At 67.2% G+C, this 54,846-nt stretch carries 59 protein-coding genes and 2 pseudogenes (2 of these 61 cut by a window edge); 25 read left to right on the forward strand and 36 right to left on the reverse strand.

The features are described from left to right. Positions 1-267, forward strand: the 3' end of a protein-coding gene (locus tag AC1RAD_RS13860) for a hybrid sensor histidine kinase/response regulator (RefSeq protein WP_492735434.1). 951 nt of this gene lie to the left of the window's left edge; the window shows 267 of its 1,218 coding nt (coding positions 952-1,218); its start codon lies beyond the left edge, outside the window; its stop codon occupies positions 265-267. Between the two features lie 85 nt (positions 268-352). After that, a complete protein-coding gene (locus tag AC1RAD_RS13865) occupies positions 353-712 on the forward strand; it encodes a response regulator (RefSeq protein WP_095745227.1) in 360 nt (119 codons plus the stop codon). A 19-nt stretch (positions 713-731) separates the two neighbouring features. Here the strand turns inward: AC1RAD_RS13865 and AC1RAD_RS13870 are convergent, their stop codons facing one another. The 3 genes from AC1RAD_RS13870 to AC1RAD_RS13880 all read right to left on the reverse strand — a co-directional run bounded on the left by AC1RAD_RS13870 (position 732) and on the right by AC1RAD_RS13880 (position 2,568). Continuing rightward, positions 732-962, reverse strand: coding sequence for a hypothetical protein (locus AC1RAD_RS13870; protein WP_070060568.1), 231 nt, complete (start codon positions 960-962; stop codon positions 732-734). A gap of 185 nt (positions 963-1,147) precedes the next feature. After that, entirely contained in the window at positions 1,148-1,498 is a 351-nt protein-coding gene (locus tag AC1RAD_RS13875) for a hypothetical protein (protein ID WP_307693693.1), read from the reverse strand. A 122-nt stretch (positions 1,499-1,620) separates the two neighbouring features. Beyond that, positions 1,621-2,568 carry an adenylate/guanylate cyclase domain-containing protein gene (locus AC1RAD_RS13880; protein WP_062480056.1) on the reverse strand — a complete coding sequence of 316 codons (948 nt, stop codon included), beginning with the start codon at positions 2,566-2,568 and terminating at the stop codon, positions 1,621-1,623. Positions 2,569-2,899: 331 nt separating this feature from the next. On the opposite strand from AC1RAD_RS13880, the gene AC1RAD_RS13885 reads away from it, so the two are divergent. After that, positions 2,900-3,235: a hypothetical protein gene (locus AC1RAD_RS13885; protein ID WP_062480058.1), complete on the forward strand. Its 336-nt coding sequence runs from the start codon at positions 2,900-2,902 to the stop codon at positions 3,233-3,235. Between the two features lie 52 nt (positions 3,236-3,287). On the opposite strand, the gene AC1RAD_RS13890 is transcribed toward AC1RAD_RS13885, so the two are convergent. From AC1RAD_RS13890 to AC1RAD_RS13925, 8 genes are all read right to left on the reverse strand, one after another. After that, positions 3,288-4,265 (reverse strand): LD-carboxypeptidase, encoded by a 978-nt coding sequence (locus tag AC1RAD_RS13890; protein ID WP_492735436.1) that lies wholly within the window; start codon positions 4,263-4,265, stop codon positions 3,288-3,290. Continuing rightward, on the reverse strand, positions 4,262-5,377 hold the full coding sequence (gene tadA / locus AC1RAD_RS13895; protein ID WP_492735438.1) for a tRNA adenosine(34) deaminase TadA: 1,116 nt from the start codon (positions 5,375-5,377) through the stop codon (positions 4,262-4,264). The genes AC1RAD_RS13890 and tadA overlap by 4 nt, the downstream gene beginning before the upstream one ends. After that, positions 5,367-5,591: a hypothetical protein gene (locus AC1RAD_RS13900; protein WP_492683767.1), complete on the reverse strand. Its 225-nt coding sequence runs from the start codon at positions 5,589-5,591 to the stop codon at positions 5,367-5,369. Before AC1RAD_RS13900 ends, tadA begins: the two co-directional genes overlap by 11 nt. Position 5,592: 1 nt before the next feature. Next, positions 5,593-6,228 carry an FMN-binding negative transcriptional regulator gene (locus AC1RAD_RS13905; protein WP_095745222.1) on the reverse strand — a complete coding sequence of 212 codons (636 nt, stop codon included), beginning with the start codon at positions 6,226-6,228 and terminating at the stop codon, positions 5,593-5,595. A 63-nt stretch (positions 6,229-6,291) separates the two neighbouring features. Beyond that, a complete protein-coding gene (locus AC1RAD_RS13910; protein WP_307638278.1) occupies positions 6,292-6,990 on the reverse strand; it encodes an ankyrin repeat domain-containing protein in 699 nt (232 codons plus the stop codon). After that, positions 6,990-7,490 carry a GlcG/HbpS family heme-binding protein gene (locus AC1RAD_RS13915; protein WP_056581174.1) on the reverse strand — a complete coding sequence of 167 codons (501 nt, stop codon included), beginning with the start codon at positions 7,488-7,490 and terminating at the stop codon, positions 6,990-6,992. The genes AC1RAD_RS13910 and AC1RAD_RS13915 overlap by 1 nt, the downstream gene beginning before the upstream one ends. A 116-nt stretch (positions 7,491-7,606) precedes the next feature. Next, on the reverse strand, positions 7,607-8,266 hold the full coding sequence (locus AC1RAD_RS13920; RefSeq protein WP_492735440.1) for a response regulator transcription factor: 660 nt from the start codon (positions 8,264-8,266) through the stop codon (positions 7,607-7,609). Next, on the reverse strand, positions 8,263-9,741 hold the full coding sequence (locus tag AC1RAD_RS13925) for a sensor histidine kinase (protein WP_492735442.1): 1,479 nt from the start codon (positions 9,739-9,741) through the stop codon (positions 8,263-8,265). Before AC1RAD_RS13925 ends, AC1RAD_RS13920 begins: the two co-directional genes overlap by 4 nt. Before the next feature lie 61 nt (positions 9,742-9,802). On the opposite strand from AC1RAD_RS13925, the gene AC1RAD_RS13930 reads away from it, so the two are divergent. Together AC1RAD_RS13930 and AC1RAD_RS13935 are read left to right on the forward strand one after the other, a co-directional pair. Further along, complete coding sequence (locus tag AC1RAD_RS13930) at positions 9,803-10,867, forward strand: DUF72 domain-containing protein (protein WP_492735444.1); 1,065 nt, start codon at positions 9,803-9,805, stop codon at positions 10,865-10,867. A 10-nt stretch (positions 10,868-10,877) separates the two neighbouring features. Beyond that, a complete protein-coding gene (locus AC1RAD_RS13935) occupies positions 10,878-11,387 on the forward strand; it encodes a GNAT family N-acetyltransferase (RefSeq protein ID WP_492735446.1) in 510 nt (169 codons plus the stop codon). On the opposite strand, the gene AC1RAD_RS13940 is transcribed toward AC1RAD_RS13935, so the two are convergent. The 11 genes and pseudogenes from AC1RAD_RS13940 to icd form a co-directional block, all read right to left on the reverse strand. Continuing rightward, positions 11,384-11,935: a GNAT family N-acetyltransferase gene (locus tag AC1RAD_RS13940; RefSeq protein WP_492735448.1), complete on the reverse strand. Its 552-nt coding sequence runs from the start codon at positions 11,933-11,935 to the stop codon at positions 11,384-11,386. The two genes, AC1RAD_RS13935 and AC1RAD_RS13940, sit on opposite strands and share 4 nt — an antisense overlap. Beyond that, entirely contained in the window at positions 11,922-12,356 is a 435-nt protein-coding gene (locus tag AC1RAD_RS13945; RefSeq protein ID WP_492735450.1) for a DUF3574 domain-containing protein, read from the reverse strand. Before AC1RAD_RS13945 ends, AC1RAD_RS13940 begins: the two co-directional genes overlap by 14 nt. A 19-nt stretch (positions 12,357-12,375) precedes the next feature. After that, positions 12,376-13,815, reverse strand: a complete 1,440-nt coding sequence (sbcB, locus tag AC1RAD_RS13950; RefSeq protein WP_492735452.1) for an exodeoxyribonuclease I — start codon at positions 13,813-13,815, stop codon at positions 12,376-12,378. Next, positions 13,816-15,264, reverse strand: coding sequence for a cardiolipin synthase (gene cls, locus AC1RAD_RS13955; protein WP_492735454.1), 1,449 nt, complete (start codon positions 15,262-15,264; stop codon positions 13,816-13,818). Positions 15,265-15,364: 100 nt separating this feature from the next. Continuing rightward, positions 15,365-17,686, reverse strand: coding sequence for an ATP-dependent Clp protease ATP-binding subunit ClpA (gene clpA / locus AC1RAD_RS13960; RefSeq protein WP_062471453.1), 2,322 nt, complete (start codon positions 17,684-17,686; stop codon positions 15,365-15,367). Between the two features lie 67 nt (positions 17,687-17,753). After that, positions 17,754-18,113: an ATP-dependent Clp protease adapter ClpS gene (gene clpS / locus AC1RAD_RS13965; protein WP_062471456.1), complete on the reverse strand. Its 360-nt coding sequence runs from the start codon at positions 18,111-18,113 to the stop codon at positions 17,754-17,756. Between the two features lie 140 nt (positions 18,114-18,253). After that, complete coding sequence (locus AC1RAD_RS13970; RefSeq protein ID WP_492735456.1) at positions 18,254-18,838, reverse strand: hypothetical protein; 585 nt, start codon at positions 18,836-18,838, stop codon at positions 18,254-18,256. 605 nt (positions 18,839-19,443) lie between these two features. Beyond that, positions 19,444-19,968, reverse strand: a pseudogene (gene tssK, locus AC1RAD_RS13975) (type VI secretion system baseplate subunit TssK); the annotation flags it as partial. 35 nt (positions 19,969-20,003) lie between these two features. Continuing rightward, the gene (gene tssJ / locus AC1RAD_RS13980; protein WP_492735458.1) at positions 20,004-20,492 is read right to left on the reverse strand and encodes a type VI secretion system lipoprotein TssJ; all 489 of its coding nucleotides are present in this window, start codon (positions 20,490-20,492) and stop codon (positions 20,004-20,006) included. After that, positions 20,479-21,684: pseudogene (locus tag AC1RAD_RS13985) on the reverse strand (AAA family ATPase); the annotation flags it as partial. The pseudogene AC1RAD_RS13985 and the gene tssJ, both read right to left, overlap by 14 nt. A gap of 360 nt (positions 21,685-22,044) precedes the next feature. Then, entirely contained in the window at positions 22,045-23,304 is a 1,260-nt protein-coding gene (gene icd / locus AC1RAD_RS13990) for an NADP-dependent isocitrate dehydrogenase (RefSeq protein ID WP_062471491.1), read from the reverse strand. A gap of 219 nt (positions 23,305-23,523) precedes the next feature. Between icd and AC1RAD_RS13995 the strand changes: the two genes are divergently transcribed. The 3 genes from AC1RAD_RS13995 (at position 23,524) to AC1RAD_RS14005 (ending at position 24,764) form a co-directional block, all read left to right on the forward strand. Next, positions 23,524-23,862: a hypothetical protein gene (locus tag AC1RAD_RS13995; RefSeq protein ID WP_062471494.1), complete on the forward strand. Its 339-nt coding sequence runs from the start codon at positions 23,524-23,526 to the stop codon at positions 23,860-23,862. A gap of 151 nt (positions 23,863-24,013) precedes the next feature. Next, positions 24,014-24,202 (forward strand): hypothetical protein, encoded by a 189-nt coding sequence (locus AC1RAD_RS14000; protein ID WP_492736206.1) that lies wholly within the window; start codon positions 24,014-24,016, stop codon positions 24,200-24,202. A 91-nt stretch (positions 24,203-24,293) separates the two neighbouring features. Further along, positions 24,294-24,764, forward strand: a complete 471-nt coding sequence (locus AC1RAD_RS14005) for a DUF192 domain-containing protein (RefSeq protein ID WP_082548869.1) — start codon at positions 24,294-24,296, stop codon at positions 24,762-24,764. Positions 24,765-24,833: 69 nt separating this feature from the next. Here AC1RAD_RS14005 and AC1RAD_RS14010 read toward each other — a convergent pair whose 3' ends face one another. Then, entirely contained in the window at positions 24,834-25,415 is a 582-nt protein-coding gene (locus AC1RAD_RS14010; RefSeq protein ID WP_095745206.1) for a superoxide dismutase, read from the reverse strand. A gap of 50 nt (positions 25,416-25,465) precedes the next feature. Beyond that, complete coding sequence (xseA, locus tag AC1RAD_RS14015; protein ID WP_492735460.1) at positions 25,466-26,779, reverse strand: exodeoxyribonuclease VII large subunit; 1,314 nt, start codon at positions 26,777-26,779, stop codon at positions 25,466-25,468. Between the two features lie 312 nt (positions 26,780-27,091). Here xseA and AC1RAD_RS14020 point away from each other — a divergent pair, with 312 nt between their 5' ends. The 6 genes from AC1RAD_RS14020 to adk all read left to right on the forward strand — a co-directional run bounded on the left by AC1RAD_RS14020 (position 27,092) and on the right by adk (position 30,885). Continuing rightward, positions 27,092-27,724 carry a MotA/TolQ/ExbB proton channel family protein gene (locus AC1RAD_RS14020; protein WP_095947709.1) on the forward strand — a complete coding sequence of 211 codons (633 nt, stop codon included), beginning with the start codon at positions 27,092-27,094 and terminating at the stop codon, positions 27,722-27,724. A gap of 14 nt (positions 27,725-27,738) precedes the next feature. After that, the gene (locus AC1RAD_RS14025) at positions 27,739-28,164 is read left to right on the forward strand and encodes an ExbD/TolR family protein (protein ID WP_062471507.1); all 426 of its coding nucleotides are present in this window, start codon (positions 27,739-27,741) and stop codon (positions 28,162-28,164) included. Further along, complete coding sequence (gene lpxK, locus AC1RAD_RS14030; protein WP_492735462.1) at positions 28,165-29,160, forward strand: tetraacyldisaccharide 4'-kinase; 996 nt, start codon at positions 28,165-28,167, stop codon at positions 29,158-29,160. Continuing rightward, the gene (locus tag AC1RAD_RS14035; protein ID WP_013541700.1) at positions 29,141-29,323 is read left to right on the forward strand and encodes a Trm112 family protein; all 183 of its coding nucleotides are present in this window, start codon (positions 29,141-29,143) and stop codon (positions 29,321-29,323) included. Before lpxK ends, AC1RAD_RS14035 begins: the two co-directional genes overlap by 20 nt. After that, positions 29,320-30,093 (forward strand): 3-deoxy-manno-octulosonate cytidylyltransferase, encoded by a 774-nt coding sequence (kdsB, locus tag AC1RAD_RS14040; protein ID WP_492735464.1) that lies wholly within the window; start codon positions 29,320-29,322, stop codon positions 30,091-30,093. Before AC1RAD_RS14035 ends, kdsB begins: the two co-directional genes overlap by 4 nt. A gap of 135 nt (positions 30,094-30,228) precedes the next feature. Continuing rightward, positions 30,229-30,885, forward strand: a complete 657-nt coding sequence (gene adk / locus AC1RAD_RS14045) for an adenylate kinase (protein ID WP_062471515.1) — start codon at positions 30,229-30,231, stop codon at positions 30,883-30,885. Between the two features lie 30 nt (positions 30,886-30,915). Here the strand turns inward: adk and AC1RAD_RS14050 are convergent, their stop codons facing one another. After that, positions 30,916-31,902, reverse strand: a complete 987-nt coding sequence (locus tag AC1RAD_RS14050) for an asparaginase (RefSeq protein WP_492735466.1) — start codon at positions 31,900-31,902, stop codon at positions 30,916-30,918. Between the two features lie 73 nt (positions 31,903-31,975). On the opposite strand from AC1RAD_RS14050, the gene lexA reads away from it, so the two are divergent. The 9 genes from lexA (at position 31,976) to AC1RAD_RS14095 (ending at position 41,179) form a co-directional block, all read left to right on the forward strand. Continuing rightward, complete coding sequence (lexA, locus tag AC1RAD_RS14055) at positions 31,976-32,659, forward strand: transcriptional repressor LexA (RefSeq protein ID WP_062471522.1); 684 nt, start codon at positions 31,976-31,978, stop codon at positions 32,657-32,659. Between the two features lie 143 nt (positions 32,660-32,802). Continuing rightward, positions 32,803-33,183, forward strand: a complete 381-nt coding sequence (locus AC1RAD_RS14060) for a hypothetical protein (RefSeq protein WP_492735468.1) — start codon at positions 32,803-32,805, stop codon at positions 33,181-33,183. Positions 33,184-33,350: 167 nt separating this feature from the next. Beyond that, positions 33,351-34,358: a D-2-hydroxyacid dehydrogenase family protein gene (locus tag AC1RAD_RS14065; RefSeq protein WP_062471528.1), complete on the forward strand. Its 1,008-nt coding sequence runs from the start codon at positions 33,351-33,353 to the stop codon at positions 34,356-34,358. 4 nt (positions 34,359-34,362) lie between these two features. Further along, complete coding sequence (locus AC1RAD_RS14070; RefSeq protein WP_492735470.1) at positions 34,363-35,523, forward strand: MFS transporter; 1,161 nt, start codon at positions 34,363-34,365, stop codon at positions 35,521-35,523. Positions 35,524-35,656: 133 nt separating this feature from the next. Next, positions 35,657-37,177: a 3-hydroxyacyl-CoA dehydrogenase gene (locus AC1RAD_RS14075; RefSeq protein WP_492735472.1), complete on the forward strand. Its 1,521-nt coding sequence runs from the start codon at positions 35,657-35,659 to the stop codon at positions 37,175-37,177. Between the two features lie 11 nt (positions 37,178-37,188). After that, entirely contained in the window at positions 37,189-37,968 is a 780-nt protein-coding gene (locus tag AC1RAD_RS14080) for an oxepin-CoA hydrolase, alternative type (protein ID WP_062471537.1), read from the forward strand. A gap of 60 nt (positions 37,969-38,028) precedes the next feature. After that, positions 38,029-38,748 (forward strand): Crp/Fnr family transcriptional regulator, encoded by a 720-nt coding sequence (locus AC1RAD_RS14085; protein ID WP_062471540.1) that lies wholly within the window; start codon positions 38,029-38,031, stop codon positions 38,746-38,748. A 12-nt stretch (positions 38,749-38,760) separates the two neighbouring features. Further along, entirely contained in the window at positions 38,761-39,867 is a 1,107-nt protein-coding gene (locus AC1RAD_RS14090) for a phosphotransferase (RefSeq protein ID WP_492735473.1), read from the forward strand. A gap of 34 nt (positions 39,868-39,901) precedes the next feature. Further along, the gene (locus AC1RAD_RS14095; protein ID WP_062471546.1) at positions 39,902-41,179 is read left to right on the forward strand and encodes an acyl-CoA dehydrogenase family protein; all 1,278 of its coding nucleotides are present in this window, start codon (positions 39,902-39,904) and stop codon (positions 41,177-41,179) included. A gap of 103 nt (positions 41,180-41,282) precedes the next feature. Here AC1RAD_RS14095 and AC1RAD_RS14100 read toward each other — a convergent pair whose 3' ends face one another. From AC1RAD_RS14100 to AC1RAD_RS14120, 5 genes are all read right to left on the reverse strand, one after another. Beyond that, complete coding sequence (locus AC1RAD_RS14100; protein ID WP_492735475.1) at positions 41,283-41,777, reverse strand: GNAT family N-acetyltransferase; 495 nt, start codon at positions 41,775-41,777, stop codon at positions 41,283-41,285. Continuing rightward, positions 41,774-43,111: a phosphoglucosamine mutase gene (glmM, locus tag AC1RAD_RS14105; protein ID WP_492735477.1), complete on the reverse strand. Its 1,338-nt coding sequence runs from the start codon at positions 43,109-43,111 to the stop codon at positions 41,774-41,776. The genes AC1RAD_RS14100 and glmM overlap by 4 nt, the downstream gene beginning before the upstream one ends. After that, positions 43,108-43,920: a dihydropteroate synthase gene (gene folP / locus AC1RAD_RS14110; protein WP_492735479.1), complete on the reverse strand. Its 813-nt coding sequence runs from the start codon at positions 43,918-43,920 to the stop codon at positions 43,108-43,110. The genes glmM and folP overlap by 4 nt, the downstream gene beginning before the upstream one ends. 115 nt (positions 43,921-44,035) lie before the next feature. Beyond that, positions 44,036-45,952 carry an ATP-dependent zinc metalloprotease FtsH gene (ftsH, locus tag AC1RAD_RS14115; protein WP_062471558.1) on the reverse strand — a complete coding sequence of 639 codons (1,917 nt, stop codon included), beginning with the start codon at positions 45,950-45,952 and terminating at the stop codon, positions 44,036-44,038. Positions 45,953-46,118: 166 nt separating this feature from the next. After that, positions 46,119-46,787 carry an RlmE family RNA methyltransferase gene (locus tag AC1RAD_RS14120; protein ID WP_307583523.1) on the reverse strand — a complete coding sequence of 223 codons (669 nt, stop codon included), beginning with the start codon at positions 46,785-46,787 and terminating at the stop codon, positions 46,119-46,121. 33 nt (positions 46,788-46,820) lie between these two features. Here AC1RAD_RS14120 and AC1RAD_RS14125 point away from each other — a divergent pair, with 33 nt between their 5' ends. Then, positions 46,821-47,300 (forward strand): YhbY family RNA-binding protein, encoded by a 480-nt coding sequence (locus AC1RAD_RS14125; protein ID WP_062471564.1) that lies wholly within the window; start codon positions 46,821-46,823, stop codon positions 47,298-47,300. A 2-nt stretch (positions 47,301-47,302) separates the two neighbouring features. Further along, positions 47,303-48,061 (forward strand): glycosyltransferase, encoded by a 759-nt coding sequence (locus AC1RAD_RS14130; RefSeq protein WP_492735481.1) that lies wholly within the window; start codon positions 47,303-47,305, stop codon positions 48,059-48,061. 37 nt (positions 48,062-48,098) lie between these two features. Here AC1RAD_RS14130 and AC1RAD_RS14135 read toward each other — a convergent pair whose 3' ends face one another. The 6 genes from AC1RAD_RS14135 to AC1RAD_RS14160 form a co-directional block, all read right to left on the reverse strand. Continuing rightward, a complete protein-coding gene (locus tag AC1RAD_RS14135; RefSeq protein ID WP_095745195.1) occupies positions 48,099-48,521 on the reverse strand; it encodes a DUF4149 domain-containing protein in 423 nt (140 codons plus the stop codon). 5 nt (positions 48,522-48,526) lie between these two features. Next, entirely contained in the window at positions 48,527-49,003 is a 477-nt protein-coding gene (gene greA / locus AC1RAD_RS14140) for a transcription elongation factor GreA (RefSeq protein WP_056518766.1), read from the reverse strand. A gap of 66 nt (positions 49,004-49,069) precedes the next feature. After that, a complete protein-coding gene (gene kdoO / locus AC1RAD_RS14145) occupies positions 49,070-49,939 on the reverse strand; it encodes a Kdo hydroxylase KdoO (protein WP_492735483.1) in 870 nt (289 codons plus the stop codon). A gap of 15 nt (positions 49,940-49,954) precedes the next feature. Next, positions 49,955-53,203: a carbamoyl-phosphate synthase large subunit gene (gene carB / locus AC1RAD_RS14150; protein WP_062471576.1), complete on the reverse strand. Its 3,249-nt coding sequence runs from the start codon at positions 53,201-53,203 to the stop codon at positions 49,955-49,957. Continuing rightward, entirely contained in the window at positions 53,196-54,380 is a 1,185-nt protein-coding gene (gene carA, locus AC1RAD_RS14155; protein ID WP_307693729.1) for a glutamine-hydrolyzing carbamoyl-phosphate synthase small subunit, read from the reverse strand. Before carA ends, carB begins: the two co-directional genes overlap by 8 nt. 142 nt (positions 54,381-54,522) lie before the next feature. Further along, positions 54,523-54,846, reverse strand: the 3' portion of a protein-coding gene (locus AC1RAD_RS14160; RefSeq protein ID WP_492735486.1) for a TrmH family RNA methyltransferase. 462 nt of this gene lie beyond the right edge of the window; only the last 324 of its 786 coding nucleotides appear in the window; its start codon lies beyond the right edge, outside the window; the stop codon is at positions 54,523-54,525.

Raw genomic sequence — 54,846 nt, forward strand, 5'->3', positions numbered from 1 at the left:
GACGGCGACCAGGCGGTCGTGAGCGTGCGCGATCAGGGCATCGGCATCTCGCCCGAGGACCACCAGCGCATCTTCGAGCAGTTCGAACGCACCGACGTCAGCCGCAAGCACGCGGCCGGCCTGGGCCTGGGGCTGTACATCACGCACAAGATCGTCAGCCTGCATGCGGGCCGCATCGGCGTGGAGAGCACGCCGGGCCACGGCGCGCGCTTTTTCGTCGAGCTGCCGCTGCAGCCGCCGCCCGCCTCGGCCGACAGCGGGAAGTAACAAACAAGGCCTCTGTTACGGATTCCGGTAGGCACAGCGTCGATACTGCGGGATCGCAATCAATGGATGCCGAGAGAAAACAACTGTGAATGTGCTGATCGTCGACGACAACGAGGCCGCGGCCGACCTGCTGCGGGAGCTGCTGACGCTGCAGGATCACACCGCCCGCTGCACCTACACGGCGCAACAGGCGCTGGACGCAGCGGCCGGCGAGCGCTTCGATGCGGCGCTGATCGACCTCACCCTGCCCGACTTCCCGGGCACCGAGGTGGCGCGCCGGCTGCGTGCCACGGCCGCCGAAGGCACGCCGCGGCTGCTGGTGGCGATTTCTGGTTTTTCGGAACGGGACGCGGCGAATGCGGCGCCGGGCGAGGTGCTGTTCGACCACCACCTGCAAAAGCCCATCGACATCGGGGCGCTCGAGCGCATCCTCGCGCCCAGCTGACCCGGCCTTCTATCGCCCTTCAGCGCATCGCGCGGTAGCGGTAGAGGCGAAAACCTTCCTTCTGGATGAAGCCGCTGGGCTCCCAGCCGCGTGCGAGCGCACGGTCGGTGATCTGCGCCATCTGCAGGCCGATGCTGTCCTGGAGGTTGTCCCCCACGGCCAGCTCGAACTTACGGAGTTCGCCGTCCAGGGCCTCCACCGCCGCAATGGCGGCCTCGACATCGGTGAAAGGCCGAACGCTGGTCTGCATTTTTTGTCGCTCCTTCGGCACTCTGCGCGCCTGTTGAACGATGCAAGGCAAGTGTCATGCCCCGGGCCCGAACCCTCCCGCAGGCATGAAATGAATTCTTTGATCTTACAAATGTGACTGAATGTGACGTTTTCGTCAGAGTTCACGCCAAGAATTGGCATGCCTGCAAGCTTGCGGATCGCCGGTCAATCGCGGTCGTCATCGTCGTCGTCATCGTTCGGCGCACGGTAGGGATAGCCGGGGCCGTAGTAGAGGCGCCCGCGCGGCGGGACGTAGATCGGGGCCGGCCGGTAGTACACGGGCGGCGGCGGGCGGTAGTAGGCCCGCGGCGGTGGCGGTTCGTAGTAGATCGGGGCCGGGTAGCCGTAGACGGGCGGCGGCACGTAGTACGGCGGCGCATAGACCGCGCCGGGCGTGCCGATCTGCACCGACCAGCTCGTGCGCGCGCTGGCAGCGCCCGTCGCGAGCAGCGCACCGGCCGCGATCGCAGCGACGGCGGCCCATCTGAAAACGGAAGAATCACTTGGGGAATGCATGGTGGCTCCAGGCCTGGCGCGAACGGCGCCGGCGTGGTCCTGCAACGCCACATGTCCCCGAGTGGTGCACCTCGAAGCGCACCAGCTGGTTGCCAAACGTGAACGGGATTCCCAGTCGGCCTTCAGTTCACGATGGCCCGGCGCGACAGCATCACGTCGTCGCCCGTCGTGTTGAAGGCGATGGTCGGGGCGCTGAAATCGCTCAGCGGCGCGCCCAGGCCGATCTCGCCGCGGCCGTGCAGCACGCACTCGTCGCGCCGCAGCGCGATCTCGTGGCTCGGCCCGCCATTGCCGTGGAAGCGCACCCAGGTGCCGTAGGTGCTGACGTCGATCAGCACGCAACTGCCCTGCCGCTCCTCGATGCGCGCATGCAGCCGCGACACGCGCGGGTCGTTGACCACGAACTGCGCGTCGCCCACGCGGCCCAGGTGAATGGGCAGCTGGTCGATGCGAAACATGGAGCGCACGTCGAGCCACGCGAGTTCGATGCGGCCGAAGGTGGAATCGGGCAGGCGCGCCGGCAGCAGCGCGGCCGGCACGGTGAGGAAGCTGGTGAGGTCTTCCTGCCAGTCGATGCGGTGGACGATCGACATCTCGGTGCGTCCGCGGATGCTGATCGGCCCGAGGTCGCGGTGCTGCACGGCGCCTTCGTGCAGTTGCTGGATCACCGCCTCGGTGACCCAGATCTGGCCGGGGCCGGCCAGGTCGCTCAGGCGCGAGGCCAGGTTGACGGCGTCGCCGAAGCAGTCGCCCTCCACCTCGACCACATCGCCGCTGGCCACGCCGATCTGCAGCGCCATGCGCAGCGGCACGGGCCAGCCGGCCAGGCGCTTCTGGTGGTAGCGCTGCAACTCGATGACCGCGTGCGTGGCGGCGGCGCCGCTGGTGAAGATGGCGAACACGCCGTCGCCGAGCGATTTCACGACCCGGCCGCCGTGGGCCTCGCACACACGCCCGATCCATTGGGTCAGCCGCGTCACGGTCTCGGTGGCACGTGCATTCCCCATGGCCTCGAAGACCCTGGTACTTCCGGTCAAGTCCGCGAAAACGACTGTGGAATTGACACCCATACTGTTTTTTCTTGGCGGCAAGCGCTGGTTATGTTGCTCTGGACCTTTCGCCGCTCCTGCGAGAAGTTTCCCCGACATGCGCCTTCACATGCAAGGAACGATCCGCAGAAGCTTCTTGTTGACGCTGCAGCGACAGGGCCAGCTTGGCGCATCGTGCAGATGAATGCCAAAGTTTTTTAATACTTTTGCGCTCAAAATTCAAATGGCAATAAAAGAGACCGCTAAAGCTTGTTGTTTGCAAACAAGAAACGGTGTTTCACATCTTGTGTCCCGGCGAACTGAGGCTTAAGGTAGCGACCGTCTCAGCTCCCGGCAATACGCTTTTCGTGACATGCTGCTCTTTCGCCGCCTTTTTCAGCTCCTGAACGTACCCGGCCTGGGCTCGCGGCAGGTTGCGGAAAGTCAGCTCGGGCGCATCCGCACGGCGATGCTGTCGGTGCTCCAGGGCCGCGGTGGCCAATCGATCCAGCGCGTCAGCCAACGCGTGCGCTTTGCGGTCGATGTCGAGACCCTCTGGTACCTGCGCCAGGACGTGATGGTCGCGCTGAGCGCCATCGACGGCGAATCGGCCGCGCGGCGCCAGATGAAAGAAATCAACAGCATGTTCAAGGGCGGCCTGCCCGGCTCGATGGGCCCGCGCGTCCATCAGCGTTTCACCAACCAGTGATGTCCTGATCGGCCGGCAACGCAGCGGCACCGGTGGCCGCCTGCGTGCTGGCTCAATGGTCGTGGCCGTGATGGTCGTGACCGTGGTGAGCATGGTCATGGTGCCCATGCCGATGGCCCCACACCAGGAACACGTCGCGCCCCTCGGCGGCCAGCGCCACCTTCGCACCCACCGGCAGCAGCACCTTGGTCTGCACGTGCCCGAACGGCAGGCCGGCAATGACTTGCACCTTCTTCAGGCTGGCGCGCAGCCGGTCGATCACCGTGTTCATGCCGAAGCCGCGGTCGTAGCCGGCGATGTTGCGCACGCCCGTGAACTGGCCGAACACGACGGCCTTCTGGCGCGCCAGCACGCCCGCGAGCTTCAGCTGGTCGAGCATGCGTTCAACGCGGTACGGGTGCTCGTTGGTGTCTTCGATGAAGAGCACGCCCTTGTCGACCACCGGGAAGTACGGCGTGCCCAGCAGGCTGGTCAGCACGCAGAGGTTGCCGCCCCAGAGCACGGCGTCTTCGACCGGCTTGACCTTGAGCTCGGCGTCGCGCGCCGGCATGCGCCAGCCGGTGCCTTCGCCCTGCCCGCTCAACAGGTCGTCGAAGCAGGCTTCCATGATGTCGTCGGCACCGCCTTCAGCGCCGAAGTCTTCGCCGACCGCGGGGCCGGACCAGGTGACGGCGCCGTTCTTGGCCAGCAGTGCGTTCTGCAACGCCGTGAAGTCGCTGCAGCCGACGAACTCGGTGCCCTTGTCGATGGCCTTGGCCAGCGCCTTGTAAGGCAGCGCGTCGAGGATGCGCGTGAGGCCGTAGCCGCCGCGCGCGATCAGCGCCACGTCGGCGCCGCTGGCGGCCGCGCGCGAGATCGCGGCCAGCCGGGTGGCGTCGTCGCCCGCGAAACGCTGGTGCGCCAAGAGCGCGGCTTCATCGACTTCGACTTCATGGCCCAGGGCCTTCAACCGCGCCACGCCACGCCGGAAGGCGGCCTTGTCGCGGATGGCACTGGAGGGGGAATAGATGTAGATATGTTTGGACGTCACGTCGTCGAGTATCCCATTGCGTCCCGGATTTCCCGGGCCAGGGTGGCGGCCTGTGCGGCCGTGGGCCCGCCCGATGCGGCACGCGGACCGAGCGCGCGCAGCGCGGCTTCGTAGCCCCGGTCGGGGAACGGCGCGCGCCAGGCGTCCTTGGCGCGCACGCCGCTGTCGGGTGCAGCGAGCGTTGCGATGAAGCGGCCCGGTGCCGACGTTTGCAGCAGCGCGGCCAGTTCGCCGCCCGCCGCGCTGTGCACCAGCGCAAGCGGCTCGGGATGCACCTGGTCGAGCCACGCCAGCAGCACGTCGCGGTGCCATTCGAGCCGGTGCGTGGCCTCACGCTTGGGCTTGTCGCTCCTGCCGAAGCCGACGAGGTCAGGCACCAGCGTGCGCAGGCCGGACGTGCCGACGAGATGGCGGAAGAAGTAGCCCCACTCGCCCGGGCCATGCAGGCACAGGACGTCCGCCACGCGGCCGTCGCTGCCGGCCGGGCCGGTCTCGTCGATCCAGTGCAGGCGCCAGCCCTGCAGGATTGGCAGGTCCTGGACGTGATGCGGCACGAAGCCGAAATCGGTGAGCGCGGCAAAGCGTTCGACGGGCGTGCGCAAGGCATCGTCGCGCAGCGGCTCGGCCTGCGCGCGCGCGGCGCTGCGGCGTTGCTGGAAGAAGCGCTGCAACAACGCACTGCAGTCGTCGGCCAGCACGCCGCCCTGCACGTGCGTGTGATGGTTCAGTTTCGGCTCGGCGAACAGATCGAGCACCGAGCCCGCGGCGCCGGTCTTGGGGTCGGCGGCGCCGAACACCACGCGCGCCAGCCGCGAATGCAGCATCGCGCCCGCGCACATCGCGCAAGGCTCGAGCGTGACGAACAGCTCGCAGCCGTCGAGCCGGTAGTTGCCGAGCGCGGCGGCACCGGCGCGCAGTGCGTTGATCTCGGCGTGCGCGCTCGGGTCGTGCTGCGCCACGGGCGTGTTGCGGCCGGTCGCGATGACCAGGCCGTCTTTCACCAGCACCGCGCCCACCGGCACCTCGCCCGCGTCGGCTGCGCGCTGCGCTTCCTGCAGCGCGAGCGCCATCCAGTGCGCGTCCGATGTCGATGCGGCCGGCTCAGTTGTCATCGGGCATCTTGCGGGCCTGGGCCGCGGCGTCGAGGGCGTCCTTGACCTGTTGCTGGACCTGCTGCGCCTGCGTGCGTGCATCGACCGCCGCAGGAGCCGACACGCCGGGCGCTGCCGGTTGTTTGGCGATGGCGGTGCGCGACAGCTGCTGCTTCGCCAGCAGGCCGACGACCACCAGCGCGAGCACGAGGCCGATCAATCCGAACATCCGCATCTCAGCGCGCCTCCGGTGCGACGGCCATGCCGAGCCGGTCCATCCACACGGCCAGCGCCTGCTCGTCGGCCGAGCCGGCGCGGTAGACCTCGCGCATGGCCGCGTGCGATTCGGGCCGGTGCTGGTTGAGCTTGATCTTGCATTGCAGCGCCGTCACGTGCAGCTCGAAGCCCATGATGCCGGCCAGCATCTTGCGCTGGAACTCCTCGCCGAGGTCCTTCCACTGCTGGGCGTAGGCCGGCTCGTGGTCGCCGATGAGCTTCTTGAGCAACGCGTCCTTGGCCTCGGGCGTCTCGACGAGCCGGGCTTCGACGGTGCAATGGACCGCGAGGTAGTTCCACGTCGGCACCCGCGCCAGGTCGGGATAGACCGAGGGCGACAGGTAAGCGTGCGGCCCCTGGAACACCACCACCGCGCGCGGTCGCGCCTGCAGGTAGCGCCAGTGCGGGTTGGGCTTGGCGCAGTGCCCCAGCAGCACCAGCGCATCGCCCTCGCGCTGCTCGGCCACGATGGGCAGGTGCGTGACGAAGGGCAGGCCCTCGTCGTCGTTCGAGATCAGGTTGGCAAAGGGGTGGTCGCGCATGAGGCCCAGCGCGACGGCCGGGTCCTTGGCGTTGAACTGCGGAGGCATGTACATGGGGCGGTTCCTCGTGGGGAAGCCCGATTGTCCCCGAGTCGCCCCGGCTTCCGCTGCAGCAGGCTACTTGGCGCGTGCCGCTTCGAGCTGCTTCACCATCGCCGTGTAGCCACGCGCCTTTGCGAGCTGCAGCGGCGTGAGGCCCTGGCGGTCGGCCAGTTGCAGGTTGGCGCCGCCGGCGATCAGCGCGGCCAGCGTGCGCTGGTGGCGAGCACCACCGTCGCCGAGCACGATCGACTCGATCACCGCCGTCCAGTGCAGGTTGTTCACGTGGTCCAGCGGCGCACCGGCCGCGACCAGCCGGCGCACGACCTCGTCGTGCCCCAGGTGCGCGGCGGCGATCAAGGCGGTGCCGTCGTAGCGGCTGGTGACCTGCCCGGGCTTGGCGCCCAGTTGCAGCAGCAGCGTGAGCGTGGTCACGTCGTCGGCCACGGACGCGATGGTCACGGCGTCGTAGCGGTCGTCTTCGAGCAGGTCGATGTTCGCGCCCGCCTTGGCGAGCAGCGTCACGGCGTCGCGTTGGCGCGCATAGGTGGCGACCTGCAGCGGCGTGCGGCCGCGCGCGTCGCGCACGTCGAGGCCGGCGCCGGAGGCGATCAGGCTCTTGAGCTTGGGCAGGTCGCCGTGCCAGGCGGCGCGGTGCAGGCCTTCGTAGGCCAGCACTTCGGCGGCCAGCGGCGGCACCTGGGCCGCCGCGCCGGGCGCGGCGCTCCAGCCGATTGCGGCGGCGAGCACCGCCGACCAGAGACCGCGCGCCGTCATCAGAGCTGGCCCTTGACCTTCTCGAGCGCGGCGTTGGCGCACTGCTCGTCGAGGTGGCCGCCGGGCGCACCGCCCACGCCCACGGCACCGATCACTTCGTTGCCCGACTTGATCGGCACGCCGCCGCCCAGCAGCAGGAAGCCCGGCAGGTACACGAGGTTGGCGGCGCCGGGGTTCTTCTGGGCGCCTTCCATCATGGCTTGCGTGGGGCTCTTGGCCGAAGCCGAGGTCCAGGCCTTGCGTTCGCTCGACGACAGCGTGTGCGGGCCGGCGTTGTCGGCGCGCTGCACGGCGCGCACGGTGCCGGCGCGGTCGACCACGGTGGCGGCCACGTTGTAGCCGTTGGCGGCGCAGGCGGCCACGGTTTCTGCGGCGATCTGGTTGGCCAGCGCGAGCGAGATGTTCTTCTCGGTGCGAACAGCGGGGGCCGGCGTCTGGGCCTGGGCGACGGAAGCAGCGAGCAGAACGGCGAGGCCGCCAACGCGGATGATCGATTGCATGTGTTGTTTCTCCAGTGATGAGAGGGTTCGTGCCGGCCTGTGCCGACCACGGTGTCACTGTAAAAAATACGGTCCGCTGCAACCATTCGTACGGCTACGCCCGGCACTCCGTAGAACTACGGAGCGCCCTCTTCTCCCGCACCCGACGCCAGCACGGCATAGCGCCGGATCAGCTGTGCCAGCGAGTCGCAATCGAGCTTGGCGAACAGGTTGGCGCGGTGGGTCTCGACGGTGCGCGGCGACAGCGCCAGCACGCGCGCGATCTCCTTGTTGGTGAGCCCCTGCACGATGAAGGCCAGCACCTCGCGCTCGCGCTCCGACAGCTGCGCCACCCGCTCGCGCGCGGCGTTGTCGGCCTGCGAGCGCTCGCGCGTGCGCACATGCTGGCGCACGGCCTGCTGCAGGGCTTCGAGCAGCTGCTCGTCGTCCACCGGCTTCTCCAGGAACTCGGCCGCGCCGGCCTTGAAGGCGCGGCGGCACATCTCGACCGTGCCGTGGCCGGTCAGCATGATCACGGGCTGGTCGACGCCCTGCGCCACCAGCCGGTCGAGCACCGTGAGACCGCTGATGCCGGGCATGCGCACATCGAGCACGATGGCGCCGACGCTCGCGCGGTCGAAGCCGTCGATGAAGGCCTGCGGATCGGCCCAGCCCTGCACGCGCAGGCCGACGGTGCCGATCAGCAGCGAGAGGCTGTCGCGCACGGCCTGGTCGTCGTCGATCAGGTGGATCAGGGGCGATTGCGGCTGGTCGGCTGTGGCGGTCAACGTGTTCATGTCGAAGGTGCCACCAGCGGCAGCAGCAAGGTGAAGCGCGCACCGCGCGGCGAGGCATTGGCGGCGCTCAGGCTGCCGCCCATGCCGCTGGCCAGCGTTTCGCTCAGGCTCAGGCCGAGGCCCAGGCCGCCTTCGCGCGTGCTGAAGAAAGGTTCGAACAGGCGCGGCAGCGCCTCGGGCGCGATGCCGCGGCCGTTGTCGGTGACGGTCAGCACGCCCTCCTCGCCGTTGCGGCCGACCGAGACCACGAGGCGCCGTTCGGCGGCGGGCACGAGGTCCAGCGCCTGCGTCGCGTTCATCAGCAGGTTGTGCACGATCTGCTCCAGCGCCACGGCCTCGGCCTGCACGCGCACAGGCGCCTGCGCGCTGGCGTCGAACTGGGCCGCCACGCCGTGGCGCGCGAACTCGGGCGCCAGCAAGTGCATGGCGCTGCGCACCACCTCCTGCAGCACCAGCGGCTTCACGTCGCCGCCGGCCTCGGGGCGTTCGATCACGCGGCGCAAGCGGCCGACCACGCCGGAGGCACGGCGGGCCTGCTCGACGGCCTGCCCCATCGCGTCGCGCGCGGTGGCGAGGTCGGGCGGGTCGTCGTCGAGCAGGCGGCGTGCGGCCTGGGCGTTGGCCAGCACGGCCGTGAGCGGCTGGTTGAGTTCGTGCGCCAACCCGGCCGACAGCTCGCCCAGCGCATTGAGCCGCGCGACCTGGCCCAGGCGCAGCAGCTCTTCGGCGCGGCGCCGTGCGATGCGCTGGCGTTGCGCGGCCCACAGGCCCGCCAGCAGCAGCGCCATCGCCACGGCCCAGCCGCCGATGGTGCGCCACGGCAGCTCGGCCCAGCCGACCTGGCGCTCGGCCACCAGCTCGAAAGGCTGGCTCGGCGACGCCAGTTCCTTGCTCAGGCTGTAGCGCCAGCCATGTTCGGCCGACTGGCCGTGCTGCAGCACCAGTTGCTGGCCGTCACGCTGCAGGACCAGTCGCACGGGACTGCGCTGCGGGTTCATCGGCCAGTCGCGCCAGGGCACCGAGCCGACGAGGTCGATCTCGAGCGCATAGCTCAGCGGCTCCGAGCCGATCACGAGCTGGTAGCGGCCATGCGCGAGGTCGAGCACGGCCAGGTCGGCGCGGCGCTCGGCGCGCGAACGGGCCTCTGCCGCGGCCAGCGCGTCGGCGTGCTCGGCATCGGGCCAAGGCTCGTCGGCCGCGCGCCGCTGCACGCGCAGGATCGACGAATACACCGACGGCAGGCGACGCTCGGGGTAGTCGGCGCCGGCGTTGGGCTCCAGCAGCGCGAGCGTGGCCAGTACGGCGTCGTACTGCACCACCTGCTGGCTCATGAGCCGGTGCGCGATGCGCGCGTCGGTCTCGAAATCCTGCTGGAGCCGGGTCAGCTCGGCGCGTGCGAACCACACGGCGCCGGCGGCCGTGAGCACCACCCAAGCCAGCCACCAACCGCCCCGCGTACGCAACCACTGTGTCATGGCGCGGATTGTGCCCGGCGCCGACGGGCCTCCCCGCTTGGCCGAAAATGCCGACCCAGACATGGCTGACGTGCAGGACTCCCTCTTTTCCGACCTCCCCGAACTTCCGCGCCCGGTTGAAGCGGCCGACGCGCCGCCGCCTTCGCCGAAGAAGTCGCGCGGCGCCACCGTGAAGCCGGTGGCACCCGACGCGTCGCTGGTCGCTCTCGCCGCCGAGTTGCCGCCGCAGCTGCGCCTGGGCACCTCGTCGTGGAGCTATCCGGGCTGGGCCGGCCTGGTCTGGGACGGCGACTATGCCGAAACCGTGCTCTCGAAGAACGGCCTGTCGGCGCTCGCCCAGCACCCGCTGCTGCGCACCGTGAGCCTGGACCGCAACTTCTACCGCGCCCTCACCGCCAGCCAGTACGCGCGCTACGCGGCCATGGTGCCGGACGACTTCCGCTTCGTCGTGAAGGCCCCGAGCCTTGTCACCGACGCCACCGTGCGCGATGAAAGCGGCCGCGGCACGCAGGCCAACCCGGTGTTCCTGAGCCACGAGATCGCGCTGCAGGAGTTCGTGCAGCCGGCGCTCGACGGGCTGGGCCACCGCATCGGCGCGCTGGTGTTTCAGCTGAGTCCGATCCCCGCGCACCTGCTGGCCGACCAGCCCGCGCTGATCGCTCGCATCGGCGCGATGCTGGCGGCGATGCCCGACCTGAAGCCGACCGCGCCCGACGCCGTGCTCGCCGTCGAGGTGCGCGACCCGCAGCTGCTGTGCCCCGCCTTCGCCGACATGCTGCGCAGCGTGGGCGCGACCTTCTGCATGGGCCTGCACGCGAAGATGCCGCCCATCGAAGACCAACTGCCGATGCTGCGCGCCCTGTGGCCCGGGCCGCTGGTGTGCCGCTGGAACCTGCACCGCCGCCACGGCCGCTTCGGCTATGAAGACGCCGAGAAGCTTTACGGCCCCTTCGACAAGGTGCTCGACCCCGACCCCGAAACCCGCGCCGCGCTCGCCAAGGTGATCGCCGGCACCACGGGCGCCGGGCAGAACGCCTTCGTCACCGTGAGCAACAACGCCGAAGGCTGCGCGCCGCTGACCATCGCCTCGCTGGCGCAGGACATCGTCGACCGGATCTCCCGCTAGAACGCCCGCCATGCCTTCGATCTCGTTCCGGCCCCTGCAATCCACGGATTTCGCGATGCTCCACGACTGGCTGTGTCGCCCGCACGTGGCCGAATGGTGGACGCCCGTGCCGACGCTCGCCGAGGTCGAGGCCGACTTCACGCCGATGCTGGCGCACGACTCGCCCGACCGCGGCTACATCGCATTGCGCGACGGGCAGCCCTTGGGATTCATCCAGTCGTACGTCGTGATGGACTCGGGCGACGGCTGGTGGGAAGACGAGCGCGATCCGGGTGCGCGCGGCATCGACCAGTTCCTGGCTCAGGCGGACCAATTGAATCGCGGACTCGGCAGCGCGATGGTGCGCGCCTTCACGGACCAGCTGTTCGCCGACCCGGCGGTGACGCGCATCCAGACAGATCCTTCGCCGCGCAACGCCCGCGCGATCCGCAGCTACGTCAAGGCCGGCTTCCGTGCGCTGGGCGAGGTGGTCACGCCCGACGGGCCCGCGCTGCTGATGGTGCGCGAGCGCGACGCCTAAGCCGCAGGCGGTGCGGCCTCGAGGTCGCACCACATGTGGACCTTCGACGAGAACGCGCCATCGAGCACGGTGGCCATCGGCTCGACGCCGAAGACCTGGAAGCCGCAGCGCTCGTACAGCGCCTGCGCCGGGCGATTGCCTTCGGTCACGGTCAGCTGCACCACGCGCACGCCGCCGAGCGCGCGTGCATGCGCGAGCAAGGCCCGCACGAGTTGTCGCCCGGCGCCCGCGCGCCGCGCCGATTCCGCCACCACCATGCCGAACAAGGTCGCCTTGTGGCGCGTGCGCTGCCGCGATTCGCGACCCAGCCCTGCCGCACCGATGAGCGCACCATCGACATCGAAAGCGCCGTACACCGCCTCGGCAGCGTCGGCGTCCGTGCGCAGGCGTGTCTCCCACCACGTCGGCGGCAGGCTGGCACGCTCTTCGACCGTGGAGGTGAAGGCTTCGGGGTGCCGTGCGTAGGCGTCGAGCATCAGCGCACGGTAGGCCGTGGCGTCGGCAGGAACCAGCCGGCGAACGGTGGGAGCGGCTTCAGAAACGGGCACAGACGGACTGCCTTTCCTGCAACACGGCCTCTTGCGCGAAGCGCTGGCGGTAGGTGTCGATCAAGGTAGCGATGGCCGCGTCGGCCTTCGCGTCGCGCGGGTGCAGCAGCACGACCAGCTTCGAAGGCTCGCGCACCACCTGCCCTGACGTGCCGCGCCACTGGCCGGCGGCGTCGAGCACGGTGAAGCCTTGCGGAAAGGCCGGTGTCACGCGGGTGTCGAGAAAGTCGGCCCAGTCGGCGTCGGACACCTGACCGCCCGTGGGGATGGCACGGCCGAAATAGAGGGTGTCGCGCTCGAAGGCTTCGAAGCCCGCGGTGCAATGACCGGACGGCCCTGCGGCGCAACCAGCAAGCACCGCAACAGCCAGCGCGCCCGCCACGCCTGCGCGAGACAGCCTGTGGCGAGCGACGTTGTGCATGCCGGCCCTCGGTCTTGGTTCAGGCCTCGGGCGCGATCGACTCGGCGTACTCGTACAGCGCGCCCAGGATTTCCTCGCCGCGCTCGTCGGCGTTCTCGGACAACGCATCGACTTCGCTGAACAGCGCCTCGATGGTGCGCGCCCCGCCCTCGCCCTTGAACAGGCGCGCCACGCGCAGCGCTTCCCAGCGCTCGGCTTCTTCCTCGTTCAGCGACTCGGGCCAGTTGCGCGCGCGGTAGCGGAAGAGGATTTCTTCGAGCCGCCCGTCGTCGAAGGCCACGCGCTCCTTGGCGAGCCCCTCGGGCGACAGCCCGCGCAGCTGGTTCAGTCGCCGGCGGTCGCCGTTGCCGACAAAGCCGCCGTAGAGGTCTTCATCGACATCGGGCGTCGCCTCCTTCGGGCGGGAAAAGACCTGCGACCAGATCGCGCTCATGTCGGGCAGGTCGCGCGCGATGGCGGCGTGGCGCATGGCGGTGTCCATGTCGACACCCCAGCGCTCGGCCATGGCCGGTGCCAGCGTGCGCAGGTTGCCGACCACCATCGGCGACTTGTTCAGGTGCACGCTCTTCATCGGCAGCCGCGTCATGCCTTCGGGCAGGTCGGAGGTGCGCGTGAACAGGCGCAGGCGCAGCGTCTCGGCGTCGAGGTCGCGCAGCTCGCTTGGGTCTTGCGACAGGTCCCAGGCCAGCAGTTCGTTCTTGTTGGTCGGGTGGCTGGCCAGCGGCCACATCACGGCCAGGCAGCCGCGCTCGACCGGGAACATGCCCGACACGTGCAGGAAGGGCTTGGCGGTCTCACGCATCGCGGGCAGGCCGAGCTCCATCGCCACGCGGTCCTTCTTGTGCAGGCCGAAGGCGAAGTCGAAGAGCTTGGGCTGCTTGTCGCGGATGAGCCGCGCCAGCGCGATGGTGGCACGCACGTCGGACAGCGCATCGTGCGCCGACTCGTGCAGCAGGCCGTTGGCGCGCGCCAGGTCTTCGAGCTTGAAGCTGGGCTTGCCGTCTTCCTTCTTCGGCCACTCGATGCCGTCGGGGCGCAGCGCGTAGGTGAGGCGCACCACGTCGAGCAGGTCCCAGCGGCCGCAGTCGTTCTGCCATTCGCGCGCATAGGGGTCGATGAGGTTGCGCCAGAACAGGAAGCGCGTGACCTCGTCGTCGAAGCGGATGGTGTTGTAGCCCACGCCGATGGTGCCGGGCTGCGAGAAGGCCTGCTCGATGTGGGCCGCGAACTCGTGCTCGGGAATGCCGCGCTCCAGGCAGACCTGCGGCGTGATGCCGGTGATCAGGCAGGCCTCGGGGCTGGGCAGGTAGTCCGGCGCGGGCTTGCAATAGATCATCAGCGGCTCGCCGACTTCGTTGAGCTCGGCGTCGGTGCGGATGGCCGCGAACTGCGAGGGACGGTCGCGGCGCGGCACTGCGCCGAAGGTTTCGTAGTCGTGCCAGAGAAAGGTGTGGTTCATTCAGAGCAAGGGAGAAAACAGTCGCGCAATGGCATCGCCAAGGCGGCGCCAGAAAGTCTGCGGGCGGTGGGCGCGCACGGCGCCGGAGCTGTGCAGGTCGGTTTCGAACTGCGCCGCCAGCGGCTGGGTCAGCGCGGGCCCGTAGACCACGGCGCAGACCTCGAAGTTGAGCCGGAAGCTGCGGTTGTCGAAATTGGCGGTGCCGATCATCGCGCAATGGTCGTCGACCACCAGCGTCTTGGAATGCAGCATGCGTTCTTTGTACTCCCAGATCTTGACGCCCGCGGCGATCAGCTCGTCGAAGTACGAACGCGCGGCGGCGCTCACGATGGCCGAGTCGCTGCGGCGCGGCACGAGCAGCCGCACGTCGACGCCGCGCAACGCCGCGCTGGTCAGCGCCATCAGCGCGGGCTCGCCCGGCACGAAGTACGGCGTGGTGAGCCAGGCCCGGCGCGTGGCCGAATGGATGGCCTCGACATGCATGCGGTGGATGGCCTCGAAGGCGTTGTCGGGGCCGCTGGTGACGATCTGCACCGGGATGTCGCCCGCCTCCACCTGGGGCAGCAGCGCGTCCAGGACGGCGTCGGAGCGGTGCTGCTTTTCGCCGGTGGCGTAGCTCCAGTCCTCGAGGAAGGTGGTCTGCAGCCAGCGCACCGCACTGCCTTCGATGCGCACATGCACGTCGTGGTACGCGTCCTTGGGGTTGGTGCGCTTGTCTTCCTCGTCGGTGATGTTCACGCCGCCCGTGAAGCCCACGCGGCCATCGCACACCACGATCTTGCGGTGGGTGCGGTAGTTGGTCACGGGGCGCAGGCGCCGGCCGATCTTGGTGTCGTGGAACAGCGCCACCTCCACGCCGGCCGCGTGCATCGGCGCCATGAACTTGCGGCCGATGCGCTTGGAGCCGAGCGCGTCGAGCAGCAGGCGCACCCGCACGCCGGACTGCGCGCGCTCGACCAGCAGGTCGCGCAAGGCGGTGCCGATGCGGTCGGGCTCGAAGATGTAGTACTCGAGGTGGACGTGGTCGCGCGCCGCGCGCACGGCCTCGAAGATCGCGTCGAAGGTGCGCGCGCCGCCCGAGAGCAGCTCGACGCCCGTGGCGCTCGACACCGGCAGGCCGCAGGCGGCGGTGCCCAGTCGGGCCATCTGCTGCAGCGCCGGCGGCGCATGCTGCGAGGCGTCACGCAGCCGCGCCAGGTCGGCCTGCGCATGGGCGTTCGCGCGGTTGCGCAGGCGCTTGAGCCGCTGCTTGCGCAGCCGCTGCGGCCCCAGGAAGTAGTAGACGATGAAGCCCGCAAACGGCAGCAGCGCGAGCGACAGGATCCAGCTCATGGTGGACACCGGCGCGCGCTTTTGCATCACGATCCAGACCGACAGCACGGCGATGTAGCCGCTCCACGCCAGGGAGAGGCCGGTTTTCCATTCGTGGCTGAGTTCGGGGAGGATCAAGGCAAAAGCGGGTGAAGGCGGGGTGTTTTCGGCCGGCCCAAAGAAAAAGGCCAGCAGCGAATGCTACCGGCCTTTGACTTCGTTCCTCAGAGAGGCGGGATCAGCCCGTGGCGGCTTCCTCGGCTTCGGGCTTCGACTTGCCTTCCTTCTTCGGGATCGGCTGGATGTCGAGCAGCACTTCGTCCTTCTCGTCGAGGTCGACTTCGAGGCGACCGCCGTCAGTCAGGCGACCGAACAGCAGCTCGTCGGCCAGTGCCCGACGGATCGTGTCCTGGATCAGGCGCTGCATCGGACGTGCGCCCATCAGCGGATCGAAGCCCTTCTTCGCCAGGTGCTTGCGCAGCTTGTCGGTGAAGGTGACCTCGACCTTCTTCTCGCTGAGCTGGGTTTCCAGTTGCAGCAGGAACTTGTCGACCACGCGCAGGATGACCTGTTCGTCGAGCGCCTTGAAGTTGACGATGGCGTCCAGACGGTTGCGGAATTCAGGCGTGAACAGGCGCTTGATGTCGCCCATTTCGTCGCCGGCCTGCCGCGCGTTCGTGAAGCCAATGGTCGCCTTGTTCATGGTCTCGGCACCCGCGTTCGTCGTCATGATGATGATGACGTTGCGGAAGTCGGCCTTGCGCCCGTTGTTGTCCGTCAGCGTGCCGTGGTCCATGACCTGCAGCAGCACGTTGAAGATGTCCGGGTGCGCCTTCTCGATTTCGTCGAGCAGCAGCACCGCGTGCGGCTTCTTCGTGACAGCCTCGGTCAGCAGACCGCCTTGGTCGAAACCGACGTAGCCCGGAGGCGCGCCGATCAGGCGGCTCACCGCGTGACGCTCCATGTACTCCGACATGTCGAAGCGGATCAGCTCGATGCCCATGATGTAGGCCAGCTGCTTGGCCGCTTCGGTCTTGCCGACGCCCGTGGGGCCGGAGAACAGGAACGAGCCGATCGGCTTGTCGCCCTTGCCCAGGCCCGAACGTGCCATCTTGACCGCGGAGGCCAGCACTTCGAGTGCCTTGTCCTGGCCGAACACCACGCTCTTGAGGTCGCGCTCGATCGTCTGCAGCTTGCTGCGGTCGTCGTTGCTGACGTTGGCCGGGGGAATGCGCGCGATCTTCGCCACGATTTCCTCGACCTCGGTCTTGCTGATGGTCTTCTTGCGCTTGCTCGGCGGCAGGATGCGCTGGGCGGCGCCGGCTTCGTCGATGACGTCGATGGCCTTGTCGGGCAGGTGACGGTCATTGATGTACTTGGCGCTGAGCTCGGCCGCAGCCTGCAAGGCGGCCACGGCGTACTTCACGCCATGGTGCTCCTCGAAGCGCGACTTCAGGCCCTTGAGGATGTCGACGGTTTCCTGCACCGACGGCTCGACCACGTCGACCTTCTGGAAACGACGCGACAGGGCCGCGTCCTTCTCGAAGATGCCGCGGTATTCCGTGAAGGTGGTGGCGCCGATGCACTTGAGCTGGCCGCTGGAGAGCGCGGGCTTGAGCAGGTTCGACGCGTCGAGCGTGCCGCCCGAGGCTGCGCCCGCACCGATCAGGGTGTGGATTTCGTCGATGAACAGGATGGCGTTCGGCTTGTCCTTGAGCGACTTGAGCACGCCCTTCAGGCGCTGTTCGAAGTCACCGCGGTACTTGGTGCCGGCCAGCAACGCGCCCATGTCGAGCGAGTAGACCTGCGCCTCGGCGAGGATCTCGGGCACGTCGCCCTGGGTGATGCGCCATGCCAGGCCTTCCGCGATCGCGGTCTTGCCCACGCCGGCCTCGCCCACGAGCAGCGGGTTGTTCTTGCGCCGGCGGCACAGGATCTGGATGACGCGCTCGACCTCGTATTCGCGGCCGATCAGCGGATCGATCTTGCCGTCCTTGGCGAGCTGGTTGAGGTTTTGCGTGAACTGCTCGAGCGGCGAGGCCTTCTCGTTGCGTTCGCCGCCGCCCTCTTCGCCCTCGCCCTGAGGCGCTTCGCCGCTGCCCTTGACTGCTTCCGGCGGATCGCTCTTCTTGATGCCGTGGGCAATGAAATTGACCACGTCCAAGCGGGTGACGCCCTGCTGGTGCAGGTAGTACACGGCGTGCGAATCCTTCTCGCCGAAGATCGCGACCAGCACGTTGGCGCCGGTGACTTCCTTCTTGCCGTTGCCGGTGGACTGCACGTGCATGATGGCGCGCTGGATCACGCGCTGGAAACCCAGGGTGGGCTGGGTGTCGACATCATCGGTACCCGCCACTTGCGGCGTGTTGTCCTTGATGAAGTTGGTGAGCGACGCCCGCAGGTCGTCGACGTTCGCCGAGCAGGCGCGCAGAACTTCCGCGGCGCTCGGGTTGTCCAGCAAAGCGAGCAGCAGATGTTCCACGGTGATGAACTCGTGGCGTTGCTGCCGGGCCTCGACGAAGGCCATGTGCAAGCTGACTTCCAGTTCCTGGGCAATCATGTGATTTCCTTTTGCCTTGCTGTAAATAAGTTCTCAGATGGGTTGGAGCGCGTGCAATTCAACTGGTTCACGCGACCGGTTCGCTGACACATTGCAGCGGGTGCCCTGCCTGCTGCGCGGCCTCCATCACCTGATTGACCTTGGTGGCCGCCATGTCGCGGGAATAAACCCCACAGACACCCCGGCCATCGAGGTGGATCTTGAGCATGATCTGGGTCGCCGTTTCTCGGTCCTTGCTGAAGTATTCCTGCAGGATGACGATCACGAACTCCATCGGCGTGTAGTCGTCGTTCAGCATGACGACCTGGTACATCTGGGGCGGCGCCGTTTTTTGCGGGCGGCGCTCCAGAACGACCGAATCTCCGTCGTCGCCCGCCGGTTTCTGCGCCGGTGGGGTGCTGGGAGTTTTGGGAATTCTCGTTGCCATGAAAAAGATTCTATAGAGCGTGCAAGCACCGTGCCGACGCCAACAGACTTGGTGACGCCTATTCGACAAATCAAGAGGCATGCGTCGTGTACGACAGCACGAAGACAGACGTAAAAAAACCGGCAGATTGCCGGTCTTTTCTACAGATTGCGCAGAACGGGGCCTTTGGGCGCCGGCAATTTTCGGCCCGGCACCCGGGTCGGAACCGGCAGATCGGGCGGCAAGGCGTCGATTTCTTCGTCGGTGAGTTCGCGTTCGGGGGCCGACTCTGCTTCCCGGTGAACGGCGGCGGGCAGCGCGAGTGGCACCGTTGAGTTTTGCGGCTCGGAATCCTCGTGCAAGGCCGGTACTGATGGCGATGCTCTCGGCCGCTGCGGGGGTGACTGCACAACGGGCGGCGCAACCGGCCCTCCTCTTCTGCCCGGCCACGTAGGGGGCGCTGGCGACAACGCCTGCCATTCAGCCAGCCGCCGCGCATCCTGCTCAGCCTGCCACCGCGCCAGTGCCAAGCGTTGCGCTTTCTGATGTGCGGTCTGCTGTTGCCCGAGCAGCGCCAACTCGGCGCGGATCGCCAGCCGCATCTGTTCGTGCTCCGAATCCGAGGCACGGCGCTGCGCTTCGAGTTGCCTGCCGAGCCTGTGCGAGAACACCCAGAGGCCCAGCAAGGCGCCAGCGGCGCCGACCGCGAAGCAGATGACAAGAAAGTTGGCCTGGATCAGCGTCACAGCGAAGCCTCCTCGTCGGCATCCCATTTGCGCAGCAGATCAAGTGGAATGGCATCGGCCACCTGGGAAAACCGCAGGCCGGTCATGCGTTCGGCCTGCTTGAGCAACACGGCGACAGGACTGCTCGGTTCGTGGTTCTCGAACCATCGGCGGGCCTTGCGAATGTCACCCAAGATGTCGTCGCGTGTTGCGAGGCCCTCGCCCGCTGGCGTGCTTGCCGGCCACGACGGGAGTGGGTCAGGCCTTGCTGCGGCCGCGACAGGCGGCGCCGACGACCCGGTTCGCTGGAATGGGGCCAGCAACCGCACCAGCGGATGCAGTGGAGGCGCGTCCAGCCCCAGGTGCTGGGCGGCCCAGCCGACGATCTGCGCCGCCGCCTCTGCCGCTTGCGCCAACAGGCGCAGCGGCGCCTGGTCGTCGCCCGACGCAGCGGCCGCGAGGTCTGCCAACTGCTGCGCCATGGCCTCCGGACTGGCTGCGTCCGGCGCCCGGGGCATCGCAAAGGCGCGCTCGACTTCACGCACTGTCAGGTGCCGCGCGGCATTGGCTGCAATGACGACTTCTCGCACGTCGCTCAACAGGCCCTCCGGATCGGCCAGCGCAGCGAGCGCATTGGCGCGCACGGCCGGGTCGCGCTCGCCTTCGATCACCAACTGGGGGTGCACCGCTTCGGGCCAGGTCCGGAGCGCCTCGACCAGCAGCACCAACGACTGCGCAAGCCCTGCCGCCTGCGCCAGCCGGGTGCGCGCGCGGCACAGCCAGACAAAGAGATTGATGTCCCGGGTCCGCAACAGCAGCCGGCGGCAGTCCCGTTCGATCTCGGCCCAGTTCGGCGCGTCGGGTGCTCCGACGAACTGCCCGTACTGCGCATCGCCACGCGGGGACAGCGTCTGGCCCGGTGCATCGAAGGGCGTGCCATCCGAGAAGATCCCCGCCGCGCTGGCCAGCACCAGCTTGCCCAGTGAGAGCGACTCCGCATCGATGCTGTAGTGGTTGAACCCCCAGTAAAAGGGAGTCAACGAGGCGGCACGCTTGTGCGCCAGATGTTCGAGGTAGCGCTCCTGCTGTTGAAACAGTTGCGGACGCAGGAAGAGCCCTTCGCTCCAGGCGACTTTGTTGTACCAGCTCATGGGTTCGATCGTTGTGCTTTCGGGCCGCAGACGTGCTACTTGATGGGTGTCAGCTGGATGCCCTTGCCTTGAAGGGCGATCTTCAGCTTGACCTTGTTGGCGGGGATGACGGTGCGATACCAGGCGGCCTCGGGGGCAGGATCGACTTTCTGCACAAGGCGCCACTCGCTTTGTGCAAGCTCCCGGTAGCCAGCGATCACGCCGATCGCGGCGAGCTCGGGGTGCGACATGCGCCGGATCTTCTTGACCTCTCCGGGTCGCAGGATGAACTCATCGCGCACCAGAAGGTCGGCGCCCATCACGTTCTTGTCGCTGTTGTGCAGAGAGAAGTAATCGGCCGATTCGAAGGTTGCCTCCGACTTGAGCTCGTAGATGCGGACCATGATGGGTGCTGCCCTCCCCTTGTCGTCCGGGTTGACGCCGGCTTCCGCAGTGACCGTGATGTCGAGCTTGGTTTGCTCTCTTGGGTGTGAGAACTGCGCATATGCCAGTGAAGGCCCTGCCAACGCAACGGCCAGCCTCATCGAGCACGAGCACGCCGTGGTGCTCGGCAAAGGTGGCGACAAGGCCACGCACCATCTCGATCGCAGCAACCTCGTCGGGCTCTGCCACCTGCAGCGTCTGAAAGCGTCGCGTCAGCGCCGGGTCTTTCTCGATGTGGCGCTTGTACTCGCTCCAGGTGGTGGCACCGATCGTGCGCAAGGTTCCCCGTGCAAGCGCTGGCTTGAGCAGGTTGGCGGCATCGCCGGTTCCGGATTGCCCGCCCGCACCGACCAAGGTGTGCACCTCGTCGATGAAGAGGATGACGGGCTGCACCGATTTGCCCGCTTCTTCCAGCAATGCCTTGAGGCGGGACTCGAACTCCCCGCGCATGCTTGCGCCGGCCAACAGCGCTCCGACATCGAGACTCCACAGGCGGCAGTTCTTCAGATCGGGAGGAACCTCGCCTTGCGCGATGGCCAACGCGAGCCCCTCGACCACCGCGGTCTTGCCGACGCCCGCGTCTCCTGTGAGCAAGGGATTGTTCTGGCGGCGACGCAGCAGGATGTCGACCATCGTGCGGATCTCGTGTCCGCGCCCGATGACCGGATCGATCTGCCCTTGAGACGCGCGCTCGGTCAGATCCGTGCAGTAGCGCCGCAACGCCGACTTTCCATCCAACGCCGCATCGGCTAGCGCGGCGCTGGCTTCACCAGGCAGCGCTGATGGCAGACCGGCGCCATCGTGCGGTCCTTCCTGCCCTTCGGGAGAGCCGGCCACGATGGCATCGATGGCCTCCGTCAGTTGGTCTGCTGGGATTCTCTGGAATGCAGGCGAGATGCCAAGAAGCACGCGCCGCAAGTCTGGCGTCTGAAGCAGCGCAGCAAGCAACCACGCACCACGCACGCAGTGCGCGCCGAACTCGAGACTCGAGAGCACCCACGCGCGCTCAATGGCAGCTTCGATGTGACTGGAAAAATCGGTCAGCGAGGTGGCACCCGATGGCAAGCTGGACAAGGCCGATGCGAAGTCTTTCTGGATGGCTTGCGCGTCGATCTGGTAGTGCCGGCAGATGCGGTGCAGATCGCTGTCGTTGAGCTGCCAGAGCTGATGAATCCAGTGCGTCAGTTCGACATAGGGATTGCCACGCAGCTTGGCAAATGCGGTGGCGGATTCGATGCCGCGAAACAAGGTGAGGTTGAGCTTGCCGAACAGCGCTCGCCGAGAGATCGTCATTGCGCGATCTGCCGTGCAGCGTGCACGCCCTGTTCGATCGAGTCGTCTGCGAGGCCCCCTGTTGCCGGGCAGATTCCTGCGTTCTTTTTCCCCACTTCGCGCCCCCTATGCTTCTTGGAATGGGCGCGATTCTGGCGGCTCGCCGCGAGGCAAACACAGCACAGTTTCTACCAATAGTTAAACGAAGGACGGAGCCTATTGATCTGTGATGTTTGCCCGCTGCTCCTTACGTTCAGAGCACAAAGAAGGTAATTCACTAACGATATCGCGAGGGCGACAGGCAAGAAAAAACCCTCGAGTCCTTTCGGAAGCTCGAGGGCTTGATAAGGGTTCGACGTTTCTCGACGTCAGCGATCGCAATTACATGTTGTCGATCATGACCTGACCGAAACCAGAGCAGCTCACTTGCGTCGCACCGTCCATCAGGCGCGCGAAGTCGTAGGTGACCTTCTTGCTGGCGATCGACTTTTCCATCGAACTGATGATCAGGTCGGCCGCTTCGGTCCAACCCATGTGGCGCAGCATCATTTCGGCGGACAGGATCTCGGAACCCGGGTTCACATAGTCCTTGCCTGCGTACTTGGGGGCCGTGCCGTGGGTGGCTTCGAACATGGCGACGGTGTCGCTCAAGTTCGCGCCCGGTGCGATGCCGATGCCGCCGACCTGTGCGGCCAGTGCGTCGGACACGTAGTCGCCGTTGAGGTTCAGCGTGGCGATCACGCTGTACTCGGCAGGGCGCAGCAGGATCTGCTGCAGGAACGCATCGGCGATGCTGTCCTTGACGGTGATTTCCTTGCCGGTCTTGGGGTTCTTGAACTTCATCCACGGGCCACCGTCGATCAGCTCGGCGCCGAATTCCTTGGCGGCCAGGTTGTAGCCCCAGTCACGGAAGCCACCTTCGGTGAACTTCATGATGTTGCCCTTGTGGACCAGGGTCACGCTCGGCTTGTCGTTGTCGATGGCGTACTGGAAGGCCTTGCGCACGAGGCGCTCGGTGCCTTCGCGCGAGACGGGCTTGACGCCGATGCCCGAGGTGTTGGGGAAGCGGATCTTCTTGACGCCCATCTCGTCCTGCAGGAACTTGATGAGCTTCTTGGCCTTGTCGCTTTCGGCTTCGAACTCGATGCCGGCGTAGATGTCTTCCGAGTTCTCGCGGAAGATGACCATGTTGGTCTTGTGCGGCTCGCGCACCGGGCTGGGCACACCCTCGAAATACTGGATGGGCCGCAGGCAGACGTACAGGTCGAGTTCCTGGCGCAGCGCCACGTTCAGCGAGCGGATGCCGCCGCCGACGGGCGTGGTCAGCGGGCCCTTGATGGACACCACGTAGTCGCGCACGGCATGCAGGGTTTCCTCGGGGAGCCAGACATCGGGGCCGTAGACCTTGGTCGACTTCTCGCCGGCGTAGACCTCCATCCAGTGAATCTTCTTTTTGCCGCCGTAGGCCTTGGCCACCGCAGCGTCCACCACCTTGAGCATCACTGGCGTGATGTCCAGCCCGGTGCCGTCGCCTTCGATGAACGGAATGATCGGCTGATCGGGCACATTGAGCGAATTGTCAGCGTTGACCGTGATCTTCTGGCCTTCGGTCGGGACTTTGATGTGCTGATAGCTGGACATGAGGGGGCTTGACTCCGGGAGTGACGTAATTCGAACGACTGTCTGCGAATTCAGACAGCGAGGGAGAATCGCTGTACAGCGCGCTAACAAATCGCTGTACATTTTAGACGCAACCCATCAGCGGACAATTGTCAACCGTAGGGCGATAGAGCCCGTTACTGGCTGACCTTCTGCTCGCCGGGAGGCGTTTCCAACCAATTCTCGATAGAGGAATCATCAATGAGCAAACTTCTCGCAGTCATGATCGCTGGCCTGTTCGCCGCTGGCGCGTACGCCCAGAACCCGGCCGGTACCACGCCCGAACAAGGCAACGCGACCAACAGCAAGCCGCAAGCTCGCGCTGAAGCCAAGAAGGAAGCCAAGCCCGCTGGTCAAGTGGCTCCCGCTGCTGGCGACATCGCCAAGACGCCTGAAGGCGGCGCCTTCGGTGCCGACAAGGCTGGCGTTGCTGGCGAAAAGCGCGCCAAGACCCGCGACGATCGTCGCCGCAACAAGGACGGCAGCGTGAAGCGCAAGGCCACCCAAGGTGGCACGCCTGACATGCCCGGCGCCAAGTAAGCTGGTCTGCCCCCTAAGAAAAGCGCTCTCCGGAGCGCTTTTTTTCGTTCGCAGTTTTGTTCAACCACTGTCAACCGGGGTTCTTGAGGTCCGTTGAATGGAGGCCTTCCGCAGGGAGGTGATCCATATCAACAATCTCAAAGGATTTCTCATGAACAAGCTGATCGCAGCCCTGGTCGCCGGCCTCTTCGCAGCCGGTGCATTCGCCCAAGCCGCCGAACCCGCTTCCGCAGCGCCGGCCGCTCCCGCCGTCCACAAAGCCAAGGCCAAGCACACGGTCAAGAAGCACAAGGTGCGCCACGTCTCCAAGGCCCACGCGGCCGCCGCCAAGAAGGTGTAAGCTTTCAAGCTCCCGGCAATGCCCGCTTCAGCGGGCATTTTTATTGGTCACGGGCCGACCTCGTGTGTCGCCGCCCCGAAAGAGTCATCCGATGTTTCAGCGTCTCGCCGCGCTGCTTCTGGTGTCCGCGTCCTTCCTGGCGCCGGCCCACGCGCAGCAGCAAATCCAACCGCAACCCCAAACCGATCTGGCACGCACGCAGTTGTCGGTCGGCCTCTACAAGATCGATGCGCAGGTGGCGCAATCGCCCCGCGAACGCGAGATCGGCCTGATGTTCCGCAAGACGATGCCGCAGGCCGAGGGCATGATCTTCGTCTTCGAGCAGCCGGCCACGCAGTGCTTCTGGATGCGCAACACCCTGTTGCCGCTGACCGCCGCCTTCGTGGCCGACGACGGCCGCATCGTCAACCTGGTCGACATGCAGCCGATGACCGAGAACTCGCATTGCTCCGAGGAGCCGGTGCGCTACGTGCTCGAGATGAACCAGGGCTGGTTCGCCAAGAAGAACATCAAAAAGGGTGCCAAGCTCGGCGGCGAGCTCTTCTCGGCCGCCAAGCGCTGAGCAATTGAACGCCCGTAAAAAAGCCGACCCGCAGGTCGGCTTTTTTCATGGCGAGCGCCAGATCCGGCTTCAGCCGAAGTTCTTCGCTGCGAAGTCCCAGTTGGCCAGCTTGGCCAGGAAGGTCTCGACGAACTTCGGGCGCAGGTTGCGGTAGTCGATGTAGTACGCGTGTTCCCACACGTCCACCGTCAGCAGCGCGGTGTCGGCGGTGGTCAGCGGCGTGCCGGCGGCGCCGGTGTTCACGATGTCCACCGAACCGTCGGCCTTCTTCACCAGCCAGGTCCAGCCCGAGCCGAAGTTGCCCACGGCCGACTTCACGAAGGCTTCCTTGAAGGCGTCGTAGCTGCCCCACTTGGCATCGATGGCCTTGGCCAGCGCGCCGGTGGGTGCGCCGCCGCCTTGCGGCTTCATGCAGTTCCAGAAGAAGGTGTGGTTCCAGATCTGGGCGGCGTTGTTGTAGATGCCGCCGCTGGACTTCTTGACGATCTCTTCGAGCGTCATCGCTTCGAACTCGGTGCCCTTTTGCAGGTTGTTCAGGTTCACCACATAGGCGTTGTGGTGCTTGCCGTGGTGGTACTCGAGCGTTTCCTTCGAATACTCGGGGGCCAGTGCGTCGATGGCGTACGGCAGGGGTGGGAGCACATGTTCCATGGTTTTTTCTCGTGGGTTGGTTGTGGGGAATGAAGGATTCTAGGAAGTAATCATGGGGGCGGCGTCAGACGTGTTCCCGTCGCGCCGCCGGGCGTCACGGTCAGGTCGACCGAGCCATCCGAAAGGCGTGCGACCACGGCATCACCGGCCTGCAGGCTGCCTGCGCTGATGACCGCCCGGCCTTCGCCGTCGGTCAGCAAGGCATAGCCGCGCTGCAGCACCAGGGCCGGGTCGAGCAGCCGCAGGCGCAGGGCCACGCGTTCGAGCCGCTCGCGCCGCTGCGTCAGCGAACGCGTGAACTTCGCGGAGAAATCGGTGGCGATGGCCTGCGGCACCTGCGCCAATCGCTCCCGGCGCGACAGCACCGCGTAGTGCAACCGCTGCGCGTGGTGCGCCAGCCGCAACTGCTGGCGCGCGACCAGGCCCGAGGGACGCCCCAGCCGCGCGGCCGCCTGGTCCAGCCGTTGGCCGAGCACATCGAGCCGCCCGCCCAGCGCATCGCCGAGCCGTTCATCGAGCAGGTCGAGCGCGCCGAGCCACAGGTCGCGCGGCGCGCTGACGAGTTCCGCGGCGGCCGTGGGCGTCGGCGCCCGCAGGTCGGCGCAGAAATCGGCAATGGTGAAATCGGTTTCGTGCCCCACGCCGCTGATCACCGGCACAGGACTCTGCACGATGGTGCGCGCCAGCGTTTCGTCGTTGAAGGCCCAGAGGTCCTCGATGGAGCCGCCACCGCGCACCAGCAGGATCACGTCGACGGCCGGCTCCAGCGTGTAGAGCGACTGCAAGGCGCGCACCAGGTCGGCCGGCGCACTGGCCCCCTGCACTGCCGACGGCGCCAGCACCACGGGAATATGTGGCACGCGCCGCCGCAGCGCGGTCACGACGTCATGCAGCGCCGCAGCGCCCAGCGAGGTGACGACGCCCACGGCGCGTGGCATGGACGGCAGCGCCCGCTTGCGCGCCGGATCGAACAGGCCCTCGGCTTCGAGGCGCGCCTTGCGCTGCAGGAACTGCTCGAACAACGCGCCCTGCCCCGCGCGCCGCAGGCTTTCGACCACCAGCTGCAGATCGCCACGCGGCTCGTACACCGCCAGCCGGCCACGCACCTCGACCTGGTCGCCGTCGCGCGGCGTGAAGTCGAGCAGACTCGCCGCGCGACGGAACATCGCGCAGCGCAGCTGGCCGGATTCGTCCTTGAGCGAGAAATAGCAATGACCGCTCGATGCGCGCGAGAAACCCGAAATTTCCCCGCGCACCGAGACCGGGTTGAAGCGCGCATCGAGCGCATCGGCCACCGCGCGGCACAGCGCGCCCACGGCCCACACGCGCGGCCCGGGCACGGCATTCGGCTCCCTGAAGCTCATTGCGCCCCTCCGCCACCGAGCGCCACTCTTCCACAACGGGCGCCGCGCCCCCCACTTTGGAGGGGTATGGTGGAACAGATGCACGAGTTCTCGTGCAAGCTGTTGATTTCATTAAACAAAGTGCTGCTCAAAATTCAATCGATCTAACGGAAAGCCCGTCCCATGCGGGTTCGGCGGCATTGCGCGATGGGTTAATCACAAAGTTATCCACAGAATCTGTGCGTCCTTGCCGACACGCAAACAAGCCGCGAGCCGATGGTGGCTCGGTGGATAATCGCCGCGCATTTGCAGTCTACGGGCCGGAGGATTTTCTTGTTTTCCATCATTGTTGCCGCGGGCTGGCCAATCTGGCCATTGCTCGCCTGTTCGGTCATCGCACTCGCGCTGGTCATTGAACGTTTCACCAGCCTCAAGACCGTCAAGGTCCTGCCGCCGAAGCTGCTGGACGAGACCATCACCGTGTCGCGCGGCGCGGTTCCCGGCCCCGATGTCGTGACCAAACTGGAAAGCAACTCGATGCTCGGCCAGGTGCTGGCCGCCGGCCTGCGCGCGCTGAACGCCAACCCGCGCTGCACCGAAGACGACCTGCGCGCCGCCATGGAGGCCTCGGGCCGCACCGTGGCGCACAAGCTGGAGCGCTACCTGCCGGCGCTGGCCACCATCGCCTCGGCGGCGCCGCTGCTCGGCCTGCTGGGCACGGTGATCGGCATGATCGAGATCTTCGGCTCGCAGTCGCCCGGTAGCGGTGCCGTCGGTTCGGGCAACCCGGCGCAGCTGGCGCACGGCATCTCGATCGCGCTGTACAACACGGCCTTCGGCCTGATCGTGGCCATTCCGACACTGATCTTCTGGCGCTACTTCCGCAGCCGCGTCGACGAGTACCTGCTGAACCTCGAACTCTCGGGCGAGCGCTTTGCCCGCCACCTGAACGCCCTGCGCAAATGAGCTCGCGCGGCCGCATGCAGTTTCGCCACGGCGCGCGCGACGAGCCGGAGATCAACCTGATCCCGTTCATCGACGTGCTGCTGGTCGTGCTGATCTTCCTGATGCTGTCGACCACCTACAGCAAGTTCACCGAGATGCAGCTGCGGCTGCCGACCGCGGACGTCGACGCCCAGCGCGACTACCCGAAAGAGGTGATCGTGGCAGTGTCGGCTGACGGCCGCTACGTGATCAACAAGTCGCCGCTGGCGGACCGCAGCGTCGACACTGTGGCCGCCGCGCTCGGCGCCGCCGCCACCGGCGGCAAGGACAGCGTCGTGATCATCAGCGCCGATGCCGCCAGCCCGCACCAGGCCGTGGTGACGGTGATGGAGGCCGCGCGCCGCGCCGGCCTGATGCAGATCACCTTCGCCGCCCAGTCGACGGCCCAGGCCGGTCACTGAGTGTCGACCGGCGCGCGGCTGCAGGACGCCTGGCTGCGCCGCGGTGCGCTGGCCTGCCTGCTGTGGCCGCTGTCGCAGCTCTACGGCGCCCTCTTCGCGCTGCGGCGCGCCTTCTACCGATGGGGTTGGCAGAAGACCGGACGCGTGCCGGTACCCGTGATCGTGGTCGGCAATGTGATCGCGGGTGGGGCCGGCAAGACACCGGTCGTGATGGCTGTCGTGCGCCACCTGCAGGCGCGTGGCCTGCGGGTGGGCGTGGTGTCGCGCGGCTACGGCCGCCGCACCGACGACTGCCGTGAAGTCCAGGCCGACAGTGATCCGCAGGACGTCGGCGACGAACCCGCGCTGATCCACCATGCCACCAGCGCGCCCGTCTTCGTGGCCCGGCAGCGCATCGAGGCTGCGCGCGCCCTGCTCGAACAACACCCGGCCACGCAGGTCATCGTCAGCGACGACGGCCTGCAGCATCTGGCGCTGGCGCGCGACATCGAGATCTGCGTGTTCGACGACCGCGGTGTCGGCAACGGCTGGCTGCTGCCGGCCGGCCCCCTGCGCGAGCCGTGGCCGCGCCATTGCGACCTGCTGCTGCACAGCGGCGAGCGGCCCGCCTTCGCCGAGGGCTACACCGCCACCCGCGAGCTGGCGCCGTACGCCTTCGCGAAGGACGGCCGGCGCATCCCGCTCGACACGCTCGCCGGCCAGCCTGTGATCGCGCTCGCCGCCATCGCGCGGCCGGAGGCCTTCTTCACGATGCTGCGTGCTCGCGGCCTGACGCTCGCAGACACCCTCGCGCTGCCTGACCACCACGATTTCAGCGGTTGGCAACGACCAGCCGGTCCCGCCCTGCCCCTCGTCTGCACGGAAAAAGACGCCGTCAAGCTCTGGCACCAGGCGCCCGACGCGCTCGCCGTGCCGCTGCACTTCGAACCCTCGCCGGCGTTCTTCGCCGCCCTCGACGCAAAGCTATCATCGCTCGATGGATACCAAGCTGCTTGAACTGCTCGTCTGCCCCGTCACCAAGGGCCCGCTGACCTGGAACGCCGAGAAGCAGGAGCTCTGCTCGCGCAGCGCGCGTCTGGCCTACCCGGTGCGCGACGGCATCCCGGTGCTGCTCGAGAACGAGGCCCGCACGCTGTCCGACGAAGAGCTGGGCCTGTGAGTTTCACTGTTCTGGTGCCGGCCCGGCTGGCTTCGACGCGACTTCCCAACAAACCGCTGGCCGACATCGCGGGCCTGCCGATGGTCGTGCGCGTGGCACAACGTGCCCGCCAGTCCGGCGCCCTTCGCGTGGTGGTGGCCGGCGATGACGCTTCCATCATCGAGGCCTGCCAAGCGCACGGCGTCGAAGCCCTGCTGACGCGTCAGGACCACCCCAGCGGCACCGACCGGCTGGCCGAAGCCTGCGAACAGCTCGGACTCGACGGTGACGCGATCGTCGTCAACGTGCAGGGCGACGAGCCGCTGATCGACCCCGCGCTGATCGACGCCGTTGCCGCCACGCTGGCCGCGCGCCCGCAGGCCGCGATGAGCACCGCCGTCCATGCGATCGACTCGCTGGCCGACTTCATGAACCCGAACGTGGTGAAGGCCGTGCTCGATGCGCAAGGCCATGCGCTCTATTTCAGCCGCGCGCCGATCCCCTGGTGGCGCGACGGCTCGTCGGGCGGTGCGGCGCCGTCGGTGCTGCCCAGCCCCGCACCGCTGCGCCACATCGGCATCTACGGCTATCGCGCAGGCTTCGTGCGGCAATTTCCGTTGCTGTCGCCCGCCCCTGTCGAAGCCACCGAGGCGCTCGAACAGTTGCGTGCGCTGTGGCACGGACACCGTATCGCGGTGCATGTCAGCGATGTGGCCCCAGGCCCCGGGATCGACACGCCCGAAGACCTGGCACGCGTGCGCGCCGTCTTCGCGGCCGGCTCGCCTGCGTGAGCTGCTGGCCGCCCCGAGGGAGACGGCGGCAATTTGTCACGGGGACGCATGCTATCCTCGATGCAATTCCGCCTCGGCGCGCCTGAGGGCGCGCATGGGGCGCGACACAAAATCTAAGAACCTTCCGAGGACACCATGAGACTTATTTTGCTGGGCGCGCCCGGAGCAGGCAAAGGCACGCAAGCGACCTTCATCTGCCAGAAATATGGCATCCCCCAAATCTCGACCGGCGACATGTTGCGCGCCGCGGTCAAGGCAGGCACCCCCCTCGGGCTGCAGGCCAAGACGATCATGGATTCGGGTGCACTGGTCAGCGACGACCTGATCATCAACCTCGTGAAGGAACGCATCGCGCAGCCCGACTGCAACGGCGGTTTCCTGTTCGACGGCTTCCCGCGCACCATTCCGCAGGCCGACGCCATGAAGGCGGCCGGCGTCAAGCTCGACTACGTGCTCGAGATCGACGTGCCCTTCGGCGACATCATCGAACGCATGAGCGGTCGCCGCTCGCACCCGGCATCGGGCCGCACCTACCACGTCAAATTCAATCCGCCGAAGGTGGAAGGCAAAGACGACGTGACCGGTGAAGAGCTGATCCAGCGCGAAGACGACAAGGAAGAGACCGTACGCAAGCGGCTCGACGTCTACAGCCAGCAGACCCGTCCGCTGGTCGACTACTACTCGGCCTGGGCCAAGACCGATCCGGCCGCCGCGCCGAAGTACCGCGCCATCCAGGGCGTGGGCACGGTCGACGAGATCACGCAGCGCGCGCTTGCCGCACTGAACAGCTGATTCAGAGGCTGATTCGTCAGCCTCTTTCTCCTAGCCGCCCTCCGATTCCGGGAGGGCGGCCACTCCCAAGAGTTCCAGCACCAGCGCAACCCGCGCCTTCACCGGCGTGAGTGCGCCCGCATCCCGCAGCCCGTCACCGGGTTTCGGCAGGATGCGTCCGTTCGCACAGCGCGTGGCGCGCAGCACGGAGACACCGCCGTCCTGCGCCTTCAACGCCGCGGCTTCCAGTGCATGGTGCACGGTGCCGTTGCCAGTCGTGGCCACGACCAGCCCGCGCAAGGGCTCAGCCGACGGGAGCAGCAACGCCTCCACGATCGCACCGCTCGCGCCCGCGTGGCTCATGACGATCTCGACGCGGGGCCACGGCTTCAACACCGCCTCCAGCCGCGCCGCATCGAACGGCGCGCCCTGCGGCCACGCACGCACGCGCCGCACTTCGCCCTCCTCCACATAGCCGACCGGCCCCGCATCGCCCGACGCGAAGGCATCGAGACGGTAGGTGTGCACCTTCTGCACATCGAGGCCGCTGTGGATCGTGCCCGCGCACACCACCGTCACGCCCTGCGCGCCCGGTGTCGAGGCCACGGCAAGCGCGTCGCGCACGTTCTGCGGGCCATCGGGCGACAGGGCCGTCGCCGGGCGCATCGCGCAGGTCAGCACCACCGGCTTGGCTGGTGCCAGCACGGCGTGCAGGAAGAAGGCGGTCTCTTCCAGCGTGTCGGTGCCGTGCGTGACCACGATGCCGGCCACATCGGGCTGCGCCAGCCAATGCGCGCAGCGCGCGGCCAACTGGCGCCAGGTGTCGGCGTCCATGTCCTTGCTGTCGAGCTGCGCGACCTGCTCCGCCACCAGCGCCACGCCGGCCGGCGCCTCGATGCCGCCCAGCAGGTCCGCCACGCCCACCTGTCCGGCGGTGTAGCCGATGTTGTCGCCGCTGCTGGCGGCCTTGCCGGCAATGGTGCCGCCGGTGCCCAGCACGACCACGCGGCGCGTCCCGGACAAAGAGGAATGAGTCATGGCTTGTCAACTTTTGAAAACTGGTTAAAAATACAGGTACTGGATATCTAGCCAGTGCCGCAAGGAAACCACTATGCAGTTCGCAGTGAAGCTTACCGCCCGCCAGCAGCAGATCCTGGACCTGATCCAGGGCGCCATCGCACGCACCGGTGCGCCGCCCACGCGCGCCGAAATCGCCAACGAGCTGGGCTTCAAGTCGGCCAACGCCGCCGAGGAGCACCTGCAGGCCCTGGCCCGCAAGGGCGTGATCGAACTCGTCAGCGGCACGTCGCGCGGCATCCGCCTCAAGGGCGACGCGCTGCGCTCGCTCCACGAAACGCGCCATCGCGAAGGCAACCAGTTCTCGCTCTCGCTGCCCGGCATGGCCCAGCTCGCGCTGCCGCTCATCGGCCGCGTCGCGGCAGGTTCGCCCATCCTCGCGCAAGAGCACGTCGACCAGACCTACTACGTCGAGAACACGCTGTTCCAGCGCCAGCCGGACTACCTGCTCAAGGTGCGCGGCATGTCGATGCGCGACGCCGGCATCATGGACGGCGACCTGCTCGCCGTGCAGGCCACGAAGGAAGCGCGCAACGGCCAGATCGTGGTGGCACGCCTGGGCGAAGAAGTCACCGTGAAGCGCCTGAAGCGCAACAAGCAGGTGATCGAGCTGCACGCCGAGAACCCCGACTACCCGACCATCATCGTCCAGCCCGGCGAGCCCTTCGAGATCGAAGGCCTCGCGGTCGGCCTCATCCGCAACACGATGCTGATGTAGCCCCGGGCCTGCTGCCCACACGCAGCAGCACCTCATCCGGCCGCGACAGGTGGCGGGCGTATGGCGCGAAGTCGCCATCACCCTGTCGTGGCCGATTCAAGAAATCCTGCCTGTGTTCAACCTCATACTTTTTTGGAGTTCACATGGGAATCGCCCTCCTCGCCATCGCCGACCTCTGGTCGCCCCTGCAATCGCTGGCCACCCGCTGGATGCCCGCCCGCCGCCCTGCGCATGGTGAGAGCGGCGACGCAGCGGCCGGCTTGCGCTACGTGGCCATTCGCCCGGCCTGCACGGCACGCACCGCCGGCAGCCCGGCGCCGGCCGCGTCACCGTCCGCCGCCACGCCCGCCCGCCCGCTGCGCGTGGTCCGCGTGGTCGACCGGCAAGGCTCGCAGCGCGGCTGCGCCAACCGGGTCGTGATTTCCGGCCGCATGGCCGACGTGTGCGCTGAACTCGACCGGCTCGCCGCATTGGAAGCCGCGGAAACAGGCAGCGGCACGCCCCGCCCCAGCCACCTGCACTGAGAAAGTGCAAACGAACCCGCCGTGCCTGCGCACTCTGTGCGCCCCTCATGCGCACGGCGGATTCACTGGAATCGGCCTGAAACAGGCCTTCCGGCCGCCATCCGGTGCCGGGTATCCAAACGTTCACACGTGCGACGTGCCGATGCTGCGAGGCACAATGGCATGCCATGAACATTGTGATCCTCGACGACTACCAGGACGCCGTGCGCAAGCTGCAGTGCGCTGCCAAGCTGGACGCTTACGCCGCCAAGGTCTACACCAACACGGTCAAAGGCATCGGTCAGCTGTCGGTTCGCCTCAAGGATGCGGACGTCATCGTGCTCATCCGCGAGCGCAGCCAGATCTCCCGCCAGCTGATCGAGAAGCTGCCCAAGCTCAAGCTGATTTCCCAGACCGGCCGCGTCGGCGGCCACATCGACGTCACGGCCTGCACCGAACGCGGTGTGGCGGTGGCCGAGGGCTCGGGCTCGCCGCAGGCGCCCGCCGAACTCACCTGGGCGCTGATCATGGCGGCCATGCGCCGCCTGCCGCAGTACATCAGCAACCTCAAGCACGGGGCCTGGCAGCAGTCGGGCCTCAAGTCGGCGTCGATGCCGCCGAATTTCGGCGTGGGCTCGGTGCTCAAGGGCAAGACGCTGTGCATCTGGGGCTATGGCCGCATCGGCCAGCTGGTGGCGCGCTACGGACAGGCCTTCGGCATGCAGGTCGTGATCTGGGGCCGCGAGGCCAGCTGCGCCAAGGCGCGCTCCGACGGCTTCCAGGTGGCACAGAACCGCCACGAATTCTTTGCCGCGGCCGACGTGCTGTCGGTGCACCTGCGGCTCAACGAGGACACCCAGGGCCTCGTCAAGCTCGAAGACCTCTCGCGCATGAAGCCGACGGCGCTGTTCGTCAACACCTCGCGCGCCGAGCTGGTGGAGGCCGATGCCTTGCTGGCTGCGCTCAACCGCGGCCGCCCCGGGCTGGCGGCCATCGACGTGTTCGAGAGCGAACCGCCGCTGCAGGGCCATGCGCTGCTGCGCCTCGAGAACTGCATCTGCACGCCGCACATCGGCTACGTCGAGCAGGAAAGCTACGAAAGCTACTTCGGCCAGGCGTTCGACAACGTCGTGAGCTTCATCAAGGGCAACCCCACGAACATCGTGAATCCCGGCGCGCTGCAGGTCCGGCGGTGAACCCATGAGCCGGCCCGCGCCGCAGCGAGGCGCGCTCTGGGCGCTGCTGGCCGGCAATTTCGTGATCGGCACGGGCGTGATGGTCGTGCCCGGCACCCTCAATGAGATCAGCGCCTCCTTGGCCATCAAGGTCGCCACGGCCGGCCAGCTGATCAGCGCGGCCGCCTTCGTGATGTGCCTGGGCGCCCCGCTGCTGGCCGCCGCCGTCGCTGGCTGGGACCGCCGCAAGCTGCTGGCCCTCACCCTGCTCTGGTACGCCGCGTGGCACGTGGTCGCGGCGCTCGTGCCCAGCTTCGGCGCGCTGCTGCCGGTGCGCATGCTGACGGTGATCGCGCCCGCCATCTTCACGCCCCAGGCCGCGGCCTGCGCCGGCATGCTGGTGCCGCCCGAGCAGCGCGGGCGCGCCGTCACCTTCGTCTTTCTCGGCTGGTCGGTGGCCTCGGTGCTGGGCCTGCCGATCGGCGCGCTGATCGGCGGCCACCTGGGCTGGCGCATGGCTTTCATGGCCATCGCGGCGCTCAGCGTCGTGAGCGCCGCCTCGGTCTGGCTCACGCTGCCCAGCGGCATCCGGCCCGCCGCGCTCACGGCCGCCGCCTGGTCGCGCGTGCTGCGCAGCCCGGTGCTGATGGGCATCGTGTCGGTCACGGCCCTGCAGGGCGTCGGCCAGTTCGTGCTGTTCAGCTATTTCGGCCCGCTGCTCAAGCAGGGCTTCGGCGCCGACGCCAACACGCTGAGCCTGATGTGGGCGCTGTTCGGCGCCTTCGGCCTGCTGGGCAACATGCTGGTGAGCCGCTACATCGACCGCGTCGGCGCCGGGCGCATGGTGCTGCTGACGACCGGGCTGATCGCGCTGAGCCTGCTGCTGTGGCCGCTGGCCAGCACGCTGGCGTGGCTCGCGGTGGTGCTCGTGCCCTGGGGCCTGGGCTGCTTCGCCACCAACTCCTCGCAGCAGGCGCGCCTCGTAGGGCTGGCGCCCGCCCTGGCGCCGGGCTCGGTGGCGCTCAACAGCTCGGGCATCTACATCGGCCAGGCCCTGGGCGCGGCGCTGGGCGGCTGGCTGCTGGCGAACGACGCCACCGAGTGGATGAGCCGGGTCGGTTTTGCACTGATGCTGCTGGCCATGGGCCTGAGCATCGCCATCGACCGCAGCCGCCGCCCGGCCTGATTCCGATGCCCCGCGTAACACCCGGGGCGCGGGCCTCCCGCGAGATTGCAAAATCGGAGCTTTCGTCCGCGTCGCGCACCCGCGCCGGCGTGGCCGCCCCGGACACCCACCAACCCATGAGAACCTTGATCCCATGACAGTGAACTACCCCCGAATCGGCGTGATCGGCGCCGGCGCCATGGGGCGCGGCATCGCGCAGATCGCCGCCCAGGCCGGCAGCGAAGTGCTGCTGCTCGACAGCTTCGCCGGTGCCGCCGAGCGCGGCCGCGAAGCCCTCGCCGCCCAATGGAACAAGCTGCACGAGAAGGGCAAGATCGACGCCCCCACGCGCGACGCCTACGTGGCGCGCGTGAAGGCGGTCGACGGCATGCAGGCGCTCGCAGGCTGCGACCTCGTGGTCGAGGCCGTGGTCGAGAACCTCGAGGTCAAGCGCACGCTGTTTCGCGAGCTCGAGGACGTGGTCGCGCCCACCACCACGCTGGTCACCAACACCTCGTCGCTGTCGGTCACGGCCATCGCGGCCGGCCTGCAGCACCCCGCGCGTTTCGCGGGCTTCCACTTCTTCAACCCAGTGCCGCTCATGAAGGTGGTCGAGGTGGTGGCGGGCTTCAAGACCTCGCCCGAGGTCTGCCAGAAATTGGCCGGCTACGCCGCGCAGATGGGCCACAGCGCCGTGCAGGCGCAGGACACGCCCGGCTTCATCGTCAACCACGCGGGCCGCGGCTACGGCACCGAGGCGCTGCGCATCGTCGGCGAAGGCGTGGCCGACTTCACCACCATCGACCGCATCCTGAGGGACCAGGCCGGCTTTCGCCTCGGCCCGTTCGAGCTGCTCGACCTGACGGCGCTCGACGTGTCGCATCCGGTGATGGAGTCGATCTACCACCAGTACTTCGAAGAGCCGCGCTTCCGACCCAGCGTGATCACCGCGCAGCGCCTGGCCGCTGGCGCACTCGGCCGCAAGACGGGCGAAGGCTTCTACCGCTATGAAGACGGCGTGATGCAGCAAACGCCCGAAGCGCCGGCGCCGGTGATCGAAGGCACGCCCGCGGTCTGGGTGTCGCCGCGCGCCGCGCGCCGCGCCGAGCTGCTGCGCCTGGTGAACACGCTGGGTGCGCAGATCGACAGCGGCAGCGCCCCCGCACCGCAGTCGATCATCCTGGTCGCGCCGCTGGGCTTCGACGTGACGACGGTCGCGGCGGTCGAGCGGCTGGACGCCACGCGCACCGTCGGCATCGACATGCTGATCGACGACGCCGCCACCAAGCGCCGCGTGCTCGCCACCAACCCGGCCACGCGCCGCGACGTGCGCGACGCCGCGCACGCCCTCTTCGCGCGCGACGGCAAGGCCGTGAGCGTGATCCGCGACAGCGGCGGCTTCGTCACGCAGCGCGTGATCGGCGCCATCGTCAACATCGCCGCCGACATGTGCCAGCAGCGCGTGTGCACGCCGGTCGACCTCGAGACCGCCGTGCAATTGGGCCTGGGCTATCCGCGCGGCCCGCTCGCCATGGGCAACCTGTACGGGCCGACCAACATGCTCGAGGTGCTGTTCAACCTGCAGACCGTGTATGGCGATCCGCGCTATCGCCCGAGCCCGTGGCTGCGCCGCCGCGGCGCGCTGGGCCTGAGCCTGCTGCACGAAGAAGAATAAGCACGCACACCATGACCGCCGAACTCAAGAGCACCAGCGAAGGCAGCACCATGGTGCTGACCATCGTCAACCCGACCCAGCGCAATGCGCTGGGCCCCGAGATCTATGCCGCCGGCATCGAGGCGCTGAACGGCGCCGAGAGCAGCGACGAGATCCGCAGCGTCGTCATCGTGGGCGAAGGCGCGTGGTTCTGCGCCGGCGGCTCGCTGCAGCGGCTGCTGGCCAACCGCCAGCTCGACCGCTCGGTGCAGGCCGAGAGCATCGAGGGCCTGCACAACTGGATCGACTCGATCCGCACCTTCCCCAAGCCGGTGATCGCGGCCGTCGAGGGTGCGGCGGCCGGCGCCGGCTTCTCGCTCGCGCTGGCCTGCGACTTCGTCGTGGCCGCGCGCGACGCCGTGTTCGCGGCCTCGTACAGCAACGTGGCGCTCTCGCCCGACGGCGGCCTCAGCTGGCACCTCGGGCAGGCGCTGCCGCGCCAGCTGGCGAGCGAATGGCTGATGAACGGCGAGCGCATCGAGGCCGCGCGCCTGCATGCCTTCGGCCTCGTCAACGAGCTCACCGACAGCGGACAGGCGCTGGCCGGTGCGCTGGCTCTGGCGACCCGCCTGAACGCGCGCGCGCCGAACTCGCTGGCCAGCATCAAGGAGCTGCTGAGCGACGCGCGCGGCGCCACACTGGCGTCGCAGCTATCGCAGGAGCGCGATCATTTCGTGCGCAACCTGCACCACGCGAACGCGGGCATCGGCATCGCCGCGTTCCTCGACAAGACACCGCCACGCTACGAGTGACGCCTGACGGCGTCGCTCCCGAGACACCCCACAGCTTTTCAGTCGCCGAGAGGACAGACCATGGACGACCCCATTCTTACCATCGAAGAACGTGAAGCGATCAACAGTGGTCGCTGGTTTTCTTCCCTATCTCCATCGCTACGGCACGACATCCTCCGATGCGCCTTTGTCAAACGCTACAAGGACGGCGACCTGCTCGCCGCGCGCGGCGACCCGCCCGAGCACTGGATCGCCTGTGCCAAGGGGGCGTTGCGCGTGAGCTCGACCGCGGTGTCGGGCAAGCAGGTGACGCTGACCTACGTCGAGCCGGGCATCTGGTTCGGCGACGTGGCGATGTTCGACGGGGAGCGGCGCACGCACGACACGTACTCGCACGGCGACACCACCGTGCTGTGCGTGGCGCGGGCCGACTTCCAGAAGATCCTGGCCACGCACGTCGAGCTGTACGAAGCGCTGATGCGGCTGCAGGCGCGCCGCATCCGCACGCTGTTCGGGCTGGTGGAAGACCTCAACACCCTGCCCTTGCGCGCACGCCTGGCCAAGCAGCTCATCCACCTGGTGCGCAGCTACGGCGTGCCCAACCTGGACGACGGCAGCCAGACGCGCATCGGCCTGCAACTGGCGCAGGAAGAACTCGCGCAATTGCTCGGCGCCTCGCGCCAGCGGGTCAACCAGGAACTCAAGACGATGGAGCGCGAGGGCACCATCCGGATCGAGCCGGCCGGACTGGTCGTGCTGGACCGCTCGGCGCTGATGCACATCTCTGAAGCAGACAACTAAAAAAGATTCGACATGAGCCAGGACTTCTCCAGTTTCATCGGCACCCGCGCGGTGTCCCAACAGCACACCTTCGACGTGGACGCGCTCGCGGCCTGGCTCGAAAAGAACCTCGAGGGCTTCCAGGGGCCGCTGACGGTCGAGATGTTCAAGGGCGGTCAGTCCAACCCGACCTACAAGCTCGTCACGCCCACGCAAAGCTACGTGATGCGCGCCAAGCCCGGCCCGGTCGCCAAGCTGCTGCCCTCGGCCCATGCGGTCGAGCGCGAATACAAGGTCATGCGCGGCCTGCAGGGCACCGACGTGCCCGTGCCGCGCATGTACTGCCTGTGCGAAGACGAGTCCATCATCGGCCGCGCCTTCTACATCATGGAGTTCATGCAGGGCCGCGTGCTGTGGGACCAGTCGCTGCCCGGCTTCAGCAACGCCGAACGCGCGGCCTACTACGACGAAATGAACCGCGTCATCGCGGCGCTGCACACGGTCGACTTCGCCGCCCGCGGCCTGGGCGACTACGGCAAGCCCGGCAACTACTTCGAGCGCCAGATCGGCCGCTGGAGCAAGCAGTACAAGGCCTCGGCCGACGACGCCGGCGAACTGTCGCAGCCCATCGAGGCCATGGAGCGCCTGATCGACTGGCTCCCCGCCCACATGCCGGCGAGCGCACGCGACGAGAGCAAGGTCTCGATCGTGCATGGCGACTACCGCCTGGACAACGTGATGTTCCATGCCACCGAGCCGCGCATCATCGCGGTGCTCGACTGGGAGCTCTCCACGCTGGGCCACCCACTGGCCGACTTCAGCTACCACTGCATGTCGTGGCACATGCCCCCCACCACCGGCCGCGGCATCGGCGGCGTGGACGTGGCGGCGCTGGGCATTCCCACCGAGAGCGAATACATCGCCCGCTATTGCGAGCGCACGCGCATCAGCACGCCCGAGGCGCTGGCGCCCGACTGGAATTTCTACCAGGCCTACAACCTGTTTCGCATGGCCGCCATCCTGCAGGGCATTGCGAAACGCGTCGAAGCCGGTACTGCATCGAGCGAGCAAGCCGTGGCGTCCGCCCGTGGCGCACGGCCGATGGCCGAGATGGCCTGGCAATTTGCCCAAAAGGCATAGCCAGCCCTCCCCCTTAACCCCACCAGGAGACAGCATGGATTTCGAATATTCGGCCAAAACCAAGGAGCTTCAGAAGCGCGTTCTCGCCTTCATGGAAGACCACATCTACCCGGCCGAAGCCGAGTACAGCGCCGAACTGGCCGCCAACACGGTCGCCGGCAAGCGCTGGAGCGCCCTGCAGACCGTCGAGAAGCTCAAGGCCAAGGCCAAGGCACAAGGCCTGTGGAACCTGTTCCTGCCGGTCGACAGCGCCTCGGCCTCGGGCTATGAGGGTGCGGGCCTGACCAACCAGGAATACGCCCCGCTGGCCGAGATCATGGGCCGGGTGCCATGGGCCTCCGAAGCCTTCAACTGCTCGGCGCCCGACACCGGCAACATGGAAACCATCGCCCGCTACGGCTCGGAAGAGATCAAGGCGCGCTGGCTCAAGCCGCTGCTCGAAGGCCAGATCCGCTCGGCCTTCGCCATGACCGAACCCGACGTCGCTTCCAGCGATGCCACCAACATCGCCACGCGCATCGAGCGCCAGGGCGACGAGTACGTCATCAACGGCCACAAGTGGTGGATCTCCGGTGCGGCCGATCCGCGCTGCGCCGTGTTCGTCACCATGGGCAAGACCGATCCCGAAGCGCCCAAGCACTCGCAGCAGAGCATGGTCATCGTGCCGGCCGATGCCAAGGGCATCCGCATCGTGCGTCCGCTGAACGTGATGGGCTACGACGACGCGCCGCACGGCCACGTCGAGATGTACTTCGAGAACGTGCGCGTGCCCGTGGGCAACATCCTGCTGGGCGAAGGCCGCGGCTTCGAGATCGCCCAGGGCCGCCTTGGGCCCGGACGCATCCACCACTGCATGCGCCTGATCGGCCTGGCCGAGCGTGCGCTCGAGCTGATGTGCAAGCGCGCCTCGTCGCGCGTGGCCTTCGGCAAGACCGTCGCCTCGCAGACCGTCACGCAGGAACGCATCGCCGAAGCGCGCTGCAAGATCGACATGGCCCGCCTGCTCACGCTCAAGGCCGCCTGGCTGATGGACGTGGCCGGCAACAAGGTCGCGCGCACCGAGATCGCCATGATCAAGGTGGTGGCGCCCACCATGGCCTGCCAGGTCATCGACTGGGCCATGCAGGTCCACGGCGGCGGCGGCATGTGCGACGACTTCCCGCTGGCCTCGGCCTATGCGCAGGCGCGCACGCTGCGCTTTGCCGACGGTCCGGACGAAGTGCACCGCAACGCGATCGCCAAGTGGGAGCTGGGCAAGTACGCCGCCGACAAGTCGGGTGCCACCGCCGACGCGCCTGTCACGCGCTTCTGATCCGGAAAAAAGAAAGGGCGCGATCGCCGCGCCCTTTTCTTTCTAGTCTGGCCATGCCGCCTACGCCTTGCGCGTCGGCGGCATTTTTATTTACCGCATTCGGTCAGAGCTTCTTCTGCAGGAAGACAGCGTGGCCGAATTCCGGGTCGAGCTGGTAGCTGACGAAGCCTTCGCGCTCGTAGCTGCGCAGCGCGGGCGCATTGCCCGACAGCACCTCGAGCGTGAGCTTGCAGGCGCCGCGCCGGCGGGCTTCCTGCTCGACCTGCGCGAACATCTGCTGCGCCACGCGCTGGCCACGGTGGCTGGCGCGCACGACCACGTCGTGCACGTTGACCAGCGGCTGGCAGGCGAAGGTCGAAAAACCTTCGATGCAGTTGATCAGGCCGACGGGCGTGTCGCCGTCGAAGGCCAGCACACTGAACGCCTGCGGCCGCGCCGCCAGCGCGGCGGGCAGGCCTTCTCGCACCGACGTGGGCAACGGCGTGCCGCCACCGGCCGGGTCGCGCGCGTAGCTGTCGAGCAGTTCGACCACGGCCGCAGCCTGCAGCGGGTCGCGGTAGTCAGCCAGGCGGGTTTCGATGCGGCCCGCCGTCGTCATGCGGCAGGCTTGAGCGTGGCCGCGAGGCGCTCGGCGCAAGACTGCGACTGCTTCGGATCGCGCGCCTCGACCATCACGCGCACCAGCGGCTCGGTGCCGCTCGCACGGATGAGCACGCGGCCCGCATCGCCCAGCTCGGCTTCGATGCGCTTCGTTTCGCTGGCGAGCGCCTGGTTGCTCTTCCACTCCTGGCCGGGCGCGAGGCGCACGTTGATCAGCGTCTGCGGGAACAACGTGACGCCTTCGAGCAGCTGCGCCACCGTCTTGCCGCTGCGCACGCAGGCCTGCAGCACCTGCAGCGCGCTCACGATGCCATCGCCCGTGGTGTGGCGGTCGAGCGCCAGCAGGTGGCCGGAGCCTTCGCCGCCGAGCAGCCAGCCGCGCTTGTCGAGTTCTTCGAGCACGTAGCGGTCGCCGACCTTGGCGCGCACGAACTCGATGTCCTGCGCGCGCAGGGCCATCTCGACGGCCTTGTTGGTCATGAGCGTGCCGACCACGCCCGCCGGCTTCTCGCCGCGCGCGATGCGTTCGGCCACCATCAGGTACAGCAGCTCGTCGCCGTTGAACAGGCGGCCGCTGGCATCGACCAGCTGCAGCCGGTCGGCGTCGCCGTCCAGCGCGATGCCGTAGTCGGCCTTCTGCGCCGTCACGGTGGCGACCAGTGCCTCGGGGTGCGTGGCGCCGAAACCCTTGTTGATGTTGAGGCCGTCGGGTGCGCAGCCGATGCTGGTGACGTCCGCCCCCAGTTCGTGGAACACATTCGGCGCCACCTGGTAGGCCGCGCCGTGGGCCGCATCGACCACCAGCTTCATGCCGCGCAGCGACAGGTCGTTGGCGAAGGTGCTCTTGCAGAACTCGATGTAGCGGCCGTCCGCGTCGTTGAGGCGGCGGGCCTTGCCCAGGTTGGCCGAATCCACCCAGACGGGTTCTTCTTCGAGCGCGGCCTCGACGGCCAGCTCCCAGGCGTCGTCGAGCTTGGTGCCCTGCGCGCTGAAGAACTTGATGCCGTTGTCGGGAAAGGCGTTGTGGCTGGCGCTGATCACCACGCCCAGGCTGGCGCGCTGGGCGCGCGTGAGGTAGGCCACGCCCGGCGTGGGCAACGGGCCGAGCAGCACCACGTCGACGCCGGCGGAGTTGAAGCCCGACTCGAGCGCCGATTCGAGCATGTAGCCCGAGATGCGGGTGTCCTTGCCGATCAGCACCGTGGGACGGGCCTGGGTTTTCTTGAGGACGCGGCCGACGGCGTGTGCGAGGCGCAGCACGAAATCGGGGGTGATGGGCGATTGGCCGACCGTGCCGCGGATGCCGTCGGTGCCGAAATACTTACGGGTCATGTTGTTGCTCTTTGAAGGTGTTCTTGCGGTGCTTCCGCGCGCATGGCACGCCATACGGCGAGGGCGGCGAGGGTGTCGCGAACGTCGTGCACCCGCACGACCGCCGCACCCCGGTCCACGGCCAGCACGGCGGCTGCCACGCTGGGCACGGTACGCCCGGATGCATTGTCGATGCCGGTGACGGCCCCGATGGAGGACTTGCGGGACCAACCTAGCAACAAGGGGTAACCGGTTGCCAACAATTCCCGCTGCCGACCGAGGAGCGCGAAGTTCTGCGCCACGCTCTTGCCGAAACCGACGCCCGGATCGAGCGTGATGCGCGCGGGGTCGATGCCCAGCGCTGTCAGGGGCGCCAGTTGCGCGTCCCAGAAAGCCAGCACCTCGGGAATCACGTCGCCCTGCATCGGCAGCGTCTGCATGGTCTGCGGGTCGCGGTGCATGTGCATCAGGCAGATGCCGCAGGTGGGGTGCGCCGCCACGGCCTCGCGCGCGCCGGGCTGGCGCAGCGCCCAGATGTCGTTGACGATGTCCGCACCCAGGTCGAGCACGGCGCGCATCACGTCGGGCTTGTAGGTGTCGACCGACAGCGGCACGTTCAGCTTCACCGCCTCGCGCACCACGGGCAGCACGCGCGCCAGCTCGGCGTCCAGCGGCACGGCGGGGCTGCCGGGGCGGGTCGATTCACCGCCGATGTCGAGGATGTCGGCGCCCTCCTTCAGCAACTGCTCGCAGTGCTTCAGCGCAGTCTCGGTCGACGCATGCGCGCCGCCGTCGGAGAAGGAATCGGGCGTGACGTTGACGATGCCCATCACGCGCGGCTGCGCGAGATCAATCCTGAAACGCGAGGTCTGCCAAACCGCACCATCTGGCTCACCATGGAAAACGGGGCCAGGGGCCCCGTTGTTGCTTGATTTCAAGCTCACCTCAAGCGGCGGTCGGCGCCGGGTCAGGATTGACGGCCGGCGTGCCACCACTGCCGCCACTGCCCGAAGGCGGAATGCGCGGCGTCCAGTCCTTGGGCGGACGCGGTGCGCGGCCGGCCATGATGTCGTCGAGCTGTTCGCTGTCGATGGTTTCCCATTCGAGCAGCGCCTTGGCCATGGCGTGCATCTTGTCGCTGTTCTCTTCGATGAGGCGGCGCGCCAGGGCGTACTGCTCGTCGATGATGCGGCGCACCTCGCCGTCGACCTTTTCCATGGTCTGTTCGCTCATATTGGTCGTCTTGGTGACCGAGCGACCCAGGAACACTTCGCCTTCGTTCTCGGCGTAGACCATCGGGCCCAGCGCGTCGGTCATGCCGTAGCGCGTGACCATGTCGCGGGCGATGGAGGTCGCGCGCTCGAAGTCGTTGCTGGCGCCGGTGGTCATCTGGTGCATGAACACTTCTTCGGCGATACGGCCACCGAACAGCATGCTGATCTGGTTCAGCATGTACTCGCGGTCGTAGCTGTAGCGGTCCTGCGACGGCAGGCTCATGGTCACGCCGAGGGCGCGGCCACGCGGAATGATCGTGACCTTGTGGACCGGGTCGCACTTGGGCAGCAGCTTGCCGATGAGGGCGTGGCCGGACTCGTGGTAGGCCGTGTTGCGGCGCTCTTCCTCGGGCATGACCATGCTCTTGCGCTCGGGGCCCATGAAGATCTTGTCCTTGGCCTTCTCGAAGTCCTGCATCTCGACCACGCGCGCATTGCGGCGGGCGGCCATCAGGGCGGCTTCGTTGCACAGGTTGGCCAGGTCGGCACCCGACATGCCGGGCGTGCCGCGGGCGATGACGCTCGGGTTGACGTCCTGGCCCAGCGGGACCTTGCGCATGTGGACGGCCAGGATCTGCTCGCGGCCGCGGATATCGGGCAGCGTGACGTACACCTGACGGTCGAAACGGCCCGGACGCAGCAGTGCGGCGTCCAGGATGTCCGGGCGGTTGGTGGCAGCCACCACGATCACGCCGAGGTTGGTTTCGAAGCCGTCCATCTCGACTAGCATCTGGTTGAGGGTCTGCTCGCGCTCGTCGTTGCCGCCGCCGAGACCGGCGCCACGCTGACGACCCACCGCATCGATTTCGTCGATGAAGATGATGCAAGGCGCGTTCTTCTTGGCGTTCTCGAACATGTCGCGCACGCGGGCCGCGCCCACGCCGACGAACATTTCAACGAAGTCGGAACCCGAGATCGAGAAGAACGGCACCTTGGCTTCGCCGGCGATCGACTTGGCCAGCAGCGTCTTGCCGGTGCCCGGAGGGCCGACCAGCAGCAGACCGCGCGGAATGCGGCCGCCGAGTTTCTGGAAGCGCTGCGGGTCTTTCAGGAAGTCGACGACTTCACGGACTTCTTCCTTGGCCTCGTCGCAGCCTGCGACGTCGGCGAAGGTCACCGTGTTGTTGTTCTCGTCCATCATGCGGGCCTTGCTCTTGCCGAAGCTGAACGCCCCGCCCTTGCCGCCGCCCTGCATCTGGCGCATGAAGTAGATCCACACGCCGATCAGCAGCAGCATCGGGCCCCAGCTGACCAACAAGGTCATGAGGAGCGAGCCCTCTTCGCGCGGCTTGACGTCGAACTTGACGTTGTGGTCGATCAGGTCGCCCACGAGGCCGCGGTCGAGGACCGTGGCGGTCGTGCGGATCTTGCGATCGTCGTTGGTGACGGCGACGATCTCGCCGCCGCCGGCGCCTTCAGGAATGATGGCGCTCTTGATCTGGTTGTTGCGGACCTGGTCCAGGAACTCGGAATAGCTCACCGTTCCCGAGCCGACGCCACCGCGGGTGTCGAACTGCTTGAACACAGTGAACAACACCATGGCAATGACGAGCCATACGGCAACTTTGGAAAACCACTGATTGTTCAAACGAAGCTCCAGTCGAAAGCGCGTGACGGGAATATGAAATACGCGCTGAGGGTACGCAATTGCGCCCCATTTTAGGCTTTTCAAGCTGCGAAAAGCGGACATTTCCCTATAGCAGCCATAGGCTGACAAGGGTTTGCGCCCCTGGAGGGCACGCTGCGGCAAGGTATCAATGCGTATCGGATGCCTTCAATCCCCTGCCGATGAGGAAGGTCTCGGCCGATTTGTCGCGCGATGCCTTGGGCTTGAGCGGCTTCACGACGCGGAAATTGGCCTTGAACATCTTGACCAATTCGTCGTACCCGCTGCCATGGAAGACCTTGGCCACCAATGCCCCTTCGGGCTTCATGTGGTTCTGGGCGAAGTCGATGGCCAGCTCGATCAGGTGCTCGACCCGGGCAGCGTCCGCCGAGTGGATGCCCGACAGGTTGGGCGCCATGTCCGACACCACCAGGTCGGCCTTGCGGCCGTCCAGCACCGCCAGGAGCTGCGCCAGCAGCGCGTCCTCGCGGAAATCGCCCTGCAGGAAGGTCACGCCCTCGATGGGCTCCATCGGCAACAGGTCGAGCGAAATGATGGTGCCGTTGAGGTCGCCGACCGCCGCCCCGCCCGGCGACATGCGCCGCCGCAGGTACTGGCTCCAGGCCCCCGGGGTCGAGCCCAGGTCGACCACCAGCTGGCCGGGCTTGACCAGCCCGAGCGACTCGTCGATTTCCTTGAGCTTGTAAGCCGCGCGGGCGCGGTAGCCCTCTCTGGTCGCGAGCTTCACGTAGGGGTCGTTGATGTGGTCGTGAAGCCACGCCTTGTTGACTTTTTTGCTTTTGGCTTTGGTGCTCATGAGGGTGTTCGTGTACGCGTCGATAATACGGGGATGCCCGCCATTCAACTTACCCCTGCCGAGCGCAAGGTGCACCGCGCCGAAGCTCACCACCTGGATCCGATCGTCATGGTCGGTGGAGACGGGCTCACCCCTGCCGTGAAAAAGGAGGCCGACGCGGCCCTGAAGGCCCATGGCCTGATCAAGGTGCGCGTCTTCTCCGACGACCGCCTCGCCCGTGACGCCATGCTCCAGGAGCTCGCCGACGAGCTCGACGCCGCCCCGATCCAGCACATCGGCAAGCTGCTCGTGCTGTGGCGCCCGAAGCCCGAAAAAGAGCGTGTCATCGACGAAGACCGCATGCCCGGCCCGCGCGACGTGAAGATCGTCAAGTACAGCAAGCGCGGCGGCCAGCGCCCTGAAATCAAGACCCTGCGCGTGCTCGGCAACCAGCGCCTCACCCCTGGCGGCACCATCAAGCGCGCCAAGGCCAAGCGCCCGCTGTCGGCCAAGAAACGCAACCAGGCGGACTGAACTTGGTGGCAGCGCAAGGCGCCCAGCGCCATATCCTCTGCATGAAGTGGGGCACCAAGTACGGCCCCGAGTACGTCAACCGGCTCTATGCCATGGTGCGCCGCCACCTCAGCGGCGACTTCAAGTTCGTCTGCCTGACCGACGACGGCAACGGCATCCGCCCCGAAGTGACGTGCCTGCCGATTCCACCGCTCAACCTCCAGCTGGCCCCGGGCCAGCGCGACGGCGCCTGGAAGAAGCTCACGACCTTCGAGCAGGACCTGCACGGCCTGCGCGGCACCGCCCTCTTCCTGGACGTCGACGTGGTCATCGTCGGCAGCCTGGACGCCTTCTTCGAGCAGCCCGGCGAATTCCTGATCATTCACGACTACGCCCGCCCCTGGCGGCGTGAGCGGATCACGGGCAATTCATCGGTCTACCGCTTCGAACTGGGTGCCCATGCCGACGTGCTGGCGTACTTCCGCGCCAACATGGACAAGGTGCAGGCCGAATACCGCAACGAGCAGGCCTACCTGTCGGACGTGCTGCACAAGCAGGGCAAGCTGGCCTACTGGCCGGCCGCCTGGTGCCCGAGCTTCAAGTACCACGGCATCCCGACCTGGCCGACCAACTACTGGGAAGAGCCCTTCGTGCCCGAAGGCGCCCGCGTGATGGTGTTCCACGGCGAGTGCAACCCGCCCGATGCGCTGGCGGGACGGCGCAACCGCGCCTTCCGCTACATCCGGCCGGCGAACTGGGTCGCCAAGCACTGGAAAGAGTAGAGCCGGAGGGAGGCGGCGAGCGCGTCGCCTCCCCGGTTCAGCGTGGCGCCCGAGCGGCGGCGCCCATGCGCCACAGCAAGGTGCCGGCGCACGCCCACTGAACAAAGTACATGCCCGTGCCCACGGCGTGCCACAGCTTGAGGTTGTCGCGCGCCACGATGCGCGGCGCCACGGCGTACTGCTGCAACAGCGCCAGCAGCAACGCCGCCAGCACCAGGAAGATGGCCGTCAACACCGGCCCGGTCATGCCGTCGTCGGCCTTCTGGCGGAAATGGATCAGCAGGATCAGCCCGCAGCCGATGGCGATCCAGCTCTGCGCCTCGAACAGCTGGGCGGCGAAATTGCCGGCCACCGCCGGGTTGCCGAGCCTGGCGAACAGCATCGGCACCACCAGGAAACCGATGGTGCTGAGGCTGCCCCACCAAAGGGCCGCCAGCATCAGCGCGACGCGGTCTTTCATCCGGCTCAGAGGTAGCGAACCGCCACGATCTCGTAGCGCTTGAGGCCGCCCGGCGCCTGCACTTCGGCCGTGTCGCCCTCTTCCTTGCCGATCAGCGCGCGCGCGATCGGGCTGGAGATGTTGATCAGGCCAAGCTTCAGGTCGGCTTCGTCTTCGCCCACGATCTGGTACTTGACGGCATCGCCCGACTCTTCTTCTTCGAGTTCGACGGTCGAGCCGAACACCACCTTGCCACCGGCATCGAGCTCGCTCGGGTCGATGATCTGCGCGGCCGAGAGCTTGCCTTCGACTTCCTGGATGCGGCCTTCGATGAAGCCCTGGCGGTCCTTGGCGACTTCGTATTCGGCGTTTTCGCTCAGGTCGCCCTGGGCGCGTGCCTCGGAAATGGCGTTGATGACCCAGGGACGGTCGACCGTCTTGAGCTGGTGCAGTTCGGCACGCAGTTTTTCAGCGCCGCGCTTGGTGATCGGAATGGTGGCCATGTTGTTGGTTCTCCATAAAGCGAAACCGCCGAACGCTGCCGTTCGGCGGTCGATTGAGGGAATTGATCAGACGAGTGTGCGTCCGGTCAGCCGGCTCAGGATGGCGAGCGGGCTCGATTCGGGATTGTATTGCTTCGATGCGGCCAGATGAAGGGTCTGCTCGAGCATGTACTGGCCCGCCATCACGGCGTGCGAGGTCTGGTCCGAGAAGCACACCCACACCGAACCCGGCGGGAATTTCGCCGTTTCCTGTGGCGAGTTTTCCTGGTACGCCATGTCCGACTTCATGCCGTCGTGCAGCTGCAGCATCAGGTGGTCGTACTCGCTGCGGAACGACTTGGTGACGTGCAGTGCCTGCAGCAGCTTGGCCTGCCAGCGCGCATAGGGCTTGGCTCGCGGCAGGAAGCGCTTGGCGATGTCCTCGAAAGGCTCGCCCACGCGCCACACGCGCGGTGCGCTGTCGGGGTTGACGTTGGTGAACACGCGCAGGATGCGCTCGCCGTAGTTGGGACGCGACGGGAACGCATCGACGTGCAGGCGCCGGTCGTCGGCGCGCCAAGATTGCACGCGCGTCTCGACCTGGGCCGGCCGGTAGCTGGTCGGCGCCAGGCGCAAGGCCGGCGTGTAGTGCGGCAGCAGCCCATGGATGAGCTGCTGCGCCTGGGTGCGAAAACGCTTCACCATCGCCGCCGTGGCACGCTGCACCGCCTCGTCACCGACGGCGCCCTTGAGCTTGCCGTGGGCATCGAGGCTGATGTTGCGCACGTCGGGCGACAGCAGGCCGGGCGTCAGCAGGCTGCGCTCTTCAGGCAGCAGTTCGAAGCCCAGCCGTGGGAAGTACAGCACCTTGCCGGCTTCCAGTTCCGCGATCCACGCCTCGTTGGGCGTGGCCGCGTTCCAGTCAGTCAGGCCCAGTTCGACCAGCTGCGTTTGCATGATGGCGGTGCCCGGTCAGGCGGCGGCCAGCTGCGCGTGCATCTCCTGCACCGAGATCACGCCCAGCTCGTCCATGAAGCCCATGCCTTCGACCGCGGCTTCGGCACCGAAGATCGTGGTGAAGGTGGTCACGCGCGCCAGCAGCGCCGAGGTGCGGATCTGGCGCGAGTCGGTGATCGCGTTGCGGCGCTCTTCCACCGTGTTGATGACCAAGGCAATCTCGTTGTTCTTGATCATGTCCACGATGTGCGGGCGGCCTTCGGTCACCTTGTTGACCGTCTCGCAGGCGATGCCGGCAGCGCTGATGGCCGCGGCGGTGCCCTTGGTGGCGACCAGCTCGAAGCCCAGCTTGGCCAGGCCGCGCGCCACTTCGACGGCACGTGCCTTGTCGTTGTTCTTCACCGAGATGAAGGCCTTGCCCGACTTGGGCAACAGCGTGCCCGCGCCCAGCTGCGACTTCACGAAGGCTTCGCCGAAGGTCTTGCCCACGCCCATGACTTCGCCGGTCGACTTCATCTCGGGGCCGAGGATGGTGTCGACGCCCGGGAACTTGACGAACGGGAACACGGCTTCCTTCACGCTGAAGTACGGCGGGGTGACTTCCTTGGTCACGCCCTGCGACGCGAGCGACTGGCCGGCCATGCAGCGTGCCGCCACCTTGGCCAGCTGGATGCCCGTGGCCTTGCTCACGTAAGGCACGGTGCGCGACGCACGCGGGTTCACTTCGAGCACGTAGATGACGTCCTTGCCGTCCTTCTGCTGGATGGCGAACTGCACGTTCATCAGGCCGACCACGTTCAGCGCAGCGGCCATGGCAGCGCTCTGGCGCTTCAGCTCGGCCACCGTGTCGGCGTTCAGGCTGTAGGGCGGCAGCGAGCAGGCGGAGTCGCCCGAGTGCACGCCGGCCTGTTCGATGTGTTCCATCACGCCGCCGATCAGCGTGCCGCCTTCGGCGTCACGGATGCAGTCGACGTCGCATTCGACGGCGTCGTTCAGGAAGCGGTCGAGCAGCACCGGCGAGTCATTGCTGACCTTCACGGCCTCGCGCATGTAGCGCTCGAGGTCGCGCTGCTCGTGCACGATTTCCATCGCGCGGCCGCCGAGCACGTAGCTCGGGCGCACCACCAGCGGGTAGCCCAGGGCCGCAGCCTTTTCGAGCGCTTCGGGTTCGGTGCGCGCGGTGGCGTTCGGCGGCTGGCGCAGGCCCAGCTCGTGCAGCAACTTCTGGAAGCGCTCACGGTCTTCGGCCGCGTCGATCATGTCGGGCGAAGTGCCGATGATCGGCACGCCGTTGGCTTCGAGGTCGAGCGCGAGCTTCAACGGCGTCTGGCCGCCGTACTGCACGATCACGCCGAGCGGCTTTTCCTTGTCGACGATCTCGAGCACGTCTTCGAGCGTCAGCGGTTCGAAGTACAGGCGGTCGGAGGTGTCGTAGTCGGTCGACACGGTCTCGGGGTTGCAGTTGACCATGATGGTCTCGTAGCCGTCTTCGCGCATGGCGAGCGCGGCATGCACGCAGCAGTAGTCGAACTCGATGCCCTGGCCGATGCGGTTGGGACCGCCGCCGAGCACCATGATCTTCTTCTTGTCGGTCGGGTCGGCTTCGCACTCGTCTTCATAGGTCGAGTACATGTAGGCCGTGTTGGTCGCGAACTCGGCCGCGCAGGTGTCCACGCGCTTGTAGACCGGGCGCACGCCCAGGGCGCGGCGCTTCTCACGGATGGCCGTGTCGGTGGTCTTGAGTTGCTTGGCCAGGCGGCGGTCGGAGAAGCCCTTCTTCTTGAGAGCGAGCAGCGTGTCCTTGTCGATGTCGTCGAGCGACTTGGTTTCCAGCTCGAGTTCGATCTTCACGATCTCTTCGATCTGCACCAGGAACCACGGGTCGATCTTGGTCAGCGCGAACACTTCATCGACGCTCAGGCCCATGGCGAAGGCGTCGCCCACGTACCAGATGCGCTCGGGACCGGGCTCGCCCAGTTCCTTCTCGAGCACTTCGCGGTCCTGCGTCTTCTCGTTCAGGCCGTCGACGCCCACTTCGAGGCCGCGCAGGGCCTTCTGGAACGACTCCTGGAAGGTGCGGCCCATGGCCATCACCTCGCCCACCGACTTCATCTGCGTCGTGAGACGCGAGTCGGCCTGCGGGAATTTTTCGAAAGCGAAACGCGGGATCTTGGTGACCACGTAGTCGATCGACGGTTCGAACGACGCAGGCGTGGCGCCGCCGGTGATCTCGTTGCGCAGCTCGTCGAGCGTGTAGCCCACGGCCAGCTTGGCCGCGACCTTGGCGATCGGGAAGCCGGTGGCCTTGGAGGCCAGCGCCGACGAACGCGACACGCGCGGGTTCATCTCGATGACGACCATGCGGCCGTCCTTCGGGTTGATGGAGAACTGCACGTTCGAGCCGCCCGTATCGACGCCGATCTCGCGCAGCACGGCCAGCGAGGCGTTGCGCAGGATCTGGTACTCCTTGTCGCTCAACGTCTGCGCGGGCGCCACGGTGATCGAGTCGCCGGTGTGCACGCCCATCGGGTCGAGGTTTTCGATCGAGCAGACGATGATGCAGTTGTCGGCCTTGTCGCGCACGACTTCCATCTCGTACTCTTTCCAGCCGAGCAGCGACTCTTCGATCAGCAGCTCGTTGGTCGGCGAGGCTTCGATGCCGCGCTTGCAGATGGTCTCGAACTCTTCCGGGTTGTAGGCGATGCCGCCGCCGGTGCCGCCCAGCGTGAAGCTGGGGCGGATGACGACCGGGAAGCCGACCGTCTTCTGCACGGCCCACGCCTCGTCGAGCGTGTGGGCGATGCCCGAACGCGCCGAGCCCAGGCCGATCTTGGTCATCGCGTCCTTGAACTTCAGGCGGTCCTCGGCCTTGTCGATGGCTTCGGGCGTGGCGCCGATCAGCTCGATCGGGCGGTTCGTGGCCGTGCCGGTGTACTTGTCGAGCACGCCGTTGCGCCACAGGTCGAGCGCGCAGTTCAGCGCGGTCTGGCCGCCCATGGTCGGCAGGATCGCGTCGGGGCGTTCCTTGGCGATGATCTTCTCGACCGTCTGCCAGGTGATGGGCTCGATGTAGGTGACGTCAGCCGTGGCCGGGTCGGTCATGATCGTCGCGGGGTTGCTGTTGATCAGGATGACCTTGTAGCCCTCTTCGCGCAGCGCCTTGCAGGCCTGCACGCCAGAGTAGTCGAACTCGCAAGCCTGGCCGATGATGATCGGGCCGGCGCCGATGATGAGGATCGATTTGAGGTCGGTGCGCTTAGGCATTCTTGTGCTCCGTCTTGTGCTTTTCCATGAGTGCCGTGAAGCGATCGAACAGGTAGCCGATGTCGTGCGGGCCCGGCGAGGCTTCGGGGTGGCCCTGGAAGCAGAACGCGGGCTTGTCGGTGCGCGCCAGGCCCTGTAGCGTGTTGTCGAACAGGCTGATGTGGGTGGGACGCAGGTTGGCCGGCAGCGACTTCTCGTCGACCGCGAAGCCGTGGTTCTGGCTGGTGATGCTCACGCGGCCGTTGTCCAGGTCCTTCACCGGATGGTTCGCGCCGTGGTGGCCGAACTTCATCTTGAAGGTCTTGGCGCCCGAGGCGAGCGCCATGATCTGGTGACCCAGGCAGATGCCGAAGGTGGGGATGCCGGTCTCGATCAGTTCCTTGACCGCGCTGATGGCGTAGTCGCAAGGTTCCGGGTCGCCGGGGCCGTTGGCCAGGAAGATGCCATCGGGTTTGAGCTTGAGCACGTCGGCCGCGGGCGTCTGCGCCGGCACCACGGTGATGCGCGCGCCACGCTGCGCGATCATGCGCAGGATGTTCTTCTTGACGCCGTAGTCGAACGCAACCACGTGGAACTGCGGCGTGATCTGCACGCCGTAGCCCGCGCCGAGCTTCCACTCGGTCTCGGTCCATTCGTAGGTCTGCTTGACCGACACCACCTTGGCCAGGTCGAGGCCGGCCATGCTGGGCGCGGCCTTGGCGGCGGCGATGGCCTTGTCGATCAGCGCCTGCGTCACGGTCTCGCCCGCGGCCAGGCCCAGGATGCAGCCGTTCTGGGCGCCGTGGGTGCGCAGGTGGCGCGTGAGCTTGCGGGTGTCGATGTTCGCGATGGCCACCGTGTTGCCGGACACGAGGTACTCGGTCAGCGTGGCGGTCTTGCGGAAGTTGGAAGCGACGAGGGGCAGGTCCTTGATGATCAGGCCCGCGGCATGGATCTTGTCGGCTTCGATGTCCTCGCCGTTGACACCATAGTTGCCGATGTGCGGATACGTCAGGGTGACGATCTGCTGGCAGTAGCTGGGGTCGGTGAGGATTTCCTGGTAACCGGTCATCGCGGTGTTGAACACCACTTCACCGGTCGTGGAGCCGGCGGCTCCGATCGAGTTGCCGAGAAAGACCGTGCCGTCTGCGAGCGCCAGGATGGCGGGCGGGAAACTTCCCTTGAGAGACAAAAGCACTGGGTTCTCCGGATGGTTACGGTCGCCCGGAGCCCCAGGCGCGTTGCCTGCGGACTGCTGCTTAAGGGGATTTTGGCGTTGAAGGCGGCCGGGCGACGCTGATTTGCGAGTAAGCCCCCGATTGTAGCCCGGACTGGGTGTGTTATTTGGCCTGCAGGGCTGCTCCGCTTGCGTGCAGGCAGATGGCGGCCGCCGCCGCCACGTTGAGCGACTCTTCGCCGCCCGGCTGCGCGATGCGGATGTGATGGGCGGCCCGGGCCTCCAGCGCGGCCGAAACGCCCTGCCCTTCGTGGCCCATCAGCCAGGCGCAGGGGTGCGGCAAATTGGCCTTGTGCAGCCATTCGCCCCGGTGCGAACTGGTGGCCACCAGCGGCACCCGCAGCGCATCGAGCGCGTCGATGTCCACGCCTTCGACCAGCCGCAGGCCGAAGTGGGCCCCCATGCCGGCGCGCAGCACCTTCGGCGC

Source organism: Variovorax sp. GW823-FHT04B03 (genome assembly GCF_058796495.1).

Bases quoted from the DNA above. Each gene is read 5' to 3' on its own strand.
- AC1RAD_RS13870 (WP_070060568.1), bottom strand. From the start codon at position 962: ATGCAGACCAGCGTTCGGCCTTTCACCGATGTCGAGGCCGCCATTGCG.
- AC1RAD_RS13875 (WP_307693693.1), bottom strand. From the start codon at position 1,498: ATGCATTCCCCAAGTGATTCTTCCGTTTTCAGATGGGCCGCCGTCGCT.
- AC1RAD_RS13880 (WP_062480056.1), bottom strand. From the start codon at position 2,568: ATGGGTGTCAATTCCACAGTCGTTTTCGCGGACTTGACCGGAAGTACC.
- AC1RAD_RS13885 (WP_062480058.1), top strand. From the start codon at position 2,900: ATGCTGCTCTTTCGCCGCCTTTTTCAGCTCCTGAACGTACCCGGCCTG.
- tadA (WP_492735438.1), bottom strand. From the start codon at position 5,377: ATGACAACTGAGCCGGCCGCATCGACATCGGACGCGCACTGGATGGCG.
- AC1RAD_RS13900 (WP_492683767.1), bottom strand. From the start codon at position 5,591: ATGCGGATGTTCGGATTGATCGGCCTCGTGCTCGCGCTGGTGGTCGTC.
- AC1RAD_RS13905 (WP_095745222.1), bottom strand. From the start codon at position 6,228: ATGTACATGCCTCCGCAGTTCAACGCCAAGGACCCGGCCGTCGCGCTG.
- AC1RAD_RS13910 (WP_307638278.1), bottom strand. From the start codon at position 6,990: ATGACGGCGCGCGGTCTCTGGTCGGCGGTGCTCGCCGCCGCAATCGGC.
- AC1RAD_RS13915 (WP_056581174.1), bottom strand. From the start codon at position 7,490: ATGCAATCGATCATCCGCGTTGGCGGCCTCGCCGTTCTGCTCGCTGCT.
- AC1RAD_RS13920 (WP_492735440.1), bottom strand. From the start codon at position 8,266: ATGAACACGTTGACCGCCACAGCCGACCAGCCGCAATCGCCCCTGATC.
- AC1RAD_RS13925 (WP_492735442.1), bottom strand. From the start codon at position 9,741: ATGACACAGTGGTTGCGTACGCGGGGCGGTTGGTGGCTGGCTTGGGTG.
- AC1RAD_RS13930 (WP_492735444.1), top strand. From the start codon at position 9,803: ATGGCTGACGTGCAGGACTCCCTCTTTTCCGACCTCCCCGAACTTCCG.
- AC1RAD_RS13935 (WP_492735446.1), top strand. From the start codon at position 10,878: ATGCCTTCGATCTCGTTCCGGCCCCTGCAATCCACGGATTTCGCGATG.
- AC1RAD_RS13945 (WP_492735450.1), bottom strand. From the start codon at position 12,356: ATGCACAACGTCGCTCGCCACAGGCTGTCTCGCGCAGGCGTGGCGGGC.
- sbcB (WP_492735452.1), bottom strand. From the start codon at position 13,815: ATGAACCACACCTTTCTCTGGCACGACTACGAAACCTTCGGCGCAGTG.
- clpA (WP_062471453.1), bottom strand. From the start codon at position 17,686: ATGATTGCCCAGGAACTGGAAGTCAGCTTGCACATGGCCTTCGTCGAG.
- clpS (WP_062471456.1), bottom strand. From the start codon at position 18,113: ATGGCAACGAGAATTCCCAAAACTCCCAGCACCCCACCGGCGCAGAAA.
- tssJ (WP_492735458.1), bottom strand. From the start codon at position 20,492: ATGAGGCTGGCCGTTGCGTTGGCAGGGCCTTCACTGGCATATGCGCAG.
- icd (WP_062471491.1), bottom strand. From the start codon at position 23,304: ATGTCCAGCTATCAGCACATCAAAGTCCCGACCGAAGGCCAGAAGATC.
- AC1RAD_RS13995 (WP_062471494.1), top strand. From the start codon at position 23,524: ATGAGCAAACTTCTCGCAGTCATGATCGCTGGCCTGTTCGCCGCTGGC.
- AC1RAD_RS14000 (WP_492736206.1), top strand. From the start codon at position 24,014: ATGAACAAGCTGATCGCAGCCCTGGTCGCCGGCCTCTTCGCAGCCGGT.
- AC1RAD_RS14005 (WP_082548869.1), top strand. From the start codon at position 24,294: ATGTTTCAGCGTCTCGCCGCGCTGCTTCTGGTGTCCGCGTCCTTCCTG.
- AC1RAD_RS14010 (WP_095745206.1), bottom strand. From the start codon at position 25,415: ATGGAACATGTGCTCCCACCCCTGCCGTACGCCATCGACGCACTGGCC.
- xseA (WP_492735460.1), bottom strand. From the start codon at position 26,779: ATGAGCTTCAGGGAGCCGAATGCCGTGCCCGGGCCGCGCGTGTGGGCC.
- AC1RAD_RS14025 (WP_062471507.1), top strand. From the start codon at position 27,739: ATGCAGTTTCGCCACGGCGCGCGCGACGAGCCGGAGATCAACCTGATC.
- AC1RAD_RS14035 (WP_013541700.1), top strand. From the start codon at position 29,141: ATGGATACCAAGCTGCTTGAACTGCTCGTCTGCCCCGTCACCAAGGGC.
- adk (WP_062471515.1), top strand. From the start codon at position 30,229: ATGAGACTTATTTTGCTGGGCGCGCCCGGAGCAGGCAAAGGCACGCAA.
- AC1RAD_RS14050 (WP_492735466.1), bottom strand. From the start codon at position 31,902: ATGACTCATTCCTCTTTGTCCGGGACGCGCCGCGTGGTCGTGCTGGGC.
- lexA (WP_062471522.1), top strand. From the start codon at position 31,976: ATGCAGTTCGCAGTGAAGCTTACCGCCCGCCAGCAGCAGATCCTGGAC.
- AC1RAD_RS14060 (WP_492735468.1), top strand. From the start codon at position 32,803: ATGGGAATCGCCCTCCTCGCCATCGCCGACCTCTGGTCGCCCCTGCAA.
- AC1RAD_RS14065 (WP_062471528.1), top strand. From the start codon at position 33,351: ATGAACATTGTGATCCTCGACGACTACCAGGACGCCGTGCGCAAGCTG.
- AC1RAD_RS14070 (WP_492735470.1), top strand. From the start codon at position 34,363: ATGAGCCGGCCCGCGCCGCAGCGAGGCGCGCTCTGGGCGCTGCTGGCC.
- AC1RAD_RS14075 (WP_492735472.1), top strand. From the start codon at position 35,657: ATGACAGTGAACTACCCCCGAATCGGCGTGATCGGCGCCGGCGCCATG.
- AC1RAD_RS14080 (WP_062471537.1), top strand. From the start codon at position 37,189: ATGACCGCCGAACTCAAGAGCACCAGCGAAGGCAGCACCATGGTGCTG.
- AC1RAD_RS14085 (WP_062471540.1), top strand. From the start codon at position 38,029: ATGGACGACCCCATTCTTACCATCGAAGAACGTGAAGCGATCAACAGT.
- AC1RAD_RS14090 (WP_492735473.1), top strand. From the start codon at position 38,761: ATGAGCCAGGACTTCTCCAGTTTCATCGGCACCCGCGCGGTGTCCCAA.
- AC1RAD_RS14095 (WP_062471546.1), top strand. From the start codon at position 39,902: ATGGATTTCGAATATTCGGCCAAAACCAAGGAGCTTCAGAAGCGCGTT.
- AC1RAD_RS14100 (WP_492735475.1), bottom strand. From the start codon at position 41,777: ATGACGACGGCGGGCCGCATCGAAACCCGCCTGGCTGACTACCGCGAC.
- glmM (WP_492735477.1), bottom strand. From the start codon at position 43,111: ATGACCCGTAAGTATTTCGGCACCGACGGCATCCGCGGCACGGTCGGC.
- folP (WP_492735479.1), bottom strand. From the start codon at position 43,920: ATGGGCATCGTCAACGTCACGCCCGATTCCTTCTCCGACGGCGGCGCG.
- AC1RAD_RS14120 (WP_307583523.1), bottom strand. From the start codon at position 46,787: ATGAGCACCAAAGCCAAAAGCAAAAAAGTCAACAAGGCGTGGCTTCAC.
- AC1RAD_RS14125 (WP_062471564.1), top strand. From the start codon at position 46,821: ATGCCCGCCATTCAACTTACCCCTGCCGAGCGCAAGGTGCACCGCGCC.
- AC1RAD_RS14135 (WP_095745195.1), bottom strand. From the start codon at position 48,521: ATGAAAGACCGCGTCGCGCTGATGCTGGCGGCCCTTTGGTGGGGCAGC.
- greA (WP_056518766.1), bottom strand. From the start codon at position 49,003: ATGGCCACCATTCCGATCACCAAGCGCGGCGCTGAAAAACTGCGTGCC.
- kdoO (WP_492735483.1), bottom strand. From the start codon at position 49,939: ATGCAAACGCAGCTGGTCGAACTGGGCCTGACTGACTGGAACGCGGCC.
- carB (WP_062471576.1), bottom strand. From the start codon at position 53,203: ATGCCTAAGCGCACCGACCTCAAATCGATCCTCATCATCGGCGCCGGC.